We start from the raw sequence: 53,498 nt of genomic DNA, 5'->3' as shown, positions 1-53,498 counted from the left end.
GGGCGTTTCGAAGGGCATCAAGGCCCTGCGAAGACCTTCACGCCCATCGACGTCTGGGACATCCGCTTGAATGCCGGAAAAAGCCTCACCCTTGACTTGCACGAAGGCCACAATACCGCCCTGGTGGTATTGCGCGGCTCGGTCCAGGCCAATGGCCGCGAACGGGTCGAGGCCGGGCAAATGGCCCTGTTCGACCGGGCTGGCGATCAATTGAGCCTGCAAGCCAATAACGATGCCGTGGTGCTGCTGCTCAGCGGCGAGCCGATCGACGAACCCATCGTCGGCCATGGTCCGTTCGTGATGAACAGCGAGCAGGAAATCCACCAGGCCTTCAGTGATTTCCACTCCGGGCGTTTTGGTCGGATGGACGACTGAACGCGAAAACAACCACCACTCTGAACCCCCTGTGGGAGCGAGCCTGCTCGCGATAGCGGCGGATCAGTCAACATTAATGTGGCTGACACACCGCTATCGCGAGCAGGCTCGCTCCCACAGGGTTTGCGTGGTCGGTACACTCTCGTCAAAACTGTGCCAATCTTCGCCAATGGCCTTTCTGGAGCTGTCCCGATGCTGTCTCTGATCTCCGATCACCCGCTGCTCTGTGCCCTGGTGCTGCTTGTGCTCGACCTATTGATGTGGCGCCTGGTCAGTGCGGATCGGACCTATTGGAAAATCGGCGCAAGGCTGCTGATTTTTTCGTTGTTCAGCGTGCTGCTGTTCAACGAAGGCCTCAACCCCATGCAGCCGGCGCAGTGGGTCGACGATGTGCCGCGGCACCTGGCCGCTACCGGCTTGCAGATCGCCTGGTGGCTGTTTGCCGCGCGAACCCTGACGGTGCTGATTGGCGCGGCGATGATGCAACGGGTCGGCCATACCGGGCGGTTGTTGCAGGACTTGCTGGGTGCGGTGATTTTCCTGATCGCCGTTATCGCGGCATTGGCCTATGTGCTGGATTTGCCGGTCAAGGGTGTACTGGCGACGTCGGGTGCGATGGCGATCATCGTCGGCTTGGCCTTGCAGAGCACTCTCAGCGATGTGTTCTCCGGGATCGTGCTCAATACCACCAAGCCCTATCAGCTCGATGACTGGATTTCCATCGACGGCACCGAAGGCCGGGTCACCGACATCGACTGGCGGGCCACGCGCTTGCAGACCGCCCAGGGCAGCATGGCGGTGATCCCCAACTCGTTGGCGGCCAAGGCCAAGGTCATCAACTTCAGCCGACCCAGCGATGTCCATGGCTTGTCCATCAGCATCCAGGTCAGCCCCCACGCGCGACCACAAACCGTGATCGACGCGTTGGAGCGGGCGATGATCGGCTGTCGTTCCCTACTTGCCAACCCGGCGCCCTCCGTCACCCTCAAAAGTAGCGGCAGCGGCGGTGCGGAGTATGAGATCAGCGGTTTCGTTGCCTCTATGGCCCAGAAACGCACGGTGCGCAACCAGCTGTTCGACCTGGCGTTCCGGCATTTGCAGGCGTCGGGCGTGAGCCTGTTGTCCACCAGTGAAAGCGCGATTCCCCCGGCGGTGTCGCGTCCCCGGGCGTTGCTGGAAAGCTCGAACATTTTCTCCACCCTGCGCCAGGATGAGAAAGACACTTTCGCTCAGAACATGACCCTGCAGACCTTCCGTGCCGGCGACGTGATCCTGGCGGCCGGGGAGGTCAGCGATCATCTGTTCATCATCGAGTCCGGGGTGGTCAGCGTGACCCTCATGCGCAACGGCCAGCCACTCGAGGGCGGGCGCATGGGGCCAGGGGAGGTGATCGGCGAAGCCGGGGTCGTCGCCGAACAGGCTGCGCTGGCGAATTTTACCGCCAAGACTTTCTGCACCCTGTACCGCATCGAGAACAGCTACCTCAAGCCTTGCCTGGAGGCCCGTCGTGACATCAACGACGCCATGAAGAATCTTTTGGACGTACGCATCCACCTCGCCCAGAACCTCACCCGCGAGCTGCCCAAACCCGTGGCCAAGAAGCGCTTCCTGCAATGGCTGCGTAGCCGGGCCTGAAGCCTATCTTGAAGCCCCCTGTGGCGAGGGGATTTATCCCCGCTGGGCTGCGCAGCGGCCCCAAAAACGGGCACTTCGGTGTGACGGGTAAATCGTGTCAGCCGGTTTGCGACTGCTGCGCAGCCGAGCGGGGATAAATCCCCTCGCCACAATAGGTTCGTGTTCTTCCCAAAGGATAAGCACCAGTCCCCATTGGCCACCCGAACTTCCCAACAATTGGCTATTTGTACCGCACCACTGCACGGCTAACTTAGCGCTACACCCAATTGTCCTGGAGTTCACCATGCAACCGCGCATCGATTTCTACACCGCTTCCCCTGACGCTTTCAAAGCCATGCTGGCCCTGGAAAACGCCGTCTCGAAACTGGGTCTGGAGAAGTCCCTGCTGGAGCTGGTCAAGCTGCGTTCCTCGCAGATCAACGGCTGCGCCTTCTGCATCGACATGCACACCGCCGACGCCCGCAAGGACGGCGAGACCGAACGCCGCTTGTACGCCGTGACCGCATGGCGCGAAGCGCCGTTCTTCACTGGCCGTGAACGCGCCGCCCTGGCCTGGACCGAAGCCCTGACCCGCCTGAGCGACACCCACGCGCCAGACGCCGACTACGCCCTGTTGAGCGAGCATTTCAGCCCCAAGGAAATGGTCGACCTGACGGTGGCGATCAACGCCATCAACGGCTGGAACCGTCTGGCGGTGGGGTTTCGCAAGATGCCCGAGGCGTGAATCCAGCGGTTATCAACTCAGATAGGCCCTCGGTGTGCTACCGGTCATGTGCTTGAAGAAGGCAATGAAAGCGCTGTCACTGGCAAAGCCCAGGTCAAAGGCGCAGTAGCTCAAGCTGCGCCCGATGGCGAGCAGTTCAATGGCGCGCATCAGGCGCCATTGCTGTCGCCATTGCTGATAACCCATGCCGGTTTCCCGCTGAAAGATCCGGCCGATGGTCCGGCCACTGGCGCCGATCTGCCGCTCCAGCACCTCCAGGGTGGGAGGCAGGCGATCCAGTGCCGCGAGCAGCGGCGCCAGGCGCTTGTCTTGGGGCAGTGGCAGCAGCATCGGTTGTTGTACCGCCTCGCGAATTTCACTCAGGCACAACCCCAGCAAATGCATATTGCGACCTTGGGTCCAGTCGCTGTCGAATGCGGCGTCGGTGATCGGTTCGAGGACAGCGCGTAGTAGCGGCGAGACCTCGATGATGCACACCTGCGGCGGCAGGTCGGCGCACAGCGATGCCGCCAGGTAGATCGATCGATAATCCACACTCTGTTGCATCACCGCCCGATGGGACGTCAACGGCGGGATCCACGCGGCACGTGATGGCGGCAGCAGGCATAGCTGCTGCGCCAGGGTGATGCGTGTGCAGCCCTGGCGTGTGAACAGCAGTTGCCCGCGCTGATGCTGGTGCGGCCCAGAATCGTGGTGAGCCAATGTCGCCGCGATACCGATCACCGGTGCGGGATGGCGGTCGGGGTCGAAGAGGACATGAGCGTCGAGCCAAGCCATAAATTGTCAGATTTCAAGGATAAGTTGTCAGGGTTCGGATAATACGACAGTCGTGAATTCGTAGACTGCTCGCCATTTTTCGAGCGAGCTTACCGATGACGTCACGATCTTTCCTGAGCCTGGCGATTGCCCTGGTGATGTTCCCCCAGATTGCCCAGACCCTCTATAGCCCTGCGTTGGGAGACATCAGTTTGAGTTTTGCCGTCAGTCCAGAAATGGCGGCGCAGACGCTGTCCGTATATTTCCTGGGATTCGCCTTGGGTGTCGTGGTATGGGGCCATCTCTGTGACCGCATCGGTCGACGGCCCGCCATGTTGGGCGGGTTGGCCTTGTATGCGGCAGCGATGATATTGGGGCTGAACGTCGACACCTTCGATGCGCTGCTGGCCGTCCAGGTACTGGCTGCTTTGGGTGCGGCGGTCGGTTCGGTGGTGACCCAGACGCTCCTGCGGGATCGTTACCAAGGCGCACAGCTTGGCCAGGTGTTTTCAGTGATCGGTATCGCCCTGGCGGCCAGCCCGGCGATTGGTTTGTTCAGCGGTGCCGCCCTGGTGCGATGCCTTGGGTATCAAGGTGTACTCGGTGGCCTGTTGCTGCTGTCGCTGATGCTGTTGGTGTGGTGTGCTCGATCCCTGCCGGAAACCTTGCCGGTCCGTCTCCCGGCGCAATCCTTGTCGAAGACGTCCTGGCGCATGCTGAAGGACCCGTGGATCTGGCGTTCTTCGTTTCTGGTCGCCACCTTCAACGTTGCGCTGTTCAGTTACTACAACCTCGCTCCGTTCCAGTTCGAACGACTCGGCTTGAACGCGGCGTTGTTTGGCTACAGCGGGGTGATCCTGGCCCTGGGCTCGGGTCTGGGGGCATGGCTGAACAAGCGCCTGCTTGCATGGGGTTTCAACGGCAATCAGTTGTCGGCCGTCGCCGCGATGGTGCTGCTGATCGGTGGAGTGAGTGTGCAAGGTCTGCTCGACGGTCGCGGCTTTGTCGTGGCGATGCTGTTGGTCGTGCTGGCGTTCGGCATGGCGATCCCCAACGTGCTCGGTGCTGCGCTGGTTTGCTACGCCGACTGCTTGGGCACGGCCGGTGCGCTGTTCGGTTTGTTCTATTACCTGCTGATTGGTGGCGCCTTGATGCTCGCGGCCTGGTCCCAGGCACTGGGCTGGACATTGATTGTGTGCGGGGTGCTGGCGGTGTGCTTGACGGTGCGACAGGCTCGGCTGGTCTGATTGATTCGACGCAAAACCTGTGGGAGTGGGCTTGCTCGCGAATGCGGTGTGTCATGGATAAAAGTATTGAGTGTCCCGACCTCTTCGCGAGCAAGCCTGCTCCCACAGGATGTAAGCGCGCCAGATTGTGAGGCAGTGAGAGATATGGCACCAAAGGAAACTGGTGGGAAGAAAAGGGAAGAAAAAGGACAAGCCAGGAAAAACGGGGGGTTGATCCAGTAAGCGGCACTAATCGGTGCCAAAAGAGGCGCGGCCCCCAAAATCCTGCCGCAAACTAAAAAGCCCGCATTTCGCGGGCTTTTTGGCACTGGCGCTTTAGATCATCCACCCGCCTGACCAGACCACTCGCCCCACGACCTGAAGCCGCTCAAGCCGATCAGTGGGAACATGCACGCTGGGATAAGCCGTGTTGGCGCTGATGACCAAGACCCCGCCGTCGATCTGGCGTTGCAGCCGCTTGGCGTACAGGAGGTCATCCAGGCGTATCACATAAAACGCCTCGCCCTGGATGGTGTTCCGGGAAAGATCCACCATCACGGTATCGCCGTCCTTTAGAAACGGCTCGTTTGAGTCGCCATCCACCCGCACTGCCGCGAGCTGCGACGCTTGCAGCCCTTTCTTCTGCAAGCTGTATTTAGTGAAAGCAAGCATTGTCAGGATGCGAGCGCCATCGCTCCAGGCACCGTGGCCCTGGCTAATTCTGGCGTCGTACAGCGGAACATAGGCATAGATGCTGTCGTCCTGCGCCTGGGCAGGCGCCCCCTCCGCCGGATACATCTCCCCGCGCCCCGACGCGATCCAGTCAAGAGATACCCCTACCGCAGAAGCCAACAGCGCCAACGAGTTGAACGCGGGCATCCCCTCACCGGCAATCCACCGCTGAAGCGACGACAGAGCCACATTCGCAGCCTCGGCAGCCTGTTTTCGGGACTCGAACAAGCTTGCGACCGTGGCTATCCGGGTTTCTATTCCCGAATTCGGAAAAGAAACCGCATTTTCGCCTACTGGCGCGTGCTTCGATTCCGTGTAAGTCACTGAATTCACTTGAGTTTTCCACAATAGACTGTTGTCTTGCCCGAAAACGGGAATAAAAACTCCCAAATTCGGTTTACCACATCCCGAATACGGGATATATTGTCCTAAACCGGCCGTTAGAAAGCCTAAAAAAACCACCCTAGACGATGGTTGAAAAATGGAAACCTACGACATACCGCTCGATTCGGAACGACGCTGGGAATGGATTAAATTCCAGCTCCGCGTTCGAGGCACAAACTTTGCCGACCTGGCCAGGACGAATGGCCTGAATGAGCGCGCCATCCGTAACGCTAAGCACCGGCCTTACCCTCGGGTAGAGCGGGCAATCGCACAAGCCTTGGGGCTTCAGCCTGTCCAGTTGTGGCCAGAGCGTTGGAATCTCAATGGCTCTCCACTGCGCCAGCGACCAAACCGCGCTGAGACGAATTCGGTCTATCCAAAGCATACCGAAAATAGTCCGGTTGGTCACAGTAAAACCAAGTGGAAAGACGGCGATGCGTGACTGGTATACGTCGCAGGAACTGGCGGGCCTCCCTGGGCTGCCAGGAACCGTTCCTGGTATTCGCAAGGTGGCGGCTCGCCTTGAGTGGGAGAGCCAGAAACGTCTCGGCACCAAAGCGGTCGAGTACCCGTTTTCGTGTTTGCCCGCCGAAACACAAGCCGCGTTGATGGCCCGGTCCATTGCAGAAGTTGAGGCTCCAGTCGAAGCGGCCCCCGCCAAGGTTCCGGAGCAAAAGGCTATCGCAACAGTGTCCAAGGGGACCACAAAGCTAAATGACGTGCAGCGGGCTGTCATGGTCGCTCGGCTCTGCTTCATTCGGGAGATCGAGCGCATGTGCGTCGCGACATCGCAAAATCGCGCCATTGACGTTTTGGTTAAGCAAGCCCGCGATGGGGCACTGAGCCCGTATTTGACTGAACGGTTGGCCCTGGCCAACAACAAAAAGACGGGGGACAGAACGCTATCGGAGAGAAGCCTAAAGCGTTGGCTATCTGCATATCGGACCGATGGAGAGGCGGGCTTAGCGCCGTTGCGCCAACGTCCAAACCTGACGGTTCCTACGTGGGCAAAAGATTTTCTTAGGTGTTACCAGCGGCCTACAAAGCCGAGTGTGGCGGCCAGCTATGCCGAGTTTGCGCAACGCTATGAAGGCCCGCTGCCAAGCATCCACGCGGTGCAACGTTTTCTGAAGAAGCTTTCCCCAGAAGCTTTGCAGGCTGGGCGAATGAGCCCGCAAGAACTTAAAGCGCTGCAACCATTCCGTCGCCGCTCTACGAAGAACCTTTTTCCAGGGGACGTTTACACCGCCGACGGCCATAAATTTGATGCGGAGGTCATCAATCCGCTGACCGGCAAGCCATACCGGCCAGAGATCACAACCGTGTTGGATGTAGCCACCCGAAAAGTCGTTGGCGTATCGGTTGGAGAAGCAGAGTCGGCCATTGGTGTTTTGGACGCGCTGCGTGATGCGGTCCGTAAATGCATGTTCGGCATTTTCTATGTCGACAACGGCTCAGGTTTCGCTAACGACACCGTGCGGGAAGTTGTCGACCGCTTGGGCGGCACGATGACCCACTCGCTGCCATACAACAGCCAGGCGCGGGGCCTCTCCGAGCGGGGACACCAGACTATTTGGGTGCGCGCAGCCAAGAAGCTGACCAGCTACATCGGCGCCGACATGGATAAGCACGCCGGTACACGAGTGCATCGCATTGGCCGCAAGGAGCTGCGTGAGGGCGGGAAAAGTAGGCTGCTGCCCGCATTCGGTGAATTCATGTCAGGCGTTGAACATGAAATCGCGACCTACAACGCTACTCCGCATCGAGGCCTAGCCAAAATTCGCGATCCCGAAACCGGCGTACTGCGGCATATGAGCCCAAACGAGGCTTGGCAAGCAGCGATAGCAGAAGGCTGGGAGCCGATTACCGCGCCCGGCTCGTTGGTTGAATCACTCATGCGTCCACAAGTGGTGCGCACAACGAGACGCGGCGAAGTCGCTTGGGCGGGTAGCACCTATTTCCTAACCGATCTAACGGCCTTGCACGGGCAAGAAATACGCATTGCCTATGACGTTAGAGATGCTAGCCAAATCTGGACGTTCACGTTAGACGGCGAGCTGATCGGCGCGGCCCAACTGGATGGAAACAGCTCGGATTATATGCCTCGCACCATGGTTGAGATGGCGAGAGACAAACGGCAACAAGGCCAGTTCAAGCGTGCAGTGGATAAGTTGGAGACGTTGACGGGGCAGCGAGTAGAAATGATCGCTCCTACAACGGCACCGTCTGCGAGCCTTTCGGCAGAAGCCCTGGAAGCGGCACGAGATTACGCCCAGTCGTTGGATCAGCAGCGGCCTACGTTCGTAGTGCCAGGGGATGACGTTGCTCGTTATCGGCTTTGGGTTCGGTTGAATCAACGAAAGATCGCCGGTGAAGAATTGACTACCGACGAAGCCCGGTGGTGGGAGCGTTATCCCGCCCATCCGGACTTCGTGGCAATGCAAAGAGTATTTCAACACGCGGGTTGAGAAGCCCACGTTTCAAAGCAGTCAGCGTGCGCCAACACGCTAGACATAGGAGGAGAAGCACAGTGAGTGTAAACAAAATTGTTCCTTTAACAAATGTCGGTCTTTTGTCCGGCGCAATGAGTCGCGCTATGGGCCGTCCAATCGGGCTGCCAGGATTGGTGGCAATGTACGGTCCTAGTGGCTTTGGAAAGAGCGCGGCGGCGGCATTTGCTGCCAATCAGCATCGTTGCTATTACGTCGAATGTCGCGACACTTGGAGTAAGAAAGCGTTTCTGACGGCGATTCTTCACGAGATGAGCCTTTTACCTGGTCGCACATTGTCAGAAATGGTCGACCAGATCTCCGTCCAGCTATCCGCTTCGCGTCGCCCATTAATCGTGGATGACGTGCAATATCTGTTGGATAAGGCTGTGGCAAATGTGCTGACCGATATCTACAACGCGAGCGAAGGAACAATCGTCCTGATCGGCGAAGAGCGTGTTCCTGCATCGCTTCAGCGTTTAGAGCGTTTGCATAATCGTGTACTGGAATGGGTTCCCGCACAGGCAGCAACACTTGACGATGTTCGCCAACTGGCACGCGACAACTATCCAGGCGTCAGCTTTGCAGATGACCTGTTGGCTGATTTGAATACCGCGACCAAAGGCTGCCTACGTCGGGTGGCGGTGAACCTCTACAAGGTCCAGTCCGAAGCATCGGCGATGATGCTTGATCAAGTGGATTTGAAAGCTTGGGGAAATCGCGGTTGGTATACCGGAGAAGCCCCGATTCGGAGGGCCATGTAATGGCAGGCCGGACACCTCACCTTATCGTTTCAGGCGGCAAAAGCTCAAAGCAGCGTATGTGGGAAGCAATGCGCATCTTGGCTCAAGGGTTCGATGTTCATGATATTGCAAGACGTAGCGATCAGATGCCTAACGAGATTGTTCGTTACCTCGATGCGCTAAAGAAAGCAGGCATCGTCGAGACTGTAGTTGATGACTATCGCAAGGGCCAAGCTCGACTTTACAGATTGGTCAAAGATGAGGGTGCAGAGCATCCGCATCTCAATAGTAAAGGTGAACGCACTTATGACCATCTCGCAACCGAGAACATATGGCGTTCCCTTCGTATTCTTGGTGGGAACGTAACGGTAAGGGATGTGGTAAGTGCTGCGTCAGTCGGCACGGTGTCGCTCACTGCTACCAAAGTTAGGCAATATCTGAATGCCCTTAGCGAGGCGGGTTATTTAGCTAAGACCCCTGGCGACACCGCTATGGGAATACCTACGTTTTACTGCCTCATTCCGGGCAAAGACACTGGTCCCCGTCCACCGGAAATCCGTCAGCTTGAGTCGCTGCAGGTCTACGACCCAAACCTCCACCGGCTGATCTACACCAAGACCACCGGTACGCCAGGTGCAGATCGTAGTTTGATCGAGCCTGGCATCGACTTAGCGCGAACCCGTGAACTCTTGGGCGAATGGTTAACCTTGGCAAAAACTGCAAAGGGGCCGGTCTCGCTTCCTAATGACCTGGTGCAGCGGACTCAGTTGGAGTTGGCTTCGCAGGAAGAATCGGGAGGCCTCCAATGACGCAAGTAGACCTTTCGAAATGGGGCCAGCAGCCACCGCTCTTTGTTCGTCTGCTCGCGGCGGAAGTGGCAGCGAGCGACCGCACCAAAGCGGCGGCTCGAATTGGCATGAGCCGTACAGCGGTGAGTTTGATCTTGGCGAATAAGTACACCAGTCCTAGCACGGCTGGTGTTGAGCGCCGCGTCATGAACGCGCTTGGTCGGATGGATTGTGTCGCCGTCAACGATGTGGTGACCATCGAACAGTGCCAAAACTATCGCGATAAAACACCACCGACGCACAACCCACAAGCGATGCAGAGTTGGCGAGCCTGCCAGTACTGCGCCTTCAATCCCAATTGTGCAGGTGCCGAAAATGCAACCATCCATTGAGATTGCCAGCCCACCAGTGCCCGTCGTCCAGATCTATATCGCTGGTCGCAGCATGATTCGTCTGTACCAGGGTGAGAAATGCGTCGGGTTTTCCGACAGCTATAAGTTCGCCCAAATCCGAGCGGATGAACTGGCAAAGGCGAAGCCGAAACGGGAGGTGCATTGATGCGTACTCGATGCCCTAACTGCGGTACGACAGTAAGCCTTGATGCGCTCATCGCTCACGATGGTGCACGTGAAGCGCTAGGAGCGGCCTTTAAGGTTTCCGGTCAACTCGGTAGCGCCTTGATTCGGTATGTCGGCTTGTTCCGGCCGGAGACCCGAGAACTGACCATGGATCGCGTGGCCAAGATCCTGGGGGAATTGCTTCCAGATCTTCAAGCCCAGCGCATCGAACGGAACGGTGCACTTTTCAATGCCCCTCCTGCATGTTGGGTATGGGCGATTGAACAGGCAATTACTGCACGCGACTCCGGTCGATTAACTCCACCGCTTAAAGGCCACGGCTGGCTCTACCAAGTGATGAGTCAGTGGCAAGGTGAAACGAGTCCGACGGTACTCCGGCCTGAGAACAGTACACACAAACCGCCTGTGATCGTCCGGCCAAGCCAAACAACTGCCGCGTTGTCAGCGCTACAGGGGCGATTAAATGGTGGATGACTGGCTAGAGCGCGAAGTAATCGCCGGGTTGATGGGGCTCGTCGCTCTGCGCTTGGACGGTGCGCCTGCCGCCGATGCCGTGACACACACACTGGATATCTGGCTGGTGGCCTTGAAAAAGGCGCAACGCTGGAACGAAGAGACAGACAGGGAGCGAGTTAAAGCCGCTTTCGAAATGCTCTTTGCAAGCTGCGAGCGGTGGCCAGCACCTGCCGCACTGATTCGGATGTTGCCTTCCAGGGATCTCCCTCGGGCATTACCGAAGCCTGTTTTAACAAATGAGCAACGCGCAAATGGACGTCGACGGATCGGGGAGATCTTCGAAGTGCTTGGGCGCCGTATTACCAAACACGAAACGAACACGGAGCAACACAACGAATGAGCATTCCAGAAGGGTTCCGCCAGGACGCCAAGGGCCACTTGGTGCCGGTCGTACTGATTAAGCCTATTGATCTGGCTCGCGATGAGCTGGTCACTGAGCTGGTCAACAAAGCAAAAGCAGTGTCAGGGGCGTTGGGTGCTTTCAAAGCCTCGGCGTTTGGGGACATCAAGGCATTCGTGGACATGTCCGCAGAGCAATACAAAGCAACCATTGGGGGCAAGAAAGGAAATGTCACGCTGCTGTCGTTTGATGGCCGCTACAAGATCATTCACGCGGTCCAGGACTCCATCAAATTCGACGAGCGGCTACAAGCCGCACGAGTGTTGATCGATGAGTGCGCTGCCGAATGGACGCAGGACGCACGTAGCGAGGTACGCGTCCTGGTCAACGAGGCATTCCGCACCGACAAGGCCGGTGAAATCAGCACTGGTCGAGTGCTTGGCCTGCGCAGGTTGGACATCCAGGACGAACGATGGCAGCGGGCGATGCAAGCCATCAGTGAGGCCGTTCAGGTTGTTGGTTCAAAGAGCTATATCCGGGTTTACGAGCGTATTGGGGACTCAGACCAGTACGCACCCATACCCCTTGATATCGCAAGCATCTACGTGCAGGACACAGCGTCCCCAACGTTGCATTGAATTGCGACCAGCTCTGACAACACATCTGCCAACACAGACCAACCGCGAGATTAATTCGAATGGCCAAATTCCAAATCATCATCGAAGACAGCACCGATGGCGTGTCCATCACCGTAGATAACGCAAGCCAAATGAGTGGTAGCGCAGCAGGCCTAGTCGCCGCACGCCTTATCGCACGCATTCCACTTGAAGGCTCCGTCCGGCACATGGGGGGCTGCGATTGCGAGATCTGCCAAGCGATGCGCGAAAAACTAGTCCTTAACCCAACCATCCACTAAGCGAAACCGTCCCAGGCCTCCTGGGCCGGTCTATCCGGAGTGGCGTCCGGGTACTGATGAGCTGCCGAGGAATGCGAGGGGAAAGGAGAAATGAATCGACGTAACGTAAACCTGTCAAAGATCCATATCGCTAAAAAAGACTTGGGTCTTGACGATGAAACCTACCGGGCCTTACTCAACCGAGTGGCAGGGGTAGAGTCCGCCAAAGACCTGGGGCCGATCAAAGTGGTAGCTGTGCTCGCCGAGTTTGAACGGCTTGGCTGGAAGCCCAAGGCCAAACCCGCAGGGCGGGCCACCCCGAAAGTGGCACCGGATAAACAGAAGCTGATCGGCAAGATTCAAGCGTTCATGGCTGACGCCAAGCGACCTTGGGAATATGCCGATGGAATGGCGAAACGGATGTTCAAGGTTGAGCGAGTTGAGTGGCTGGACTGCCAGCAACTCGGGAGCCTGGTCTCGGCGCTGACTTACGATGCGAAGCGTAACAAGAGGCCAACCTTATGAGTCAGGACCAGCTATTCCCTAATGACACTGACAAGTTGGACCCTAATAAGGTGTTGGCCCACATGGAAGATCCTTCAGTCATGCATCGTTGGGAGGGGACGATTAAGGAAATGGTTGAAATCGCTGAGGCTGAATTAAGGGGCAAGCTTCAAGACAGGCCGGAGGCGGTTGCGGAAATTGCCAGAGCAGTGGTCTTTGCTATATGCGACACCATGGGGGGAGCGGTGGTTTATCTTCCTCGTGGTGACTCTTTAAAGAAAGCCATGCGCGATGCCGCGATTTATCGGGATTGGCGCGACGCAAACATCCAGCCCACAGATTTGGTGCGCAAGTACAAGCTTGCATCACCAACCATTTATGACATCATCGCCCGCCAAAGGGCGTTGCACAGACGCAACGAGCCCGACCTATTCGGCTTTGATGACAGGACTGTCCATTAATGATGACGGCTTTGAGAGTGATGTTCACGGTATCGGCTATGTATGCGTCAGTGACGTTCGCGACACCGACATCCGACACCACTCTTGAAGACGACTTGAACCACGCCAAGGCTAACCAGTCGGTTGCCCAACAACTCTGGTCGAAAAATCTGGATGCTTGTTTGACCCGTGACACCTCGGCGCTAGCGCAGATCCAGCGCTCGGCAAACGAGCAACTGCACTCACAAGGCAAAGCAAGCGCGTCGCACTTTCCAAGTTGTCGGTTGCTTCTAACCGATGTCGTGTATTTCAGCGGTGGCTGTTACACCGGTAGTTTTTCCCAAGTTGAGTTGGATCGCGTGCGAGCCAACTGGTCACGAGATAATGCGGATTGTGCCGCGCAAATAGCCAAACCATCATCGAATATGGAAACGCTTTCGGAATCAGAATGGGAAGCGGAGCGCCGAAAGGAAGGCGCCACGGATACGGAAATCGAAACAATGAAGACGATCAGAGGCCTTTAATCAAAGCCCCGCAGAGTCGGGGCTTTTTCTTGTGCGTTTAAGAAACACTGCGGCATCCCTTCCCAAGCGAATCTAGTCCGGACATTTACTCCGGCAGGTTCGCATATGGCCATTGCGCCCCGTTCATCCAGGCAATACGCCCAACTCATTATCGATACTCCGTTTGCGGATGAGTCCCAGGCGCTCTTGGACAAGTGTCCTCCAGAGTGGCGACCTACTGTCGAGTTGATGGTAGCGAGTCATGAGCGACGCGTCGCCGAACACGTCCGGCAGAAAGAAAAGCTCCGGCCCAAACAGCGAATCGCAGCGCCCGAGTTAGGCACTTATGCATCCGTGGACGCAGTACGGGGCAATCCCGTTATTGCTGCACGTTCACTTGCGGATATCCGCGCTGCACTTAAACCAACAAAGGAAGTTCGTTGATGGATCACATTCAACGGCGCCGCCGTGCGCCACGCATGACCGACTGGACCCTGATCACTCTGATTCTCTTGATCTGCCTTGCCCTGGTCGCTCCCACCAAACTTCCGGTCGTGCTGTACAAGGCAGGCCTGGTCACGCTGGGTGGGGTTCTTGGCTACTGGATTGATCGCGCATTGTTCCCCTATGCACGGCCCAACCAAGTGACTCGTCCCGAACGCGCCATGGCCGGCGTCCGTCGTGCTCTGGTGGTACTGGCCTGCGTGCTTGGCCTGACGTTGGGGCTCTGATCATGCGAACGTCTCTTTTATATCTATCAGCGCTCTGCATGGCTTCCCTGGTCGGGTTGGCTGTCAGCCTGCCGGTGCGTGCAGAGATCCCCGACCAAGCCGAACGCTACCGCCGCGACCTGACCCGCATCGCTCAGGCGGAATGGGGCTTGGATGCGCCGGTCGCGACCTTCGCTGCGCAGATCCACCAGGAAAGCCGCTGGCGGTTCGACGCTAAATCGCCAGTCGGTGCGCAAGGCTTGGGCCAGGTGATGCCCTCGACCGCGACCTGGCTCGCTCAGGTGTTCCCTAAAGCCTTGGGCAAGGTCGAGCCGTTCAATCCGATTTGGTCCATGCAGGCGCTTGTCAGCTATGACCGTTGGTTGTCGGCTCGCCTTCAAGGGCGTGACCTTTGCGAGCACGCTGCGTTGACCTTGTCTGCCTACAACGGTGGCTTGGGCTGGGTGTTTCGCGACCGTAAGTTGGCATCGGCTAAAGGGGCCGATCCGCTGACCTGGTTCGATTCTGTCGAGCGGTACAACGCAGGCCGCTCGGCCACAGCTTTTAAGGAAAACCGCCAATACCCGCGCCTGATCCTTTTGCGTTGGGAGGCCTTGTATGTCGCCAATGGTTGGGGCCAGGGAGTCTGCCCATGAAAACGCCTTTTGAATTGCTCAAGCCAGCGCTCTGGTATCTGGCCGTCATCGCAGTGGTTGTCTACGGCCTGCACCTCAACTGGCAGGACGGCTATGACGATGGCCATGCGGTTGGCAAAGCCGAAGGTGCCGTCGTTGCTGCCGGACTCCGCGAGACCTTCGCCCAGGAAAAACAAAACATGGCCGAGGCCGCCGCCAGCGCGGCGAAGCAAGCGTCGGCTTCATTGATTGCCGAACAGGCCAAGGGCAACCAACTGGCGAGCCAGCTTTCGGACACCAAGGACTTGTTGCGCAAGACCACTGACAAACTCACTGGAGAGATAGCCCGTGTTACCAGCCTCTACCGTCCCACTTCTGGCGCGCAGCTCGAACCGCTCCCTGTTGCTGTGTTCACTACTGGCTTTGTCCGCGTGTGGAACAACGCCAACGGAATCAGTACCGCAATGCCAGCCCCGAACGGCGCCAGCGGAACTGCTGCGCCGTCCAACGGAACCGGAACCGCTGACGAATTCGACTCCGGCCTTGGCCAGGCTCAACTCCTGGCCAACCACGTGCGCAATGCCGAGCTGTATGGAATCTGCCGGGCGCAGCTCAACCACTTGATTGATTGGACCCTCAATGAAAGCAAATGACTACGCCAGCATCCTGGAGGCGCGTCACCACGAAATCTCTTTAGCGGCACATTTGGCACAACGGGAAACCTTGACTGGGCCTTCTGCCGAGTTCTGCCAGATGACTGATTGTGAAATGCCAATACCCGAGGCCAGACGCCAGGCCATCCCCGGTGTTCAGCGCTGCGCACAGTGCCAAAGCCGTCGCGAAAGGAGTAAGCACTGATGGCGACACTCGAAATGCCGGTGTGGCAAATGATCAGTATCGCCGTGACCATCCTGGGCGCATTTGTCGGCGTTATGAAAATGCTCCTGGTGCAAATGGAGCGGCGCTTGGATCAACGCTTTGCCGTGGTGGACAAGGACAGTGAGCGATTGCGCGAGATGGAGATCGGTATGGAGCGCCTGCGTGGCGAGATGCCTTTGCACTACGTTCGCCGCGAAGACTGGGCGCGCAATCAATCCATTATCGAAGCCAAGCTTGATGGCCTGGCGCTCAAGTTAGAAAACGCTCAACTCAAAGGATTACGCCCATGAACATTGATCCAGCCAAGGCGCGCCGGGAATCCCTGCGCTGGTACATCATCCTGACCCTCAACACATCGCGCCCAGTTGACCCTCACGAAGCGGTGGTGCTGTCGACCATCCAGGGAATCTTTCCCGACGCCACTGGCCTGGAGTTGCGGCGCGAACTGGACTACTTGGCCGACCGTAGCCTGGCCACTCTGAACAAGCAGCCCAGCGGCGTATGGATTTGCGGTCTGACGCACTACGGCGTCGACGTCGCGGAATACACCATCCCGTGCAATCCCGGCATTGCCCGACCGGAAAAGTACTGGAGCTGACGCCATGCCACCGCGTAGCAAAGTCGCCAGCCTGCCAGCGGCTGTTAAAGCCTGGCTGGATAAAGCCCTCGCTGAAAACGGCTTCGGCGAGTACGAAAGCCTCGCGGCCGAGCTGTCGGCCAAGGGCTTTTCAATCAGCAAGTCAGCCTTGCACCGATATGGTCAGGACTTCGAATCCAAGCTATCAGCGCTCAAGGTCGCTAGCGAACAAGCCCGAGCCGTGGTGGCGGCTGCGCCGGATGAAGAGGGGGCGGTTAACGAAGCATTGATGCGCCTGGTCCAGGAGCATTTGTTTAAGCTGCTGATGACGGATGATAAGCCGTTTGATTTAGCCAAGGTTGCCAAAGCTGTTGCCGAGTTGGGAAAGGCTTCCATTGCGCAGAAAAAATGGCAAACCGAATATCGCGAGAAGGTCGAAGCTGCCGCATCCCGTGTTGAGAAAATAGTTAGGAAAGGTGGATTGAATCAAGCGACGGTTGACGAGATCCGTCGCGAGATATTGGGAATGGCTACATGAAAATGCTAGCGGTTTCTAATCCGCCGAACATTGATGGGCACATGTGCCTTCGTCGGAATGACGGCCGCACAAGAATGACATTTCAAGCCGGCCCCACAGGGCTGCATTACAGATTTTTCCGCTCGTTCGATACAGAGCGCGCACAGGTAGTGCATCGGCTCGGTACTTTGACACTCCGGTTTAATCTGAAAAGCCAGCGCTCCGGAAGGAAACTGATGCAGTTGATATCGCGCCTTTTCCTCATCCCATCGCTGAAATTTCAGAATGTCGGCTTCGAGTGCATGAATACGGTTAATAAGGGTGGTCTGTTCCGATTGGGCGCTAAGGAGCTGCCCCTGCAAATCCATCAAACTGGAAGTCAGGTCGAAGACCCGGCTTCGCACAGACTCCTCATCTCGCAAAGTCATCAGGCTTTTAGCGATATCACCAGCAGTCTTGGTGCTTGTAAATGCAGCTGCAATCCAATCGATCATCAATCACGTCCTTTGAATGGTTCTTCGCTAGTGATACCGGGCGTTAGAGGCTTTATAGCATGAGTCTTCCAATCATTCTTGAAAACACTACCAGCTTAGCTGCGCCAGCAGTTCTGCTCGGATATCAAAAAGATTGGATCGGAATTCGTGCACCCTTAAAGGTCGGAGAGAAGTCTCGCCGAATCGGTCTCACTTGGGCGGAAGCAGCGGACAATGTGCTAGTGGCAGCCGCCGAAAAATCCGCCGCAGGCCAGACTGTCTATTACCTAGGCTACAACCAGGACATGACGGTCGAGTATATCCAGGCTTGCGCCATGTGGGCGCGGGCTTTCAATTACGCGGCCGGAGAGATCGAGGAAGGCATTTGGCCGGATAGCGAGCCTGACAAACACATCAAGACCTACACCATCGTTTTTCCCAGCGGACACCGCATCGTCGCGCTGACCAGCCGCCCGTCCAACCTGCGCGGCCGCCAGGGCGTCGTAGTAATCGACGAGGCGGCGTTTCACCAGGATTTGGCCGAGCTGTTGAAAGCCGCGCTAGCGCTGCTGATTTGGGGGGGCGAAGTACACGTCATCAGTACCCACGACGGCACCGAAAATGCCTTCAATGAACTGATCAACGACATTCGTGCAGGTAAACGCAAGGGAGCTTTGTTCCGCTGCCCATTCCGTGAAGCGGTAGCCGATGGACTTTATCAGCGTGTTTGTCTGCGTAAGGGCATCGAATACAAACCCGAAGAGGAAGCCGCATGGATCCAGGATGTCTATGACTTCTATGGCGATGCGTCAGAAGAAGAGTTGGACTGTGTGCCGTCCCAGGGCGGCGGTGCCTTCCTAAGCCTGGCCCTGGTCGAGCAGCGCAGTAACCGCGACGTGCCAGTGTTGCGCCTGGCGTATCCGCAGGGCTACGAGACCCTGCCGGAACCCCTGCGCCTAGCTGAGTCGCTAGAGTGGTGCGAAGAGCATTTAAAACCATTGCTTGAAGCGATCCCGCTGGATGTCCAAAGCTATTATGGGATGGACTTCGCTCGCTCTGGCGACCTTTCGGTCATTTGGCCGTTGCTCAAGGAACAGAATCTGCGCAGGCGCACACCGTTCGTAGTCGAACTGCGTAACGTGCCATTCAAGCAACAGCGTCAGATCAAGTTCTTCATCATCGACCGACTACCCAACTTCCGCAAAGGCGCAGACGACGCTAGGGGCAACGGCTCCCAGCTTTCGGAAGAAACCGCCATTGAGTACGGTTTCAATCGCATTGAGCGAGTAATGCTCACCGAGGGTTGGTATCGCGACAACATGCCGCCGTTCAAGGCCGCCCTAGAAGACGACAGCTTCTACAACATCCCGGCCGACAAAGACGTGGTCAGCGATGTGCGCGCCTTTCGCATGGTCAAGGGCGTCGCCCGCATCCCGGAAAAACGTACCAACGAGAAGGGTGAAAAATCCGGTCCAAAGCGCCACGGTGACGCGGGCATCGCGGCCGTGCTGGCGGACTATGCCTCTCGGCAGGAAACCGAAATCTTCGAATATCACCGAATCCAACCCGCAGCCCAGCAAGATCGCGAGATCAAGCTCGGTGACGGCTGGCGAACTCAGAAAGGCATTTGGTAATGGCTGATTCACGCATCGTCGACCAGTACGGCCGACCCATCCAGTACGACAAACTCACCGAAGAACTGGCCGCAGCCCATACTACTGGGATACGTCAGGTTTGGCACCAGTCGGTGGCCAGCGGCCTGACGCCTGGTCGGCTCGCCAACATCCTGCAAGCCGCCTCCGAAGGCTCGGCCCATGACTACCTCACGCTGGCCGAGGAAATGGAAGAACGCGACCTGCATTACGCCTCGGTCCTGGGCACTCGCAAGTTGGCGGTGGCAGGCCTGAACATCCGGATTGAGGCTGCGAGCGACGATGCCGAGGACATCCGTCGGGCCGATGCGTTGAAAGAGATTGTCGACTCGCCCGAATTTGGCGAGCTGCAAGCCGACCTGACCGACGCCATGGGCAAGGGCTACGCCGTGTCGGAGATCATGTGGGACCGCAGCGGCAAGACTTGGAACCCGTCGTGCTTTGAGCCACGCGACCAGCGTTTCTTTCAATTCGACCGTGACACCGGTCGCGAACTGCGCTTGCTCGACGAAGCCGACCCCGTCGAAGGCGTAGCGTTGGCGCCTTATAAATTCATCGTCCACTTGCCGCGCATTCGTTCGGGTCTACCGATCCGGGGTGGCCTGGCGCGTCTCGCCGCCGTTGGTTACATGTGCAAGGCCTGGACCTGGAAAGATTGGATGGGTTTTGCCGACATCTTTGGCATGCCCATGCGCGTCGGTCGCTACGGTCCAGGTGCTAGTAAAGAGGACATTGCAACGCTCATGTCGGCGGTGGCTAACCTCGGTAGCGATGCCGCCGCCGTCATCCCTGACAGCATGCGCATCGACTTCACCCAGGCCGCCAATGTCACGGGCGCGGGCGATTTTTTCAAAGGCTTGGCCGAATGGTGGGATAAACAGGTTAGCAAGGCAGTAGTCGGGCAAACCATGTCCACCGATGACGGTTCCAGCCAGGCCCAAGCCAAAGTTCACAACGAGGTGCGCCTCGACCTTTTGCAAGCGGATGCCAAGGCCGAATCCAACACCCTGCAACGGTACTTCGTCCGGCCCTGGTGCGACCTGAACTTTGCACCAGGTCGACCTTATCCGCGCCTGATCCTGGACGTGCCACAACCGGAAGATTCGAAGATTCTGATACAGGCGCTAAAGGATCTAGTGCCACTGGGCCTGAAGGTCGAGCAATCGGTTATTCGGGACAAACTCAACATTCCCGAACCAGCGGCGGGGGCGGAACTGCTGGGCGTGCCGGCACCGGTCGTTTCTCCACCTTTGGCGCAGGCAACGAACCGCGAGCAAGCATCAGCCAAGCCGGCGGCAGTGTCGGACATCGTTGATAACCAGGTGCGAACGGTGGAGCGGGCCGTGGCAGGTCCACTGGATGACATGGTCGAACAGATCAAGGAACTGCTCGACACCGTCAATAGCTTGGAAGAGTTTCGGGACCGGTTAATTGAAACTTATCCAATGATGAACACAGCTCAGTTGGCAGACATGATCGCCGATGGGCTGGCGGCTGCCAGCTTGGCTGGGCGGGATGACATATTGCGAGGACTATAAGTCGCTTCGAATCAATAGTCTGGAAGCAACTTATGCAAAATCACTGCTGCCCCACCCCAACAAAGCAGATACACACCCTTAGAAATGAGCAGCGTGACGTTGTCTGCAATATTTGAAAGGTCGTGCGCCTGCTGAGGTGAAGGAAACACGAATCCAACAACCACCAAAGCCACGACGATAGTGACCATCCAAGCAACGCCCTTACTTTTCTTCGTCAGATAGTAAGTGCCAGCAAAGATGGCTGCACTGAGAAAAAACGAATAGAACATAAGATCTTTTAGCATTTAAACCTTCGCTTTAAAGTGTGATGGACTAACGACATAGGGTCGGCAGAGGTTCGGAAATAATTAGGGCTGTATGGCATTTTTTTTAACGCGACCAGAGCAGGTTAACAATGGCGGTATCTCATGGCTCTCTTCCATTCAAAGAGCAAATCGACTATTTCCGGGGCAAGACGGACGTTCCAACCCGCGCTTGGACGGACATCTATAACGTCGAACATGACTGGGCTTTTGTCGTCGCCGGGACGATGAAGCGGGACCTGCTTTGTGACATGCGCGGCGCCGTTGAAAAGGCGATTAGCCAGGGTTTGACCCTTGAACAGTTCAGAAAGGACTTCGACCAGGTCGTTGGAAAGCATGGATGGCAGTACAACGGCGGCCGGGGCTGGCGCTCCCGCGTGATTTACGAAACCAACCTACGTCAGTCCTATAACGCTGGCCGTGAAACGCAGATGGCGGACCCTGAGCTGCGCAAGCGTCGACCTTTTGGGATTTATCGTCACGGAGATAGTGCGCACCCACGGCCGCAGCATCTGGCATGGGATGGCACGGTGTTACCCCTGGATGATCCATGGTGGACGACTCATAGTCCGCAGAATGGTTGGGGCTGCAAGTGCAAGAAGTTCATGCTGAGTCAGCGAGACGTTGACCGGCAAGGGCTGACGGTGGGCCCGGCACCAGTTATCGAGTATGAAAGCAGGACCATTGGCGTTAACAGTCCGAACGGCCCAAGAGTGGTTCAGGTGCCAAAAGGCATCGATCCAGGCTTCGACTATGCACCAGGTCAATCGCGGTTAAATGCGGCCGTTCCACCTCTGCGAGCCTATGACCCTCTGCCTGATCCCGGAGCGCGTGCAAGTAGTGTTCAAGGCGCCGGACTGCCGAACCGTCGTGCACCAGGTGCGCTGCCTCCAGCGCGAGAAATGGCGCCCGACCGGCTGTTGCCGACGGACTTAAGCGATTCGGAATATGTAGAGCGATTCCTCGGTGAGTTCGGCGCGACCGATGCAAAGCCGGTGGTGTTCAAGGACGTGATTGGGGACTCAGTGGTCATCGGGCGGGAGTTGTTTACCAATGCCAAAACCGGCGCTTTGAAGATCCGCAAACGAGGTCACGCTCGCGAGCTGCTCCTCCTGGCCGACGCAATCAAGGATCCCGATGAGGTATGGGTGCGCTTGGAGTGGCTGTATTCCAGGAACAAGGCCGTCGTGCGCCGTCGCTACATCTCGCGCTATCAAGTCGATGGCGAGCCTGTACCGGCGCTTTCTGTGTTCGAGGTGGGGGATGATGGTTGGGACGGTGTAACGACGTTCTCACCTGAGTCGAATGATCCCGACTACCTGGAGCAACTGAGGATAGGGGTTCGCTTGTATCGCCGCCCGCAGATTGATCAGAAATAAAACCGCGCGCCGCCACACGCGATTAAACCCTGAGTGTAGGCCTGGAGGTCCTGGCGGGGACTGCTCACTCAATGGGCTGAATAGATAGTAGGAGGTGCTTGTGGCCGGTGCAATGCTTAATGTGGAGTTGGACGACAGCCGGACGGGGACTGCGCTGGCAGAGCTGATGGAGCGTTTTGGGGATCTGACGACGCCCCTCCTGGATATCGCCGAATACTTGCACCAGTCTACGGACGATAGATTCCGGCGTCAGGTTGCTCCTGATGGTTCGCCTTGGGCACCGCTTGCGCCCTCAACCCTGGCCAAAAAGAAAGATGGCCGCATCCTTCGAGAAACAGGTGCCCTCCAGGACACGCTACGTCATAGCGTCAGCAATAACGAGCTAGCGTTTGGCACGGACCGTCCTTACGGGGCGATCCACCAGTTCGGCGGCAAGATCGAGCACGCGGCCAGATCGCAGCAGGTCTACTTCCGTCAGGGTAAGGATGGTTCGGTCGGGAATCGCTTCGTTAGGAAACGCACATCCAATTTTTCACAGTGGGTGACACGAGGAGCGCACTTGGCAGAGTTGCCCGAACGACCCTATTTAGGCTTGTCCTCTGAGGATGACGCAGAGCTGATCTTTATTGTTAAAAACTACCTTCTAGAGCCGATTGACGGTTGAGCCTTCCAAGTCGCGTATCAGCAACGATACCTCTTGTCGCATGCCTTGGGCGGGGGTGCATGCCAGACTAGGCGTTAGGCACGCGTTAGATTGCGTTTCAGTGCTAGCCTGACCCCAGACACTAGCTAAGAAGGATCGCCTTATGGCAAGAATTACAAAAAATCTCATAGGTATTTCAAAGCATCCAATCACTGGAAAAGTACTGAAGGTCGCTGACATTGCTCTGAAGGCCGGGGTGAACATCTCAACAGGGGGCTCTCCCATCGCCGATGCTTTGTACGAGATGTCAAAGACCGGAATAGGGAAAATACGAGAATATGTGCACGCCAGGGACGACAAGCGGATCCTGGAGTTTCATCAACATCTGCTGTATCGAGATGAATTGCTAGACGAGGAGATGCTGAGCGCAGAATTAGAAGAGGCCAATTTTCATGCGCTTATGCAAGCCTGCCTGTCAGACATCGAGGATGAAAAAACAGTCCCCTACGCACTGTTAACCCGTGCCATCGCCCTGGGCAAGATAAAGCCGGAGCTGAGGCGGCACTACATTTTGGCGCTCAAGGAAATGGCATGGGACCATCTAGACTTCCTTAGGAAAGCGTATGTAATCAGCAACTTTTCAATAATACCTGTCCAAGGCCCAGGTGAACTGACGGCCGAAAAATTTTTGACTAGTTACATCCCCTGGAGTGTCGAACATCTAGCCGTGGTAAGTTTGTCAGCAAAGGGGTTTGTAGATGGAACCCAATTAAGCGAGCTTGGCAAGGATTTTGTAAAGGCCTGTTCGACCGAAGAGGATTTAACACCGCAAGTCTATGAGCTCAATGTTTGGAGCGATCACAAATGCGAGATAATTATCTTAGATGATGCAGGCCTTTCTTTGAGCTTAGGTGAGCAAATACAAGACAACTTGAGAGCTAAAAGGATTGCTTGCAGTGGTGGAATAGCGATGGAAGGGGCGCTTAGGCGTCGGGAATCCAATATATATGCTAACTGTGTTATCTTGGTTTTTCGCCGGGGAAAACAGCTAGAGCCGAATATGCTAGCAAACCTACAGCATCGAGTCGGTAAGAAACCGGTTATTCAGTTATTGCTTGATAGCGATGGTGATGAGACTCCTGAGCGACTAGTTGACGGAGAGGTACTGGTTATAAATAGTGCCGCCACGCGACTTGGTGCTAAGTGGGTTGTCGAAGAATTAATCTCTCAGATTAATAGCCGCTCCCAAAAATCTTAAACGTTCCTGACATTTAGTAGAGCCGCCACGTATTCCAAACTGGCGGCATGAAAACACAACTCGCCCTCAACACCGACCTATCCGCCGCCGTCTCTGACGGCCAGGCGCCTGAGTGGGTCGAACTTATCCCCCAAGGCCCCAAGGTCATCGGTCGCGATGGTCGGCAATGGCTGTTCGATGAGCAGGCCGGGACGCTGGTGCAATCCAGCTTCACCGGCCGCGCTATCGACCTGCCCATTGATTGGGAGCACGCCACCCAACACCGCGCCACCAAGGGCGAAGACGCCCCGGCCGCTGGCTGGATCAAGCAACTGGAAATCCGGGACGGCGGCCTGTGGGGGCTTGTCGATTGGACTCCACGTGGCGCCACTCAAGTCGTCAACCGCGAGTACCGGTTCCTTTCTCCTGTCTTCGACTACGAATCCGACTCCATGCGCATCGTGCGCCTGGTCAGCGCAGGGCTGACCAACAAACCCAACTTCCTCCTGACAGCCCTCAACCAAGAAACCCCGGAGAACTCGCCTGTGAAGCTTTCACCTGCGCTTTTGGCCGCGCTCGGCTTGCCCGAAACCGCCACCGAAGAACAGGCCATCGCGGCCACCTCGCAACTCAAAACCACCGCCCAGGCAATGAACGCCGAGCGGCCCAACCTGGAACAGTTCGTCCCTCGGGCGGATTACAACGCTTTGGAGAGCCGCGCCATTAACGCCGAACAAGCCTTGGCCACGCAGAAGAAAGCCGACCACGAGAAGGCTGTCGACGCGCTGATCACTGCTGCCACCCAGGCCGGGAAGATCACCCCGGCCACTGTTGAATACCACCGCGTCGCCTGCCAGGACGAAACCGGGCTGGCTCGCTTCAAGGCCTTTGTCGAGGCGGCGCCGGTAGTTGCCGCTGCCAGCAACTTGGGCGAACGCAAACCCGACAACACCGCTACGGCGCTGAACGCCGAAGAGCAAAAGGTCGCCTCGCTGCTGGGTATGAGCGAAGCCGAGTTCATCAAGGGCAAGGCGTAATCCGTCCGTCCCTCTATACAGGAAGCACTCATGATTATTACCTCCAGCTCCTTGTCGGCGTTGTTTACCGCGTTCAAGGCAGAATTTCAGAACGCCCAGTCGACAACTCCGACGGATTGGAAGCGCATCGCCACGCCTGTGCCGTCGTCCTCCGCCAGCAATACCTATGGCTGGCTGGGTCAGTTCCCGACCTTCCGCGAGTGGATCGGCGACCGTGTGCTCAAGAACATGGCGGCGCACGGCTACTCAATCACCAATAAAAAGTTCGAGTCGTCGGTAGGCGTTCCACGTGACTCCATCGAAGACGACGAGATAGGCGTCTACAAGCCGCTGTTCGCCGAGATGGGCCGAGCCTCCAGCGCCCACCCCGACGAGTTGGTGTTTGGTCTGCTGAAGGCCGGACTGACCACGCAGTGCTATGACGGCCAAAATTTCTTCGACGCCGATCACCCTGTCTACCCAGAAACCGACGGTACCGGCACGGCCGTATCGGTCAGCAACTACAAGGACGGCACAGGTCCGGCCTGGTATCTGCTCGACGTCAGCCGCGCAATCAAGCCGATCATCTTCCAAACCCGCCGCAACTATGCCCTCAAAGCCATGACCAGCATGGACGATGAACAGGTATTCATGCGCGACGAGTACCGATATGGCGTCGACGCCCGCGTCAATGTGGGTTTCGGCTTCTGGCAATTCGCTTACTGCTCGAAAGAGCCGCTGACCGCCGAGACCTACGGCGCCGCCCGTGCCGCCATGAAGGATTTCAAAGCGGACGGTGGTCGTCCGCTGGGCGTCAATCCTGGACTGTTGGTCGTTCCGTCCCAACTGGAAGGCATGGCCCGCAAGATCCTGGTCAAGGACGCCGACAACGGCAACGAGTGGGCAGGCACAGCCGAAGTGCTGGCGCCGAGCTGGCTTGGATAAGGGGGCGCCATGACGATTGTTATCACCTCCAAGCGCGACGGTTTCCGGCGCTGCGGTATCGCCCACCCCAGCACTCCCACGAGTTACGCGGATGACTTCTTCACGGATGAACAGTTGGAGGCGCTGAGTAAAGAGCCGCAACTGATCCTCGCCTATGCGGCGGATGAATTCGACCAGGTGCAGGAGCAGGTCAATGAACCTTTGTCGCAAGCCCCGTTATCGCAAGCGCCCGACGCCTTGGAAGCAAGCCAGTCGCAAGCGTTTGAAGCAAACGCTGCATCTGTGGGTAATGCAGTGGTCGACACCGTCGCTCAAATCCTGGGCGACGGCGAGCCAGGACCGGATGCTCAGGGACCTGGCCAGGTTCCGGTAGACGGCCAACCTGCGGACGATTCGCCTGCACCCTCGGGTGCCGTTGAAGCGCCTGTTAAGCCTGAGAAAGCCCGGTCCACCAAAGCCAAGGCCGACGGCAAATGAATCTGACGCTGCCATCGGCTACCCAACTCCTGATCCGCTTTGGTGCCCGCGACATCTCCCAGGTCGCGGCGCCGGATGACGGGCGGGTCATTGAGCCGGAGTTGCTGGTAGCGGCTGCGTCGGGTCAACCGTTGGATGACTGGCCCGCCGAAGACATAGCCATCGCGGTTGCGACGTTGGCCAGGATCGCCGACGCCGTGACCAGGGCACGCAGCGAAGTTTCGTTTTACCTGCGTTTCCGCTCGGCCGGAGAGGACGCGCCCCAGTGGGTGACTGATGATCTGGCCGAGATTGCCCGTTACCACCTGTACGACGATGCCGGTAAGGAGGACTCGACGGTGCGTGTGCTCTACAAGGACGTCATCAAGCGCTTGGAAACCCTGGCTGCCGAGGACAAGGAACGTGGCGCCGGTGACGGTGGCCAGTCCGGGCTACAAGTCAGCAGTCAGCCTCGGCTTATGAGCCGTCGCACCTTGAGGTCTTTGTAGTGCTGGGCGAGCTGGAAGATCTGATCGAGGCGCGGCTTAAAGAGCTGAAAACCAAACTGCCCAAGCTGGTCGTTGAAGGCTATGGCGGCGAATTGAGCGACCCCGATCTGTTGTCCGGCTTGCTCAAGCGTTGCCCCGCAGTGCTGGTGATGGTGCCGAAAGTGACGTTCAAACGCTCTGCCCAAGGGCGCTACAGCGTGCCGATTACGTTCCGTCTGGTTATCGCTACCCGCCATCCACGCGGTGAGCGGGAGACCCGGCGCGGGACGACGCCGACCGATGTAGGCAGCTACGCCCTTTGGGAAGCATGCATGCACCAACTGGTGGATTGGCAGCCGTGGGAAAACCGCGCCGCCATCCGGCCTACAGAACTATCCAACTTGGTCAACGGCAAGCTATCGAGCGACCACCTGTCTGTCCTGGGTCAGTCGTTTTTGATTGAGCTGGATTGGCAGAAACCGGCCGAGGCCTTGCCTGACTTCTTGGGCGTCAATCTGGCGTACCACTCGCCCTCGGATAACCCCGAGCCGGTGGCCACCGACAACATCGAATTGAGGGACGTGTAATGCACGTAATTGCCGCGCCTGGTCACCGGGTGCCCATGGAAAAAGACCCACACCAACATATCGAGGCGGCACCCGCTGACTCGGTCGAGGTGCCGGATACCTCTTATTACCGTCGCCGAATTGCGACGGGCGAACTGCTGATCGGCAAGAGGTCGCGCAGCAGTGCCAAACAACCCGCACAGGAGCCCGTCGAATGACCATCGCCTTTGACACTATCCCGGCCTCGATCCGCAAGCCGGGTGCTTATTTCGAGTTCAACACCAGCCTTGCCGTGCGCACGCTGCCGACCAACAAACAGAGCATTTGCCTGATTGTCCCGCTTGGTGCCGATGCGACGGCGGCACCGCACGTACCAATCCAGGTATATAGCGCCACCGAAGCTGGAAAGCTCTTCGGGCCGGTTGCCGAAGAGATGGTCGCCGCCGCGATTGGTGCCTATCGCTACGTTGCTATCTCGGTCATCGGCGTTGTGGTCGAGGGAGATGCTGAGCCGAGTATCGTCGCCGCGCTGGATGCCACGGCGCTGGGCGGCTACACGCTGTTGGTGCCTGCCTGGTTCAGCCAAACCGCGTTGACTGCACTGCGCACGCACATCCAGACCTACACCGACTCTATCGAACAACAAAGCATCATCGGCGTGGCGGCGTTGACCAGCACCTTGTCCGCCGCCACCACGTTGGCTGCCTCGCTGAACTCTGGCGCGATTACCTTGGCCGTACTTCCGGGGACCACCTCGACAGCGCGTCAGGTGGCCGCTGCTTACGCTGCCGTGATTGCTTCGGAGGAAGACCCCGCCCGCCCGCTGAATACCCTAGTGCTGAAGGGTATCCAGGTGCCGACCATCACCCAGCGTCTCGGCCGCACCGAGCAGGAAACCGCGCTGGCCAACGGCGTAACACCGCTGGAAGTGGCGGCCGGTGACGTGATTCAGATCGTGCGCGCCGTAACGACCTACACCAAGTCCGCAGCCGGTGCGACGGATGTGTCGCTGCTCGACCTGACCACCATGCGCACCCTGTACTACGTGCGCAATGCGTGCCGCGAGCGAATCCGCCTGCGCTTCCCTCGCTCGAAACTCTCCAAGAAAACGCCCGACGCGGTGCGCGGCGAGCTGCTGGACGTGCTGCGCAAGCTGGAAGAGCTGGAGATTATCGAAGAGGTTGAGGCCAACGCCGATAGCCTGGTGGTCGAGCGCTCGCTCCAGGACGTGAACCGCCTCAACGCTTCCATTCCCACTGACGTCGTCAACGGCCTGCATGTGTTCGCCGGTCGCATCGACTTGCTCTTGTAAGAGGTAACGCTAGATGGCTGATAACTATGTGGGACAGATCGTCCTGGAGATCAACGGCACCGATTACGAAGTGCTCAGCGTTGAGCCGAGCCTTAAGACCGGACGCAAGGTGGTCAAAACCATGAACCGCACCGGCCGCGCCACCGGCACGGCTAAAGGTATTGAAGAGCATGAGCTGAAAATCTCGGTGGCGATTCCTAAATCCGGCGAGCCGGACTGGCGTGCCCTGATGGACGCCAAGATCACGATCTATCCCCAGGACGGCGGCAGTAAACGCCAGACCTGGACCGGCTGTTCGCTCCTGGAGATGGGCAGCAAGTACCAGGTTGAAGGCGAAGCGACCCGCGACCTGACCGTCGCCGCATTGAACTACTACACGGAGTGAGGCAATGACCGAGCAATCGAACAAGCAGTGGGAGGGCTTGACCGCCAATGGTGAGTTGCACCACGGCGTTTACTACTCAGGCCTGCGCCACAAGCGCTTCACCCTGCGTATCGGCATGGCCGGAGATCTGGTCGCCGCTCAAGAGCAATACCCGAATGGGTCCATTCAGCTCATCACCTTGGCGGTGTATCACCGCCAGTTGCTGTCCTTGGGCGACATTCCGCCCGAAGCGTTGACAGTGGAATTGTTGCGCGAAGCGCTGAGCGAAACTGACCTTGGGGTCATTGCAGATGCGGATATGGAGTTGGAAAAAAAGCTCGCGCCGCCGAGCGCGGCATCGCCGACTGGCGACGCATCGAACATGGACTCGTCCGAGCAGGCTACCGCCTAGACGAAATTCGGCAGATGACTCGACCGGAGATCGACGCACGTATTGACCTGATCGTAGGCAAGCCCAAGGCCACGCGGTACGTGAGCAAACGGCAACGTAAAAAGCTGCCAGCCCCCAAGTGATTCAAAGGCTCGATACCGGGCCTTTCTTGTACCTGTAAGACGCTCTGGAGTGTTTGATGAGTTCAGATTTGCGCGTTGCGCTCCGTATTCAAGCCCACTCGGGAAACAGCCGTCGCGAAATCGAGCAGCTTAACCGCGACCTGCGCAAGGCTGGCAAGGAAGGCGCGAAGTCATTGGCCGATGAAAGCTGGAAGGCGGGAACGGCCATTTCTAAGGTTGGCCAAGCTGGCGCAACGAGTTACCAGGTAATCCGGAACTCCATGCGCGAAACCGCGAAAGCGGGCTCGCAGACTCGGCTGGAGATAGGCAAGACCAAGGAAGAACTCAAAGCGATGGCCGATGCCGGGCGCAAGGCTGCTCGCGACATCAAGGCTGATTCCGCAAGTGCGGACAGTCAAGGTGTGCGGCCGCTTCGCCAAAGCGTTGAACGCACCGAATCAGCCTTCCGTCGCCTGGCGCAGAACGGCGGTCGCAACCTCCAGACGCTTAAGGGTGTCGCAGCAGGTGTTCGAAAAGAGTTTGATCGAATCAAGTCTTTGGGATCAAGCGCTCAAGGCCAGTTGGCAGGCCTCGGCGTTGGCGTCGGCGCTGTCGCGGGTTTAACCGGTAGTGCTCGCTTAGATCGTCAGTTAATTCGTACAAAGCAAACGGCGAACATGTCGCCAGAGCAGAAAGATGACTGGAAGAACGAAGGTTTCAGGATTGCCAAAGACTATGGTCTGAGCCGCGAAAGTGTGGACTCTGGTTTCAATACGTTGATTGCGTCCGGCGTTGATTATGAACCGGCTAAAAAGACTGCCGACGCAATTGGTCAAGCATCAACTATCACCGGTGCGGATTCTGCGGTCTTGGGGAAGGCCGTTGTTGCGGCTGCGAGTGCCTTTAACATCGACTTGAACAAAGGCGGCGCGGCCCTCGACCTTTTGCAGAAAATGACCGTCGCCGGGCGCCTCGGTACAGCGGAGCTTGAGCATCTGTCTGATCTATTTCCGAAAATTGGCGGTGTTGCATCAGCCGCAGGCATGTCGATTGAGCAAGCTCTCGCCTTCACTGAAGCCCTTTCCAAGGTTGAACAACAACCGGATCGGCTGGGAACATTGGCTGAATCGACCCTTCGCGTGTTCAGTAATAAGCAGTACCGAGACCAAATCACCAATTCAAGCGGTGTTGGCTTTTTCAACAAAGACGGGACATCAAAGAACCCACTCGCTGTATTTGAAGAGTTGAAGAGAAAGTACAGCGCAATGAAAACCGATGAGCAGCGCGCAAAGTTTATGGGCGTCGTTTTCAAGGGTATGGACCAGGACACTGTGCGCGGTATGCGCAGCATGTTGACCGGTGAGCGCTTGGACGACTTCCGCAGTGGTGCTGCCACGCTTCAAAAAGCCGAACCGATTTTTAAAAGTGATCTAAAGGAAAACACCAGCAGTGCCAGCGGCACGGCTACCAGGATGAAGGCAACTTTAGGTGAGGCCATCGACCGGATGGCAACTCCAATTAATAAAAGCTTCGCGGACATGGGGAGCTACCTGCTCGATGACTTGAATTTATCGGGCGAGCAAATGCTCTTCGGTGGCGCTGCATTGGGCGTGGGTGGTTATTACGCTGGGCGCGGTGCCAAAGCCGGTGCAGGTGCATTGGTGAATAAGGTAATGGGTGGCCCAGAGACGCTGAAGAACATAGCGGTCGGGAAGGTGCTGGAGGAAGCCACGGGAGTCACTTCAGTGTTTGTGACCAACTGGCCCGGCAATATGCAACCTGGTGTTGGCATGCCGGATATGCCCGGTGGCACCTCTTCATCTGGTAAGGGCAAGCCGGGTGGTTTTATCGCGCCATGGTTGGCACCGCTTGCGCTCGGTGCCAGCGCAACGCAGCTCAGCGGCTCGACCGGCCAGAATACCGACGAAGATCGCCTGGCCATGGTTCCCAGGAACAAACTTCTAGATGACGGGCAACGTGCTTATCAGTCAGCGTTCTACAGCAACCGTATTGCTTTGGCTGGGCAGAACCCTAATCAGTCGCAGGACTGGTTATCGAGTCAGGCCCAGCGCCTGGCGCACCAGCAAACCGGGCTGACTGCATCGGGTAATTCTGTCGAAGGCGCCAACGCCTGGGCTGCGGGCGTTGCCAATCGCGCCGTGGGGGCTGGTGCCGACACTCAAGCTGCTGTGGCCCGACTGCAACAGCTCCTGGACAAACCATTGGTTATCGAAGTTCGGTCAGACTCGCGAATGATCCAGGCCGAAGTCGAGCGCCGTACTGACCTGCAAGTGAGGCGCGGCCAATGAGCTGGACAGAGACGCTACTGGACGCTTCCTTTCGGGGGGTGCCAATCCAGGTGGTCGAGGAAAGCCTCCAGGCCCAACGGGCTTTGGCCGAGCACGGCACGCCCTTTAAAGATGGGGACAGCGTTCGGGACCTAGGGCGCGGTGCCCGTCGTTTCCAGATGCAGGTCGTGGTATTCGGCGTCAATTATGAGCTGGAACTACAGAACATCTTGCGGGCCTTGGACACGCCAGGCCCTGGAGAGCTGATCCATCCCATCTATGGCAGCCTCAGCGTCGTTAGCCAGACATGGGAGGTTAAGCACAATGCGGACGGCCCCGACTCGGCCCTGGTCAGCCTGCTATTTCTGGAGGACACACCAGCGCTGCCGTTCTTTGCCCGCCAGTTTGAATTCGTCGACATCGGCGTCACTGACGAGGAAGAGCAAGCGAGCTGGCAGGATGGCGTTTTTGATTTGTTCGGCCGTATCGACTCCCTGGTCAGCGAGATTCAATCCTGGATCGGTGGCGGTTGGGTTGGCCTGATCGAAAAAGCCTTGGGCTTGCCCGGTATTTTCTTGCGAGTGCAACAACTGCGCTCGCAGATCCTTGGCGTGGTCTCCGGTGTGGCGTCCATGGCCAAGCATCCTTCGGCCGTCTACGATCCGCTGGTTGACCTGTTCCGCACCCCGACGCAGATCCGCAGCGCTATCCAAGGCAGCACGCCCAGTTCGTCGACTGCGTTACTGTCCATGTCCGGCGTCCCGGCCAGCATTCCCGGCGGTGCCAGCCTGACCACTGAAGCGGTACGAGCGGGTAACGCCTTTTTGATCAACGCCCGCCAGGGGATTGCGCCGGACGTAGACCTGTTGCCGGACGGTATGCCTGATGATCCTGTGGAAAGTAGCGGCTTTGCCCTGGTGGTGCTGGTCATCACCGAACTGGCAGCCGCACACGCCCAGGCGGTGGCCATCGTCATCGAGGACGAAGGCCAAAAGCCGACGCTTAGCCCGTTGGAATTGGAGGGGCTGGTTAACCTGGTGCGCTCGTTGGTCCAGTCCGCGATTCTGCTTCAGCGACGTTTGTATGACGTCGAGACCTCGCGCCCCATCATTGAGGCGTTGCGCAACACCGCCGCGCTGATCCAAGCCCGTGCTCGCCAGGTCATTTTGCAGAGCCCGCCCATGGTTGAGCGGGTGGTCGAGACCCCAGCCAGCCTTCGGCTGTTGGCCCATCGCTGGTATGGCGACCACTCCCGCGCTCTAGAGTTGATCCGTCTCAATCCTGACCTGAATACCCCACACAACATTCCGGCCGGGAGGGTGCTACGTGCCTATGCAGAATGACCAAACAGCACCGATCCGCCTCGCCATTGGTGGGTTGGCCCACGACACCTGGGACGGCTGGTCGGTTGAATCCGACTTGCTGACGCCTGCGGATGCTTTTGAGCTGGAGCTTTACACCAAGGAAACGACGCGGTTGCCGTCAGTATTGAAAGAGGGCGCGCCGTGTTCCCTGACTCTGGGGACGGATCGCGTGTTGACGGGGCAACTCGACGAGTTCGAGCACGACATTTCCCGTCAGGGCATTTCAATTCGCATCAACGGCCGCGACCGTGCTGCGCCACTGGTTGATTGCTCGGCGCCGTTCGTATCAATGCGCGAAGCATCGCTGGCGCAGATCCTTGACCAGGTGGTTAAGCCCTTGGGCATTGACCGAGTCGAGATCCGCGCCGACCAGGCCAAGACCCGGCGCCGCATTCAGATAGAGCCAGGCCAGTCAGCTTGGGAGGCGTTGCTCCAGGTCGCCGAGGCCAATGGGCTATGGCCATGGATCGAACCGGATGGGCGTCTGGTCATTGGTGGCCCCGACTACAACACACCACCAGTTGGCGCACTGATCATGCGTGAGGATGGCGTCGGCAACAACGTGCAGCGCCTGAGCGTCCGCCGCTCCATAGCCAACCGCTTTAGCCAGATCACCGTCCTTGGCCAGCACGGGCAGTACGACAATGATGGGCTCGACACCAAGCGTTCCCACCTGCGTTCGGTCATCCAGGACGAAACCTTGGCTCGCCGTGGGATCTTTCGACCCAAGGTCATCATTGACAGCGCCAGTGAGAACCAAGACATGGCCACCACCCGCGCCCGCAAGCTGCTCGCCGATAGCCGCCTGGAAGGCTTCGAGATCCGCGCCATCGTTGAGGGGCACCGGGCCGACAATGGACAAGTATGGACACCGGGCCAGCGTGTCATCGTCCGTAGCGAGCCCCACGAGCTGGACGGCACCTTTTTTTTAATGGCTCGCACGCTGCGCTTGTCCCGAGGCGAAGGTGAAATCACTGAGCTGCGTTTGCGAGAAGACAAAATGTGGGTGCTCGATGGCGTCAAGCAGAAGAAACACAAAGGCAAGGTCAATAAAGACGCGGCCTTCATTGAAATGGTTAAGGGGCTTTGATGAGCAATATGGGGCGCTTGATTCGCGAGCAGGTCGGCCGTTTCATGTCGAATATACGGCTGCCGTTTCGTGCCGTCGCGGCCCGTAACAGCCATGGCAAGCTGATTGGCGTGGACATGCAGGGTTTGTCCGGCGAGTCGGTGACTGGGGAGCTGTTCCAGCACTATGGCTTCAGCTCGGCACCTCTGCCGGGGGCCGAGTATCTGGTTATCCCCGTAGGTGGGAATAGCAAACATGCCATCGTTGCCGCCAGTGAGGATGGTCGCTACAGAATCGCGCTCCAGGACGGCGAAGTGTCGATCTACACCGATGAGGGTGACTACGTGCATTTGAAGCGCGGCCGGGTGGTGGAGATCGTGACTGATACGCTGGTGGTCAAGGCCGGTATCAAGGTGCGATTTGAGACACCTATAGTTGAAGTCACCGGGGATGAGCGCGTTGAGGGAAGCATCAAAGCTGACGGTGAGATTGCTGATCACACTCGAAACATGCAGGCTGACCGTAATATTTACAACGGACACAATCACGGTGGTGGGCCTACGCCGACTCAACAGCAATAGGTTGTGATAACGTCGGGGGCCTATAAAAGGAGGCTTCAATGAGCAAAATTATTCAAGTATCACCCTGCACCGATTGGTACTACCTAGAGTGGAATAACGATGCCGGTAAATGGACTGCTACGCCTGTGGCTGCCTGGGGTCTTACTCACGACGGTATAACTGTTGGATTGCTTCCGGTTAGTGGCTCGAAAAACTCCGGGGAGCGTAAGTTCCCGCATTTGGTTCCTGCACCTGATCTGGCTGGGAAATTTGTTCATGCGTCGAAGCTCCCAGACAAAACGTACTTAGTGTAAATCTAGCCACTAAATCTTAAACCACCCTGAAATACCCCCTCGACGACTGACCCTGCACCATACCTACCATGGACGCAGGCATAAACCCAACTACAGGCGACTTGACGGGCCAGCGTATCAATACGCTGGCGAACGCCGTCTACATCCGCCTCACGACTCCCCTCGGAAGCTGGTGGGCTGACCCCAAGTTGGGCTCCCGCCTGCACGAACTTCGCCGCGAAAAAGACCGCTCTCGGGTGGGCATTCTTGCCAAACAGTACGCGGAGCAAGCGCTCCAGCCTCTGCTGGATGACGGTCGCGCCAAGGCGATCACTATAACCACTGAACAGCCCCACAAGGGCTGGCTCAATCTGCAAACCGACATCATCGACGCCACCGGCAATCCGCAGGTGTTTCGCCAACCTGTAAGGGTGATTTGACATGGCCTTTTCTGCTCCCGCCTTGGATGCCATTTTGAGTGGCATCTTGCGTGACATCCGAAGTCTTCAAAGCGAAGCAGATATCGGCTCGGACAGTGACAACTATGTGCGCTCATCGGCAATAGCTTCGGCTATCGAAGGGCTTTATCAAAAGCTAGCCTGGTTGTATCGGCAGATATTCCCCGATACTGCCGATGACGAGGAGCTGCTTCATGCTGCGGCGCTCCGTGGAGTGCTGCGCAAAGACCCCGTCGCGGCCACCGGTACTGCTGTACTAAAGGGCACGCCGGGGGTGCAACTGCTGCCTGGTGCCATGCTGAAGCACGTCGTTACAGGCGAGCCTTTTACTGCCAAGGCTAGCGCGACACTTGGCACCGATGGCTCCGCCCTAGTGCTGATCGAGGCACAGACCGTTGGTGTCGCGCTCAATGAGCTAACCGGCGCCCTGATTCTCACTAGCCCGCCCTTGGGTATGGACTCTTCGGCTGTCTTGGTCGGCAAAACGACGGGCGGAGAAGATCAGGAGGCAATTGAGTCGCTGCTTGCGCGTTACCTGGACATCATTCAGTCGCCCCCGGCCGGTGGAGCAGCCTATGACTTCCGACGTTGGGCGTTGGAAGTCGAGGGCGTTGTCGATGCCTTGGTCATACCTAGGCGGCGGGGAGGTGGCACTGTCGACGTTGTCATCACGGGCAGCAATGGTCTCCCGTCGGCTGAGGTCATCGCAGCATGCTTGGCCCACATTGAAAGCCAGTGTTCGGTCATTGTCGATGTATGGGTCTACGCGCCGACTATCCGCACCGTCGACTCCACTGCCAAAATCGAGCTGGCTTCCGATTTCACCATGGCCGACGTGCAGAGCGCTGCGCAAAAGGCTTACGACATTCTTCTAGGGGCTTTGAAGCCTGGCGATACGCTTAAGCGCTCTCAAATTGAAGCCATGATCAACAACCTGGCTGGCGTCCTGGATCGTTCTGTCTCCACCCCGACGGCGAACGTTAAAGCTTCCGATGACCCCGCGTTGATCGGTTGGATTCGCCCAGGCGTCATCACCCTGGGGCTGATGGAATGACCACGCTTGCCGATCAGCTCCGGCTCTTGCTGCCGCCAGTTTCCTATGATGGCACCGCCCCCTATCTGTCGGCGACCATCGAGGCCGAGGCGAACGCCATAAACCTGGCCGACGCTCAGGCGAGAATGGTCTACAGCGCTATCTTTCCCGACTCCGGCGAAGGCTTGGCTGATTGGGAAAGAGTGTTGGCTTTACCTGACCCTTGTCTGATTGGTCAAGTTCAGACCGTGGGGCAGCGCGTGCAAGCCGTTATCAGCAAGCTGCAAGGTCGTGCTGGTCAGAGCAAGGCTTTTTTTATCGCCCTGGCTAAGTCCATGGGCTACGACATCACCATCACCACCTTTAAACCAGCTCGCGCAGGAATAGCGCGAGCTGGCGATCCCCTCAACGGTGGCGATTGGAACTTCACCTGGCGCGTCAACGCCCCTGCGGTCACCACAAGCCATGCGCAAGCCGGTATCACAGGCGCAGGCGACCCGTTAACCGCTTGGGGCAATAGAGCCCTTGAATGTCGGTTGGGCCAGATGAAGCCCGCCGAATCCATCTTGCTTTTCGGTTATGGAGACAACTAATGCAGAAGATCAGCGATAGCACCAACACAGCGAACGCTGACGGTGAATACACGGAAGGTAATCCCGGCTCCGGCGTTCCTTCGACTTTGATTAAAGCGTCTTGGCTGAATACGATCCAGCGCGAGTTGGTGAACGTTATTGTTGGCGCTGGGATTGCCCTAAAGCCCAGTGATGACGGGCAGCTTCTTAAAGCAGTTAATGGGCTGGCCGACAAGGTCATCGACCTGAGAATCCAATCGTCTCCAACCGATAACGCGCCCGGAAAAATCCTGACTGTCGGCGCTTACGGCCTCGGGGCCGGTGGAGGTGGCCCGATCTTGGCCTTGGATCAATCGTTTGTTCCTGGCTTCTATCGATACAAATCTCTTGACCCAGGGGCTCCGCCCGGTACGGCGGACGCTGGCGGATCGGTGTTGGTCAACTCGGGTGGTGGGAACGCCGTTCAGCAACTGATTATGACAACCCCTGGTCCGACTTCGAATCCTTATGTAGGAGTTCGCAGCTTCGACCCTGTTACAGGTGTGCCTGGTGGCTGGGTCTCGATGTATCACTCTGGCAACCTAGGTAATGCCTCCACATCAGTGCAGGGCTTGGTGAAGCTTTCAACACAGGCGCAGGTTGCGGCAGGCACGGACGATGTTACGGCTGTAACGCCTCTCAAGCTGAAAAATTGGTTTAGTAACGCGGTGTCTCAGGCGACTGAGTCAGCTTTTGGCTGGCTAAAGATTGCAACTAATGCGCAAGTGAGTGCCGGAACCGACGACTCGACAGCCATAACTCCCCTCAAGCTTGCTAACAAGATTCAAGCGTCTGCAACTGATACCGGTGTTGGCAAGCTTATGCGTGTAGGAGCTTTCGGCCTTGGAAGCACTGATGGCGGGCCACTTGAAACACTCAGTACCGCTTACAGGACAGGGTTTTATCGATACGCCGCTTCTGATCCCAGCGCGCCAGCAAGTGGGGGGTCGGCAGGCTCGGTCATTGTCAGCTCCCTGGGGGGAAACTATTTTCAGCAGTTGGCCATGACCGTTCCCGCGACCACAAGTAACCCTCTAATGGCTCTGAGGGCTTTTGATGGAATCGGGAATCCAGGTCCATGGGTCACCATCCTCCATTCCGGAAATATCGACCCCTGGCTGATGCAGCCGATAGGTGCAGTTATAGCCATTCGTGATGATTTGGTGGGCGCGTCTGTTCCCTCGACATCAGGAACATACAGATACATCAAATTGACAGCGTCAGACCCCTACAACAATGGCGCATTGATTGGCGAGAGTGTCAGTGGCTCCTATCCCCTGGTAATCGCCACTGCGGTCATCAGCTTGGCTGCAGGAAGCCCGATGAATGGACAAACCATCCAGCTAATCAACACCGAGCGCCGAATCCTTCGGGCCGGTCTCAGTGGTGCGGTTGAGCAAGACACACTCCAAGGACACTTTCACAGTGAGAAGGTTGGTGCGCCTGGCACTGCGGGCAATACCGCCGATACGCTGGTCTCTTTCGCAGCTGGGTTATCGGCAGCTGGGGCCTACAACCAGCGACTGACAACGGCGTCGGCTACCAAAAACACGTCAACTATTGCTGAGTCGATATCGGATCCTTCGATGGGCACCGTCAGGGTCAGCAGCGAGACGCGACCAAAAACGTTGGGCGTCACTTACTACATGAGGATTAAATGATGCCGTATGCAGGCAACGGGCGTATTGCCCAGGATCCGTTTACCGGGGCAATCAAAATCACGGATACACAGTACGCCGAGGCGTTAGAGGGTATGTGCAGCGGCCTTGAGGTCAGTATTGAGGGCGGCTTCAAGATTGTGCCACCTCAAATGCCGGAAGCGCCCCCAGTGCCGATTCCCACGCCGGAGGAACTGGAAACCACAGTGCTGGCTCGGCGTGATGGCTTGCTGGCCCTCGCAGCAGTCCGTATCGCTCCACTTGCAGATGCTGTCGACCTTGGCAGTGCAACGGCAGATGAAATTGCGGCTCTTCAATTATGGAAACAGTACCGCGTTGATCTAAATCGCATTACCCAGCAGGAGGGATACCCGGCTCTCGTCGATTGGCCAAAGTCGCCAGACGAAGGCATGAAAGGCTAGGTGCCAAACCAAACGCTAAATTCAAGCATCTCTTAACGGCGTGGCAGTGCCAATTATCGTGCAGGACGGTGCCAAATCCGGCGCGCGCTTACACAGATTTGCGCACCACCAGACAACCTCTGGTCTTAAGCACCGCAATCCGTTTGCTTCATATTAATAGGAAGCATTACTATTCACGCTCCGTTCCCACAGCGCGCCGTGATGACCCCCAAGCTGCCCCGCAGACCCGGCTTTTTCGAGCATTACGAAGAGTTGATCGGCACCTGGACCCGTCGCCTGCGCAATCGCCAGCAGGCCGAGGACCTGGCCCATGACACCTTCGTGCGGGTGCTTGAGTCCGATTCGAGCGGGGTCGAGCAGCCACGGGCCTATTTGCATCAGACGGCGCGCAACATTGCAGTGGATGGCTATCGGCGCGAAGATCGACGGGGGGCCATGGAAGAGGCTGTCATCGACCCTGGTCAGTCGTTTTCGGGCGACCCGGAGCATTTCATGCACGCGATCCAACTGGCGGACTCCATCGAGCGGGCGCTTGCCGAGCTGCCGGCCAACTGCCGCACGGTGTTCGTCTGGCAGAAGATCGAGGGCCTGACCCAGGCGGAAATCGCCGAGCGCCTGGGCCTGTCCAAGAACATGGTGGAAAAGTATATGATCCGCACCCTGCGGCATCTGCGCGATCGTCTGGACGGGCCTGGCCAATGATCCGTCGCCATCTTCCACCCGAGCCACAGGACCTTCCATGATGGATAGCCGTGAATGCCCGTGCGGGCAGGACAGGGTTCGCGATGCGGCGGCGCAATGGTTCGTACGTTTGCAAGCACCTGCCATGAGTGTCGAGGAGCGCCAGCGCTTCGAAGCCTGGCTGGACGAGCATCCCAACCACCGCGACGAAATCCAATTGCTGCAGGGGATCTGGAGCGCCACGGACCTGTTGCCCAAGGAACGCCTGCGAGCGTTGTGCGAACTTCCTGCCAAACGTCCCCCGAGTCGGCCTCTGTTGCGTTATGCGGTCGCCGCCGGGTTGTTCGCGGTGGCACTTGGTTTGGGGTTGTTCAGCGGCTTGAGTTCTTCCACCGACTACAGCGGCGAATATGCCACCGCCTTCGGTGAGCGTCGGCATATCGCCTTGCCGGACGGCTCGGTGATCGACCTCAACAGCCGCAGCCGGGTGCGTATTCAATTCGCACACCGTCAACGCCGAGTGGAGTTGGCCGAAGGCGAGGCTTTGTTCACGGTCGAGCATGATGCCGGCCGGCCATTCACGGTCGATGCGGGCAACGGCCAGGTAACGGTGACCGGGACACGTTTCGACGTGCGCCGCGATGCCGACAAGACCCGGGTGGCGGTGGAGCAGGGCAGCGTCAAGGTCCAGGGACGCGATGCACCGCGAACCCAGTACGTCAGCCTTACGCCGGGCCTTGGTACCCAGATCGACGCCCAGGGCAAAGTCGCCACACCTTACGCGGTCAACGCCGAGGCGCTCACCGCCTGGCGCGATGGCAAACTGGTGTTCAATAACGCGCCGCTGAAGGAAGTGGCTGAGGAAGTCTCCCGTTATCGCGCCACCCCCCTGCGGGTCGGCAGTGCGGCGGTGGGCAACCTGCGCCTGACCAGCGTGTTCCGCTCCGACAACCCTGAGGCGCTGCTCAAAGCCTTGCCCAACATCCTGCCGGTGGCCGTGCGCACCCTGGATGACGGCAGCCAGGAAATAATTGCGCGATAGATTCAGGTTTTTTTCGAGTTCTTCGTCTTCTTGTCCAACTGCAACTGGTTTGCATTAACAGACGCGTATTCTTGCGATCAACAGGACAAGGTTCGACGTGAAAAAAACCGCCAAAAACAACAACCGTAGCCCCGCACGCTGGCTGCCACTGGCCCTGACCCTGGCGGTCAGCGCCGCGCTGCCCCAGGCGTTCGCCGATCAGTCCGCCATCGCCATTCACATCCAGGCGCAGCCATTGGGGCAAGCCTTGAGCCAGCTCGGCCAGCAAACCGCGTTGCAGGTGTTCTTCAGTCCCGAACTGGTGGCCGGCAAGCAGGCCCCGGCGGTGGACGGCAACCTGTCGCCGGAAGCGGCCTTGCGCCAATTGCTCCAGGGTAGCGGCCTGCAATACCAGATCGACGACGGTTCGGTGACCGTTCTGCCGGCACCCTCGACATCCAACGCCGGCCCGATGGAGCTGGGCGCTACTGAAATTCAGGTGGTCGGCGACTGGCTCGGCGATGCCAACGCCGAAGTGGTGCAGAATCATCCCGGCGCGCGCACGGTGATCCGCCGCGAAGCGATGGTGGAGCAGGGCGCCATGAACGTTGGTGATGTGCTGCGGCGTGTGCCGGGTGTGCAGGTGCAGGATGCCAATGGCACCGGTGGCAGCGACATTTCCCTGAACGTTGGCGTGCGCGGCCTCACCTCGCGTTTGTCGCCACGCTCCACGGTGTTGATCGACGGCGTGCCGGCAGCGTTTGCGCCCTACGGCCAGCCACAGTTGTCCATGGCGCCGATCTCCTCGGGCAACCTGGACAGCATCGACGTGGTGCGCGGCGCCGGATCCGTGCGCTACGGGCCGCAGAACGTCGGCGGGGTGATCAACTTCGTGACCCGGGCAATCCCGGAAAAGGCCACCGGCGAAATCGGCAGCACCCTGGAAACCTCCCAGCGCGGTGGTTGGAAGCACATCGACACGGCGTTCCTCGGCGGCACCGCCGACAATGGCCTGGGCGTGGCGCTGTTGTATTCGGGCGTCAATGGCAATGGTTATCGCCGAAGCAACAACGACAACGACATCGACGACGTCATCCTCAAGACCCATTGGGCACCCACCGATGTGGACGATTTCTCGCTGAACTTCCATTACTACGACGCCAAGGCCGACATGCCCGGTGGCCTGACCCAGAAGCAGTATGACGCCGACCCGTACCAGTCCGACCGCGACTGGGACAACTTCAGCGGACGCCGCAAGGATGTGTCGTTCAAGTGGTTGCGCCAGATCGACGATCGCACCCAGGCCGAAGTGCTGACCTACTACTCCGACAGCTACCGTGGCAGCACCATCGCCTCTCGGGACCAGCGCAACCTGGCCTCCTCCCCGCGCACCTATTACACCTTCGGCATCGAGCCTCGGGTGTCCCACGTATTCGACCTGGGGCCGACCACCCAGGAGGCCAGCGTCGGTTATCGCTACCTCAAGGAAGGCATGCACGAAGAAGCCAGCCGCCTGGCGTTGCGTAACAACGAGCCGGTGGTACGTCCGGGCTCCGACGGTCACGTTTACCAGGATCGCACTGGCGGCACTGAAGCCCATGCGGTCTACATCGACGACAAGATCGATATCGGCAAATGGACCATCACCCCGGGGATCCGCTTCGAAAGCATCAGCACCGAGTGGCACGACCGCCCCGTGCTCGACACCGCCGGTCGTCCGGTGCAGGAAAAACGCCGCAGTATTGATAGCAACGAACCGCTGCCGGCCCTGAGCGTGATGTATCACCTGTCCGATGCGTGGAAGCTGTTCGCCAACTACGAGACGTCGTTCGGTAGCTTGCAATACTTCCAGCTCGGCCAGGGCGGCGACGGCAACAACACCGCCAACGGCCTGAGCCCGGAAAAGGCCAAGACCTACGAGATCGGTACGCGCTACAACGATGACGTGTGGGGCGGGGAGGTGACGCTGTTCTACATCGACTTCGACGACGAGTTGCAGTACATCAGCAACGACGTGGGCTGGACCAACCTGGGCGCGACCAAGCACCAGGGCCTGGAAGCTTCGGTGCATTACGACATGGCCGCGCTCGACCCACGTCTCGAAGGCCTCACCGCCAACGCCGGTTTCACCTACACCCGGGCGACTTACGAAGGCGAGATCCCAAGCTTCAAGGGCCGCGACCTGCCGTTCTATTCTCGTCAGGTGGTGAACCTGGGCCTACGCTATGACGTCAACCGCTGGACCTACAACCTCGATGCCTTCGCCCAGTCGAAACAGCGCTCGCCGGGTACCGGCGTGAACGCCGATGGCAGTTTCAGCGGTGACTACATCACCGACGGCACCGCTGACGGGCAGTACGGCGACATGCCGGGCTACGTGCTCTGGAACGTGCGCGCCGGTTATGACTTCGGTGAGCAACTGTCGAACCTGAAAGTCGGCGCCGGGGTGAAGAACCTGTTCGACCACCAGTACTACACCCGCTCCAGTGACAACAACTCGGGCATTTATGTGGGGGCACCGCGTACGTTCTTCGTGCAGGCGAGCGTGGGGTTTTGATGAAAACCCAGGGTTGACGCGTACATTTGTGGCGAGGGGATTTATCCCCTCGCCACAGAGAAGATCCTTACCGCAAACAATGGTATGAGTCTTTAAACCTTCAACACTTTCCCACTGGCCGCCACCGCCACCAGCGACAGCGCAATCAGCCCAAAGGCAAAGCTCAAGCTGCTGCCATGGGCGACGAAGCCGATCAGTGCCGGGCCGGCGAGGATGCCGGCATAGCCGATGGTGGTGATGGCCGGTACGGCGATGGCTTCCGGCATCAGGGTCTGTTTGCCGACGGCGGTGTACAGCACCGGCACGATGTTCGAACACCCGGCGCCCACCAATGCATACCCCAGCAGCGCGGCTTGCCACAGCGGTGCCAGGGTCGCCAGCAAGAACCCCGCGGCGGCGATCGATCCGCCATAGATGATCACGCGTTTGGCGCCCAGCCGATGCACCACCGAGTCGCCGGTCAGTCGGCCGACCGTCATGGTCAGCGCGAAGGCGGCATAACCCAGCCCGGCATAGGCGGTATCCACCGCGCGTTCGCTGGTCAGGAACACGGCGCTCCAGTCCAGCACCGCGCCTTCGGCGAGAAATACGATGAAGCACAGGATGCCAATGAACAGCACCACTCCGTGGGGAATGGCAAACGCCGGGCCCGAGCTTTCACTGCCATAAGGCAACAGGTGCGGCGCAGCCTTGAACAATGCCACCAGCAGCACCGCGTTGACCACCAGCGTCGCCCCCAGCGGCGAAAGCCCCAGGCCGAGCAGGGCGCTCACACCGGCCGCGCCAATGATCCCGCCGAGGCTGAACATGCCGTGGAAGCCCGACATCATGGTCTTGCCACTGGCCCGCTCGACGATCACCGCTTGCAGGTTCACGGTCGAGTCCACAGTGCCGAGGCCGGCGCCAAACAGGAACAATGCCGCCACCAGCCAGGGCAGGGAGGTCATCGTCGCCAGCAGCGGCAACGCCAGGCAGATCAGGAGGGTGCCGCCACTGAGTACCCGCCGGCAGCCAAACCGTGCCGCCAGCGCACCGGAAATCGGCATCGCCAGGATCGACCCCACCCCAAGGCACAGCAACAGCAAACCGAGGGTGCCTTCGTCCAGGTTTGCCCGCACCTTGGCGTATGGCACCAGTGGCGCCCAGGCGGCGATGCCGATGCCGGCGATGAGATAGGCGATGCGGGTGGACATCTGTTCCAGGCGTCCGGGAACAAAGGTTGGCGGAGGGGTGATGGCAGTCATGAATCGTCCTTGGCTTGCGTGTGGTGCGCTGGTGCGGGCAGGGAGCCTATGCTTGCATATCCACTGACCGCACCGCGACCCCAAGGTGCCGATCAAAGCGCAGGCTTTGCTCCCGCAGTCTGTGCCGGCATAAAGTACCGGCTCTTGTTGGCTGATTCCGGGTCTGGTCCATGGCGCAGTTTTATGATGCACGCGGCAATATTTATGGCGTTGTTTCACCGCGACAGGTGCGTGACCAGGCTATAGACCTGCCACCGTCCGCCGCCCAGGCTGCACAGCGACGCGAGTCCTGGGCCTTGGCTGCCGTGCATGCGTTCTGTGGTTGGGCGCCGGGTGAAGCACCGCCGGATGCCAAGGACCATCGCAGCGACGGGTTGTTGGTCGGCCCGTTCCAGAATGAACCGCCTTTTGATCTGTTGATCGTCAACACCGACGGCACCCTGGCCGAGCGCAGCGGCAACGGCCTGACGATTTTCTCCCAGGCGCTGAAAGAGCAAGGCTTGATGCCCAGCGAGGGTGATTGCTTATTGCAGGTACACCACGACAAACACCAGGGCGTGTCGCCGCTGCGCACATCGGTGCGAGCCGCTGAGTTCGAGGGTGTGCAGGGCTTCTGGCTGGACCTGGGGAAACCCCTGTTTGGACCTCAGGCCGTCGCTGCCCAATGTGTGGAAAGCGTGATGTTCAATCAGCGCGAGGTCAGTCGGGTGGCGGTGCTCCATGGGCTGAATCCGGCATGGGGCAACAGTCAATTCGTGAACATCGGCAACCCGCATTGCGTGACCCTGGTGGATGAGGCCGAGGCGTTGCCGAGCAACGCGCAAATGCGTGCATCGCAGTTGTCGCAAAGCCTGACCCGCATCGCTTATGCGGCGCCCGCTGGCGCAGGGGTTCCGTGCCCGGCGGGGGTGAATCTGCAATGGGCCTGGCGTGAGGCCGAAGGGCGGATCGTTGCCCGGGTATTCGAGCGGGGCGAAGGTCCCACTGCGTCCTCGGGCACCAGCGCCAGCGCCGTGGCCAGTGCTGCGTGGCGGGTGGGTTGGGTGCAGGCGGGGCCGGTGAGGGTGGTGATGCCGGGGGGGACTGCGCCGATTTTGTTGGAGGAAGAGGCGGGCGAGCTGGTGCGGGTCAGGCTGTTTGGGATGGCGCGGCGAATGACGCCATCGTGAGCAGGCTCACTCCCACAGTAGATCTTCAGCGGGCACAAAACTTGTGTACGACACAAACCCACTGTGGGAGCGAGCCTGCTCGCGATGGCGACAGTACATCCACCCACTGAACCACCGCTATCGCGAGCAAGTGGTAAGGCAATCAGCCCAATTGCGGTCCGAATTCCACCACCGGCATCTGCCGCTTCATCAACACTTCGCCATTGCGAATCGAGTACAGCGGCAAGCCCTGGCTGCGGATCACTTCGTAGTCGCTGTCCGCCGACAGGATCAGCAGGTTCGCCGGACGCCCCGGTTCCAGCCCGTAGCGCTCGCCCAGGTTCATGGCCTTGGCGCTGTTATCGGTGACCAGGTCCAGGGCGCTTTGCAGGTTGCGGTAGCCGAGCATGTGGCAGATGTGCAGGCCGGCTTCCAGCACCCGCAGGATGTTGCCGTTGCCCAGCGGGTACCACGGGTCGACGATGGAGTCCTGGCCGAAGCACACGTTCATCCCGGCTTCGAGCAGTTCATTGACCCGAGTGACGCCGCGGCGCTTGGGAAAGTTATCGAAGCGTCCTTGCAGATGAATGCTCTCGGTGGGGCAAGAGACGAAGCTGATGCCCGAATGCCCGAGCAGGCGGAACAGCTTGGCGCAGTAGGCATTGTCGTAGGAACCCATGGCCGTGGTGTGGCTGGCCGTGACCCGTGCGCCCATGTCGCGACTGCGGGCTTCTTCGGCGAGCACTTCGAGAAAGCGCGAGTGCGGGTCGTCGGTCTCGTCGCAATGCACATCCACCAGGCAGCCGGTGCGTTCGGCCAGGTCCATCAGGAACTTCACCGAGCTGACGCCCTGGTCGCGGGTGTACTCGAAATGCGGAATGCCGCCCACCACATCGGCGCCCATGCGGATCGCTTCTTCCATCAGCTCGCGACCGTTGCGGTAGGACTCGATGCCTTCCTGGGGAAACGCGACGATCTGCATGTCGATCAGGTGGCGACTTTCTTCGCGCACTTGCAGCATCGCCTTGAGGGCCGTGAGTTCGGGATCGGTCACGTCGACGTGGGTGCGCACATGCTGGATGCCATGGGCGGCGAGGGCCTGGATGGTTTTCTTGGCGCGAGTCTTGGTGTCTTCCTCGGTGATGGTGGCCTTGCGTTCGCCCCAGCACTCGATGCCTTCGAACAGCGTGCCGCTCATGTTCCAGCGCGGTTCGCCAGCGGTGAGGGTCGCGTCGAGGTGGATGTGCGGTTCGACGAAGGGCGGGACCACCAGGTTGCCACCGGCGTCGAGGTCGTCCGGGCCGAGGCTGGGGGCCTCGGTCTGGCGGGCGATGTTGGCAATCAGGCCGTTTTCCAGGTGCAGTTCATGCAAGCCTTCGCGGTTGCGCAGGCGGGCGTTGATGATGTGCATCAGGCGAGTCCTTTATAAGTCTTGTAGGGGTGCGTCAGCGGTGCGAGTACCCATTGCGCCGATCAATAACACATACGTTAGCGCGCCGGCAGCGATTCCTACCAGCGGCGCGACCCATGGCGAATTGAACGCGGCGACGGTGCCGACCCCATAGGCCAACAGCCCGGGCCAATTGAACGCCGGCAACTGCGCTTCGGCCAGGCGTGGATAACGACCGCGCCAGCGGAAGAAGAAATCGGCCATGATCACCCCGCCAATGGGCGGGATCACCGTGCCCAGCAGAATCAGGTAGGGCACCAGCATGTCGTACATGCCCAGCAGGGCCAGCAGCGTGCCGATCACCGCGCCGCCGAGGGTCACGGTTTTGCGCCGGCGGGTGCGCAGCAGGTTGCAACCGGCCACGGCGAAGTTGTAGATGGTGTTGTCCTGGGTGCTCCAGATGTTGAGCAGCAGCATGGCCATCGCCGCCATGGCGAAACCCTGCAACAGCAGCACTTCAACCACGTCCGGCTGTTGATAGACAATGGCGCCGTAGGCGCCGATCAGCACCATCAGGCCATTGCCGAGGAAGAAGCCGATCAGGCTCGCCAGCACCGCGACCTTCGCCGAGCGGGAAAACCGCGTCCAGTTGGTAGCCTGGGTCGCGCCGCTGACGAAAGTGCCGAACACCAGCGTGATGGCGGTGGACCAATCGAGGCTGCCCGTCGGCACCACCGCCAGCAAGCCCTCGAAGCCACCGACCTTCATCGTCGCCACCCACATCGACAGCATCAGCAGCAGCATCATGGCCGGCACGGCAATGTAGGAGAGGATTTCCAGGCCGCGATAACCAATGTAGGCCGTGGCACAGAACCCCAAGCCGAACAGCACCATCAACCCCAGCACTGTGCCCTCGCTCAACTCGAAATACTTGCCCAGCACCACGGCGGCAGTCGCCGTGCCCCAGGCGTACCAGCCGATCTGGGTGAAGCCCAGGATCAGGTCACTGAGCTTGCTGCCCACCTCGCCGAAACAGAAGCGCCCCATCAGCACCGAATTGAGCCCACTCTTGAAGGCGATGTAACCCAGGCCCGCCGCATACAGGCCCAGCAGCAGGTTACCGATCACGATCACCGTGAGCATCTCGGCAAAACCGAACGCCACGCCCAGCTTGCCACCGGCAAACATCGTGGCGGTGAAAAAGGTGAAGCCCAGCAGCACCATGGCCGTGGAAGCCAGGCCCTTGCGGGCATGCATCGGGACTTCGCTCAAGGGGTAGTCGTTGCCTGGATCGTTCTGAGTCATGGGGCGGTCCTTGCGGATGAGGGGAATATCGCAAGCGTGCAGCGGCCGTGCCAAACGAGTGATCGCGAGGTTATTTATAGACAATCCTGGGGATTGGGTGGGCGAAGGAGGGCGAAAGCGGTGCGGTGGTGATTCAAGTTGGAACACAGTCCTCACTGCTTTATGCGGTTTCCTTGTGGGAGCGGGCTTGCTCGCGAAGGCGGTGTGTCAGTCGATGTATTCGTAACTGACACACCGCCTTCGCGAGCAAGCCCGCTCCCACAGGGGGATAGGTTTTTTTCAGGAGGAAGGGGGTAATGGCAAGAACCGCAACACCGCCGCGACGATGTCCTGCGGCGCATCTTCCTGGACCAGGTGCCCGGCGTTCGGAACCGGGTGCAACTGCGCGCCCGGGATTAGTTTGTGCAAGGCCCGGCCACGCTCGATGGGGATCCACTGGTCATCCTCGCCCCACAGTATCTGGGTCGGGCAGCGTACGTTCGGGTACAGGCCCTCGACCTCGCGGGTATAACCCTCGTCCATCTGCGCAATCTGCCGATAGAACGCCGCCTGGCCCGGCTCGCCAAGCCACGGCTGTACATAAGGCGCCAGTTCTGCGTCCGGAATATCGCGTTTGACCGCGCCGCGGATATAGGCCGGCACGATGGCTCGCTGAATGTAGTCGGGCACGCCGCTGAAGGCTGTTTCATGCTGGCGCACGTGTTGAACGAAGGGTGAACCCCAGGGCGACAGCGCCACCGGATCGATCAGGGTCAGGCTGCGGTAGTCCTTGCCATTGAGCAGGTGCGTGCGCAGGGCCGTGGCACCGCCAAAATCATGGGCCACCACGTCCGGGCAATCCAGGCCCCAGTGCTCCAGCAATTGTGCGAGTAGTTGATTTTGCACGCCGAGGGACACATCGGCATCGGGCTGCGCGGACTGGCCATAACCCAGCAGGTCAAAGTAATGCACCCTGTGGGTGGCGAAGAACAGCGGGGCGATTCGGTGCCAGACGTAGGAAGAGAAGGGCGTGCCGTGAACGAACACCAGTGGCGGGCCGTCGCCGTGGATGGCGTAGCGGATGGGGTGTCCGTTGAAGTCGTAGGTCTGATCCAGCGGCCAGTTGGTCATGCTCGATACTCCCCTGAAAATGGCTCAGGGGACCAAGCATAGGCCAATGCCATTCAGTAGGAGAGACATCCTTGTGGCGAGGGGATTTAGCGAAACGTCGCACCGCCCCGCTGGGTTGCGTAGCAGCCCTAAAGCAATGAACTCAATCTTCCTGGCACACCGAGTTGCCTGGTTTGGGGGCCGCTGCGCAGCCCAACGGGGATAAATCCCCCCGCCACAGGAAGCTCACTTGCCACAGGGGAGTGATTATTCGCCGTGATAGATGCAACCGCTGGTGCAGGTCTCGTGGATGCGGATGGCGCTGAGTTCCGGCAGCAACGGCTTCAACTCATTCCAGATCCACTTGGCCAGGACTTCGCTGGTGGGGTTTTCCAGGCCGGGGATGTCGTTGAGGTAGTTGTGGTCCAGGCGCTCGTAGAGCGGCTTGAAGATCGCCTTGATCTCCGAGAAGTCGCGAATCCAGCCGGTGTGCGGGTCGATGTCGCCGCTCAAGTGGATCGCCACCTTGAACGAGTGACCGTGAAGGCGGCCGCACTTGTGGCCCTCTGGCACGTGGGGCAGGCGGTGGGCGGATTCGAAAGTAAACTCTTTGAAGATTTCCACAGGTTCGGGCTCTTTAGATAGCGGTCGCGAGGCAGGCGGCGGAGTTTATCAGTTTGATAACGGTGTTGCGCGAGCGTGCTGACTAAAGGGTCAGCAAACGCTCGCCCAGGCCACCGTTGGCTGCCAGTTCAAGAAACTCGTCACCGAGCCGGCGGCTCTCGTCCATTGCCGTGCGCCAATATTTGCGACGGCTCGGGTCATCGCCCATGAAGCGCTTGAAGTCGTTGCGATCCGGCAGTTTGCCGTAGGGCAGGCGCGCCAGGTACTCCCGGGACGGTGCCAGCAACAGCACGTCCTGCAGGCGGTCGACGTTGCCTTTGCGCCACGGCAGGCCCTTGTCGAACCAGCCGGGAATGACCCGGTCGGTGAAGTGCGGATACAGCACGATGTCCTCGCCGCTGTACGGCAGGTCGAGGTGGTAGTCCAGCAAGCCGCCATCGCGGTAGGTGCCGGCACCGGCGCCCGGCAGGTCGCGCACGCCTTCCATCACCATCGGGATCGAGCCCGAGGCCAGCAGGGCCTGGCGCAGGTTGCCGGCGGCCAGGGGCACGAAGCGCGACGGAAAGTCATTCAACGGATGCAGGGGCGGGGCCAGGCGCGGGTCATGGATGATCAACCGTTCGAAATGCCGCGACAGCCGCGCACGGCCTCGCAGGTTGTCGGCGATCACCGATGACAACCCCAGGCCCAGCCGGCCGCGATGATCCTGGGCCAGCAGGCCGTGGCTCTTGACCACCATGATGTTGAGCCGATATCGCGGATTATCGAGGATCGAAGTGTCGCGGCCGTCGAGCAAGTCCTCGAGCATGCGCTGCGAGCTCTGGCTGACCCCGGCCATGGTCACGCCTTTGGCGAAGCTTTGTTCGTTGTACAAGGTGCCCAGGCGTCGGATCCCCTCGGCGGCATCCGGCAGGCAGGCGCTGGCGAAGCGCCAGGCACCCACCGAGGCCCCGATCAGCGAGCGTTCCCGGGGCGCGGCGGGTAGCCATTGGCCGAACAGCGCCAGGTCCAGGCCCTGGATACCCAAGGCCTTGGGCCCACCAGCAGCGCCTGGCAGGATGCCGACGTCGGCGGCGTTCAGGCCGGCCTGGCGAATCCGCCCGAAGGCACGGGGGCCGGCCTTGAGGGTGAGGGCGGGGAACTTGATGTGGATGGCGGTCATACCGGTCTCGAAGGCAAACAAGCGAACGATTATAGCGACACAAAACCCTGTGGGAGCGAGCAAGCTCCCACATTGATCTGTGTTCAATGATGGCAATTCAGTTTCAGTTAAGTTCGCCCCGATACAGTCCCCCCGCAAAGATTATAAAAAGGAGACAATCCATGAACCGCCTGACTGCCTTTTTCATCGCGACCCTCATGGCCCTCGGCGCTGGCCTGGCTCACGCACGAGACCTCAACAACGACGAAGCCCGCAAACTGCGAGACGCTGGTACCATTCTGTCCACTGAAGAACTCGACGCCATTGCCCTGGCCAAACACCCTGGCGCTACCTTGACCAATACCGAACTGGAAGAGGATTACGGCAGGTACATTTACCAGGTGGATCTGCGCGATACGAAGGGCATTGAGTGGGACCTGGAATTGGACGCCACCAACGGCGAGGTACTCAAGAATCATCAGGATACGTAATGAAGCTTAATCTGCGCGCCCATAGTCGATGGGCGTTGGCGCTGTTGGCGTTTTGTTCGCTCGCCGTGGCCCGGGACCTGGACCAGGACGAGGCCCTGCAACTGCGCCAGCAAGGCGTGATCCTGCCGTTGGAGCACTTGCTCCAGCAGGCACTGGATCTTCACCCCGGCGCCAAGCTGCTCGAGGCCGAGCTGGAAGAAAAGCACGGCGTCTATATTTACGAGGTCGAGCTGTTGGATACCGACGGTGTCGTGCGCGAACTGGACCTGGAAGCCGCGACTGGCCGCTTACTCAAAGATAAGGAAGACTGATGCGCCTGCTCCTGGTGGAAGATCACGTTCCCCTGGCCGACGAATTGATGGCCGGGCTGACACGACAGGGCTATGCCGTCGATTGGCTGGCCGACGGTCGCGACGCGGTGTATCAAGGTAGCAGCGAGCCTTACGACCTGATCATCCTCGACCTCGGCCTGCCGGGTGTGCCGGGGCTCGAGGTGCTGGCCCAATGGCGTGCCGGCGGCCTGGCCACACCAGTGCTGATCCTCACCGCGCGCGGCTCCTGGGCCGAACGTATCGAAGGCCTCAAGGCCGGGGCCGACGATTACCTGACCAAACCTTTTCACCCCGAAGAGCTGCACCTGCGGGTCCAGGCGCTGCTGCGCCGTTCCCATGGCCAGGTCAACCAGCCGACGCTCAAGGCGGCCGGGCTGCACTTGGATGAAGGGCGGCAATGCGTGGTCCGCGACGGCACCGACATCCAGCTCACGGCCGCCGAATTTCGTCTGTTGCGCTATTTCATGCTGCATCCCGAGCAGATCCTTTCCAAAAGTCATCTTGCCGAACACCTGTACGACGGTGAGACCGAGCGCGACTCCAACGTGCTGGAAGTCCATGTCAATCACCTGCGGCGCAAGCTGGGGCGCAGCGTCATTGAAACCCGTCGCGGCCAGGGTTACCTGTTCGGCGGGCAGGCGCAGTGAGATCCATCCAGCGGCGCCTGAGCCTGGGCCTGATTGGTGTGATGGTGGTGGTCGGCCTGGTCTTGGCGCAGACCAGTCTGTGGCTGTTCGAACTGGGTTTGCAGCGCTATCTGGAAGCCGGGCTGCGCAACGACAGCGAGAACCTGCTGGTGGCCCTGGTACGTGGCCCGCAGGGTTTGCAGTTGGATGAGCGACGTTTGTCGCCGGCCTATCAGCGGCCGTTTTCCGGGCACTATTTCCGC

At 59.0% G+C, this 53,498-nt stretch carries 65 protein-coding genes and 1 other RNA gene (2 of these 66 running past the window's edge); 56 read left to right on the top strand and 10 right to left on the bottom strand.

Annotated elements, in window-relative coordinates; genetic code table 11:
* From AC30D9_RS06485 to AC30D9_RS06475, 3 genes are all read left to right on the top strand, one after another.
* Positions 1 to 375: the end of a pirin family protein gene (locus AC30D9_RS06485; protein ID WP_249015359.1), read on the top strand. 492 nt of this gene lie to the left of the window's left edge; 375 of the gene's 867 nt are visible here — the last part of the coding sequence; its start codon lies off the left edge, out of view; the stop codon is at positions 373 to 375.
* Between the two features lie 192 nt (positions 376 to 567).
* A complete protein-coding gene (locus AC30D9_RS06480) occupies positions 568 to 2,010 on the top strand; it encodes a mechanosensitive ion channel family protein (protein WP_307571653.1) in 1,443 nt (480 codons plus the stop codon).
* A 283-nt stretch (positions 2,011 to 2,293) separates the two neighbouring features.
* The gene (locus AC30D9_RS06475) at positions 2,294 to 2,734 is read left to right on the top strand and encodes a carboxymuconolactone decarboxylase family protein (RefSeq protein WP_063320283.1); all 441 of its coding nucleotides are present in this window, start codon (positions 2,294 to 2,296) and stop codon (positions 2,732 to 2,734) included.
* A 12-nt stretch (positions 2,735 to 2,746) separates the two neighbouring features.
* Here the strand turns inward: AC30D9_RS06475 and AC30D9_RS06470 are convergent, their stop codons facing one another.
* Positions 2,747 to 3,511 (bottom strand): AraC family transcriptional regulator, encoded by a 765-nt coding sequence (locus AC30D9_RS06470; protein WP_134925133.1) that lies wholly within the window; start codon positions 3,509 to 3,511, stop codon positions 2,747 to 2,749.
* A gap of 95 nt (positions 3,512 to 3,606) precedes the next feature.
* Between AC30D9_RS06470 and AC30D9_RS06465 the strand changes: the two genes are divergently transcribed.
* Positions 3,607 to 4,737, top strand: coding sequence for an MFS transporter (locus tag AC30D9_RS06465; protein WP_490143695.1), 1,131 nt, complete (start codon positions 3,607 to 3,609; stop codon positions 4,735 to 4,737).
* A gap of 315 nt (positions 4,738 to 5,052) precedes the next feature.
* Here the strand turns inward: AC30D9_RS06465 and AC30D9_RS06460 are convergent, their stop codons facing one another.
* Complete coding sequence (locus tag AC30D9_RS06460) at positions 5,053 to 5,781, bottom strand: S24 family peptidase (protein WP_490143694.1); 729 nt, start codon at positions 5,779 to 5,781, stop codon at positions 5,053 to 5,055.
* Positions 5,782 to 5,929: 148 nt separating this feature from the next.
* Between AC30D9_RS06460 and AC30D9_RS06455 the strand changes: the two genes are divergently transcribed.
* The 20 genes from AC30D9_RS06455 (at position 5,930) to AC30D9_RS06360 (ending at position 16,967) form a co-directional block, all read left to right on the top strand.
* Positions 5,930 to 6,274, top strand: coding sequence for a helix-turn-helix domain-containing protein (locus tag AC30D9_RS06455; RefSeq protein ID WP_490143693.1), 345 nt, complete (start codon positions 5,930 to 5,932; stop codon positions 6,272 to 6,274).
* The gene (locus tag AC30D9_RS06450; protein ID WP_490143692.1) at positions 6,267 to 8,300 is read left to right on the top strand and encodes a DNA-binding protein; all 2,034 of its coding nucleotides are present in this window, start codon (positions 6,267 to 6,269) and stop codon (positions 8,298 to 8,300) included. The genes AC30D9_RS06455 and AC30D9_RS06450 overlap by 8 nt, the downstream gene beginning before the upstream one ends.
* Before the next feature lie 62 nt (positions 8,301 to 8,362).
* Positions 8,363 to 9,085 (top strand): AAA family ATPase, encoded by a 723-nt coding sequence (locus AC30D9_RS06445; protein WP_490143691.1) that lies wholly within the window; start codon positions 8,363 to 8,365, stop codon positions 9,083 to 9,085.
* Positions 9,085 to 9,873, top strand: a complete 789-nt coding sequence (locus AC30D9_RS06440) for a helix-turn-helix domain-containing protein (protein ID WP_490143690.1) — start codon at positions 9,085 to 9,087, stop codon at positions 9,871 to 9,873. Before AC30D9_RS06445 ends, AC30D9_RS06440 begins: the two co-directional genes overlap by 1 nt.
* Entirely contained in the window at positions 9,870 to 10,244 is a 375-nt protein-coding gene (locus AC30D9_RS06435) for a hypothetical protein (protein WP_490143689.1), read from the top strand. The genes AC30D9_RS06440 and AC30D9_RS06435 overlap by 4 nt, the downstream gene beginning before the upstream one ends.
* Positions 10,228 to 10,410, top strand: a complete 183-nt coding sequence (locus AC30D9_RS06430) for a hypothetical protein (protein ID WP_490143688.1) — start codon at positions 10,228 to 10,230, stop codon at positions 10,408 to 10,410. The genes AC30D9_RS06435 and AC30D9_RS06430 overlap by 17 nt, the downstream gene beginning before the upstream one ends.
* Positions 10,410 to 10,904 (top strand): hypothetical protein, encoded by a 495-nt coding sequence (locus tag AC30D9_RS06425; RefSeq protein ID WP_490143687.1) that lies wholly within the window; start codon positions 10,410 to 10,412, stop codon positions 10,902 to 10,904. The genes AC30D9_RS06430 and AC30D9_RS06425 overlap by 1 nt, the downstream gene beginning before the upstream one ends.
* Positions 10,894 to 11,286, top strand: a complete 393-nt coding sequence (locus AC30D9_RS06420) for a hypothetical protein (RefSeq protein WP_490143686.1) — start codon at positions 10,894 to 10,896, stop codon at positions 11,284 to 11,286. The genes AC30D9_RS06425 and AC30D9_RS06420 overlap by 11 nt, the downstream gene beginning before the upstream one ends.
* Positions 11,283 to 11,924 carry a DUF3164 family protein gene (locus AC30D9_RS06415; protein ID WP_092456678.1) on the top strand — a complete coding sequence of 214 codons (642 nt, stop codon included), beginning with the start codon at positions 11,283 to 11,285 and terminating at the stop codon, positions 11,922 to 11,924. Before AC30D9_RS06420 ends, AC30D9_RS06415 begins: the two co-directional genes overlap by 4 nt.
* Before the next feature lie 276 nt (positions 11,925 to 12,200).
* Positions 12,201 to 12,272: hammerhead ribozyme type II (locus AC30D9_RS06410), an RNA gene on the top strand.
* 20 nt (positions 12,273 to 12,292) lie between these two features.
* Positions 12,293 to 12,706, top strand: a complete 414-nt coding sequence (locus AC30D9_RS06405; RefSeq protein ID WP_490143685.1) for a gp16 family protein — start codon at positions 12,293 to 12,295, stop codon at positions 12,704 to 12,706.
* A gap of 62 nt (positions 12,707 to 12,768) precedes the next feature.
* A complete protein-coding gene (locus AC30D9_RS06400; protein WP_490143684.1) occupies positions 12,769 to 13,146 on the top strand; it encodes a Mor transcription activator family protein in 378 nt (125 codons plus the stop codon).
* Positions 13,146 to 13,649 (top strand): hypothetical protein, encoded by a 504-nt coding sequence (locus AC30D9_RS06395; protein WP_490143683.1) that lies wholly within the window; start codon positions 13,146 to 13,148, stop codon positions 13,647 to 13,649. Before AC30D9_RS06400 ends, AC30D9_RS06395 begins: the two co-directional genes overlap by 1 nt.
* Before the next feature lie 422 nt (positions 13,650 to 14,071).
* A complete protein-coding gene (locus AC30D9_RS06390; protein ID WP_490143682.1) occupies positions 14,072 to 14,359 on the top strand; it encodes a putative holin in 288 nt (95 codons plus the stop codon).
* Positions 14,360 to 14,397: 38 nt separating this feature from the next.
* Positions 14,398 to 14,994: a transglycosylase SLT domain-containing protein gene (locus AC30D9_RS06385; protein ID WP_490143681.1), complete on the top strand. Its 597-nt coding sequence runs from the start codon at positions 14,398 to 14,400 to the stop codon at positions 14,992 to 14,994.
* Positions 14,991 to 15,626 carry a DNA-packaging protein gene (locus tag AC30D9_RS06380; protein WP_490143680.1) on the top strand — a complete coding sequence of 212 codons (636 nt, stop codon included), beginning with the start codon at positions 14,991 to 14,993 and terminating at the stop codon, positions 15,624 to 15,626. Before AC30D9_RS06385 ends, AC30D9_RS06380 begins: the two co-directional genes overlap by 4 nt.
* Positions 15,613 to 15,831: a TraR/DksA C4-type zinc finger protein gene (locus AC30D9_RS06375; protein WP_490143679.1), complete on the top strand. Its 219-nt coding sequence runs from the start codon at positions 15,613 to 15,615 to the stop codon at positions 15,829 to 15,831. Before AC30D9_RS06380 ends, AC30D9_RS06375 begins: the two co-directional genes overlap by 14 nt.
* Positions 15,831 to 16,142: a hypothetical protein gene (locus tag AC30D9_RS06370; protein WP_490143678.1), complete on the top strand. Its 312-nt coding sequence runs from the start codon at positions 15,831 to 15,833 to the stop codon at positions 16,140 to 16,142. Before AC30D9_RS06375 ends, AC30D9_RS06370 begins: the two co-directional genes overlap by 1 nt.
* Positions 16,139 to 16,450, top strand: coding sequence for a hypothetical protein (locus tag AC30D9_RS06365; protein WP_490143677.1), 312 nt, complete (start codon positions 16,139 to 16,141; stop codon positions 16,448 to 16,450). Before AC30D9_RS06370 ends, AC30D9_RS06365 begins: the two co-directional genes overlap by 4 nt.
* Positions 16,451 to 16,454: 4 nt before the next feature.
* On the top strand, positions 16,455 to 16,967 hold the full coding sequence (locus AC30D9_RS06360) for a DUF3486 family protein (RefSeq protein ID WP_490143676.1): 513 nt from the start codon (positions 16,455 to 16,457) through the stop codon (positions 16,965 to 16,967).
* 5 nt (positions 16,968 to 16,972) lie between these two features.
* Here AC30D9_RS06360 and AC30D9_RS06355 read toward each other — a convergent pair whose 3' ends face one another.
* Positions 16,973 to 17,440, bottom strand: coding sequence for a hypothetical protein (locus AC30D9_RS06355; protein WP_490143675.1), 468 nt, complete (start codon positions 17,438 to 17,440; stop codon positions 16,973 to 16,975).
* Between the two features lie 59 nt (positions 17,441 to 17,499).
* On the opposite strand from AC30D9_RS06355, the gene AC30D9_RS06350 reads away from it, so the two are divergent.
* Positions 17,500 to 19,053: a hypothetical protein gene (locus tag AC30D9_RS06350; protein WP_490143674.1), complete on the top strand. Its 1,554-nt coding sequence runs from the start codon at positions 17,500 to 17,502 to the stop codon at positions 19,051 to 19,053.
* Entirely contained in the window at positions 19,053 to 20,609 is a 1,557-nt protein-coding gene (locus tag AC30D9_RS06345; protein WP_490143673.1) for a DUF935 domain-containing protein, read from the top strand. The genes AC30D9_RS06350 and AC30D9_RS06345 overlap by 1 nt, the downstream gene beginning before the upstream one ends.
* An 11-nt stretch (positions 20,610 to 20,620) precedes the next feature.
* Here the strand turns inward: AC30D9_RS06345 and AC30D9_RS06340 are convergent, their stop codons facing one another.
* Positions 20,621 to 20,893 carry a hypothetical protein gene (locus AC30D9_RS06340; RefSeq protein ID WP_490143672.1) on the bottom strand — a complete coding sequence of 91 codons (273 nt, stop codon included), beginning with the start codon at positions 20,891 to 20,893 and terminating at the stop codon, positions 20,621 to 20,623.
* Between the two features lie 110 nt (positions 20,894 to 21,003).
* On the opposite strand from AC30D9_RS06340, the gene AC30D9_RS06335 reads away from it, so the two are divergent.
* The 25 genes from AC30D9_RS06335 to AC30D9_RS06215 all read left to right on the top strand — a co-directional run bounded on the left by AC30D9_RS06335 (position 21,004) and on the right by AC30D9_RS06215 (position 43,845).
* A complete protein-coding gene (locus AC30D9_RS06335; protein WP_490143671.1) occupies positions 21,004 to 22,290 on the top strand; it encodes a PBECR2 nuclease fold domain-containing protein in 1,287 nt (428 codons plus the stop codon).
* Positions 22,291 to 22,390: 100 nt separating this feature from the next.
* Positions 22,391 to 22,954 carry a phage virion morphogenesis protein gene (locus AC30D9_RS06330; RefSeq protein WP_490143670.1) on the top strand — a complete coding sequence of 188 codons (564 nt, stop codon included), beginning with the start codon at positions 22,391 to 22,393 and terminating at the stop codon, positions 22,952 to 22,954.
* A gap of 142 nt (positions 22,955 to 23,096) precedes the next feature.
* Positions 23,097 to 24,191 (top strand): hypothetical protein, encoded by a 1,095-nt coding sequence (locus AC30D9_RS06325; RefSeq protein ID WP_490143669.1) that lies wholly within the window; start codon positions 23,097 to 23,099, stop codon positions 24,189 to 24,191.
* Between the two features lie 47 nt (positions 24,192 to 24,238).
* Complete coding sequence (locus AC30D9_RS06320) at positions 24,239 to 25,207, top strand: phage protease (protein WP_490143668.1); 969 nt, start codon at positions 24,239 to 24,241, stop codon at positions 25,205 to 25,207.
* 30 nt (positions 25,208 to 25,237) lie between these two features.
* Complete coding sequence (locus AC30D9_RS06315; protein WP_490143667.1) at positions 25,238 to 26,131, top strand: Mu-like prophage major head subunit gpT family protein; 894 nt, start codon at positions 25,238 to 25,240, stop codon at positions 26,129 to 26,131.
* A gap of 9 nt (positions 26,132 to 26,140) precedes the next feature.
* The gene (locus AC30D9_RS06310) at positions 26,141 to 26,608 is read left to right on the top strand and encodes an HI1506-related protein (RefSeq protein ID WP_490143666.1); all 468 of its coding nucleotides are present in this window, start codon (positions 26,141 to 26,143) and stop codon (positions 26,606 to 26,608) included.
* Positions 26,605 to 27,096, top strand: a complete 492-nt coding sequence (locus AC30D9_RS06305) for a phage protein Gp36 family protein (protein WP_490143665.1) — start codon at positions 26,605 to 26,607, stop codon at positions 27,094 to 27,096. Before AC30D9_RS06310 ends, AC30D9_RS06305 begins: the two co-directional genes overlap by 4 nt.
* A complete protein-coding gene (locus tag AC30D9_RS06300) occupies positions 27,096 to 27,662 on the top strand; it encodes a phage protein Gp37 (RefSeq protein WP_490143664.1) in 567 nt (188 codons plus the stop codon). The genes AC30D9_RS06305 and AC30D9_RS06300 overlap by 1 nt, the downstream gene beginning before the upstream one ends.
* Complete coding sequence (locus tag AC30D9_RS06295; protein WP_490143663.1) at positions 27,662 to 27,859, top strand: hypothetical protein; 198 nt, start codon at positions 27,662 to 27,664, stop codon at positions 27,857 to 27,859. The genes AC30D9_RS06300 and AC30D9_RS06295 overlap by 1 nt, the downstream gene beginning before the upstream one ends.
* Entirely contained in the window at positions 27,856 to 28,953 is a 1,098-nt protein-coding gene (locus tag AC30D9_RS06290; protein WP_490143662.1) for a phage tail sheath C-terminal domain-containing protein, read from the top strand. Before AC30D9_RS06295 ends, AC30D9_RS06290 begins: the two co-directional genes overlap by 4 nt.
* A gap of 13 nt (positions 28,954 to 28,966) precedes the next feature.
* The gene (locus AC30D9_RS06285; RefSeq protein ID WP_092456755.1) at positions 28,967 to 29,338 is read left to right on the top strand and encodes a phage tail protein; all 372 of its coding nucleotides are present in this window, start codon (positions 28,967 to 28,969) and stop codon (positions 29,336 to 29,338) included.
* A gap of 4 nt (positions 29,339 to 29,342) precedes the next feature.
* Positions 29,343 to 29,729 (top strand): hypothetical protein, encoded by a 387-nt coding sequence (locus tag AC30D9_RS06280; RefSeq protein ID WP_490143661.1) that lies wholly within the window; start codon positions 29,343 to 29,345, stop codon positions 29,727 to 29,729.
* Between the two features lie 178 nt (positions 29,730 to 29,907).
* Positions 29,908 to 32,139 (top strand): phage tail tape measure protein, encoded by a 2,232-nt coding sequence (locus AC30D9_RS06275; protein WP_490143660.1) that lies wholly within the window; start codon positions 29,908 to 29,910, stop codon positions 32,137 to 32,139.
* Positions 32,136 to 33,461, top strand: a complete 1,326-nt coding sequence (locus tag AC30D9_RS06270; protein WP_490143659.1) for a DNA circularization protein — start codon at positions 32,136 to 32,138, stop codon at positions 33,459 to 33,461. The genes AC30D9_RS06275 and AC30D9_RS06270 overlap by 4 nt, the downstream gene beginning before the upstream one ends.
* On the top strand, positions 33,451 to 34,572 hold the full coding sequence (locus AC30D9_RS06265; RefSeq protein WP_490143743.1) for a phage baseplate assembly protein: 1,122 nt from the start codon (positions 33,451 to 33,453) through the stop codon (positions 34,570 to 34,572). Before AC30D9_RS06270 ends, AC30D9_RS06265 begins: the two co-directional genes overlap by 11 nt.
* Positions 34,572 to 35,132, top strand: coding sequence for a phage baseplate assembly protein domain-containing protein (locus tag AC30D9_RS06260; protein WP_490143658.1), 561 nt, complete (start codon positions 34,572 to 34,574; stop codon positions 35,130 to 35,132). The genes AC30D9_RS06265 and AC30D9_RS06260 overlap by 1 nt, the downstream gene beginning before the upstream one ends.
* Positions 35,133 to 35,170: 38 nt before the next feature.
* The gene (locus tag AC30D9_RS06255) at positions 35,171 to 35,425 is read left to right on the top strand and encodes a hypothetical protein (RefSeq protein WP_490143657.1); all 255 of its coding nucleotides are present in this window, start codon (positions 35,171 to 35,173) and stop codon (positions 35,423 to 35,425) included.
* A gap of 68 nt (positions 35,426 to 35,493) precedes the next feature.
* Positions 35,494 to 35,844: a phage GP46 family protein gene (locus AC30D9_RS06250; RefSeq protein ID WP_490143656.1), complete on the top strand. Its 351-nt coding sequence runs from the start codon at positions 35,494 to 35,496 to the stop codon at positions 35,842 to 35,844.
* A 1-nt stretch (position 35,845) separates the two neighbouring features.
* On the top strand, positions 35,846 to 36,916 hold the full coding sequence (locus tag AC30D9_RS06245; protein WP_490143655.1) for a baseplate J/gp47 family protein: 1,071 nt from the start codon (positions 35,846 to 35,848) through the stop codon (positions 36,914 to 36,916).
* The gene (locus AC30D9_RS06240) at positions 36,913 to 37,488 is read left to right on the top strand and encodes a YmfQ family protein (RefSeq protein WP_490143654.1); all 576 of its coding nucleotides are present in this window, start codon (positions 36,913 to 36,915) and stop codon (positions 37,486 to 37,488) included. The genes AC30D9_RS06245 and AC30D9_RS06240 overlap by 4 nt, the downstream gene beginning before the upstream one ends.
* Positions 37,488 to 39,167 carry a hypothetical protein gene (locus tag AC30D9_RS06235; RefSeq protein ID WP_490143653.1) on the top strand — a complete coding sequence of 560 codons (1,680 nt, stop codon included), beginning with the start codon at positions 37,488 to 37,490 and terminating at the stop codon, positions 39,165 to 39,167. Before AC30D9_RS06240 ends, AC30D9_RS06235 begins: the two co-directional genes overlap by 1 nt.
* Complete coding sequence (locus tag AC30D9_RS06230; RefSeq protein WP_490143652.1) at positions 39,164 to 39,586, top strand: tail fiber assembly protein; 423 nt, start codon at positions 39,164 to 39,166, stop codon at positions 39,584 to 39,586. Before AC30D9_RS06235 ends, AC30D9_RS06230 begins: the two co-directional genes overlap by 4 nt.
* A 201-nt stretch (positions 39,587 to 39,787) precedes the next feature.
* Entirely contained in the window at positions 39,788 to 40,288 is a 501-nt protein-coding gene (locus tag AC30D9_RS06225) for a sigma-70 family RNA polymerase sigma factor (RefSeq protein WP_060741413.1), read from the top strand.
* A 37-nt stretch (positions 40,289 to 40,325) separates the two neighbouring features.
* On the top strand, positions 40,326 to 41,309 hold the full coding sequence (locus tag AC30D9_RS06220) for a FecR family protein (protein WP_490143651.1): 984 nt from the start codon (positions 40,326 to 40,328) through the stop codon (positions 41,307 to 41,309).
* A 97-nt stretch (positions 41,310 to 41,406) separates the two neighbouring features.
* Entirely contained in the window at positions 41,407 to 43,845 is a 2,439-nt protein-coding gene (locus AC30D9_RS06215; RefSeq protein ID WP_307571656.1) for a TonB-dependent siderophore receptor, read from the top strand.
* Between the two features lie 92 nt (positions 43,846 to 43,937).
* Here AC30D9_RS06215 and AC30D9_RS06210 read toward each other — a convergent pair whose 3' ends face one another.
* Positions 43,938 to 45,089: an MFS transporter gene (locus AC30D9_RS06210; RefSeq protein ID WP_490143650.1), complete on the bottom strand. Its 1,152-nt coding sequence runs from the start codon at positions 45,087 to 45,089 to the stop codon at positions 43,938 to 43,940.
* Between the two features lie 170 nt (positions 45,090 to 45,259).
* Between AC30D9_RS06210 and AC30D9_RS06205 the strand changes: the two genes are divergently transcribed.
* The gene (locus tag AC30D9_RS06205; protein ID WP_490143649.1) at positions 45,260 to 46,258 is read left to right on the top strand and encodes a diaminopimelate epimerase; all 999 of its coding nucleotides are present in this window, start codon (positions 45,260 to 45,262) and stop codon (positions 46,256 to 46,258) included.
* Between the two features lie 142 nt (positions 46,259 to 46,400).
* On the opposite strand, the gene codA is transcribed toward AC30D9_RS06205, so the two are convergent.
* The 5 genes from codA to AC30D9_RS06180 form a co-directional block, all read right to left on the bottom strand.
* Positions 46,401 to 47,648, bottom strand: a complete 1,248-nt coding sequence (gene codA, locus AC30D9_RS06200) for a cytosine deaminase (RefSeq protein ID WP_134925128.1) — start codon at positions 47,646 to 47,648, stop codon at positions 46,401 to 46,403.
* Positions 47,649 to 47,660: 12 nt separating this feature from the next.
* Positions 47,661 to 48,932, bottom strand: coding sequence for a cytosine permease (codB, locus tag AC30D9_RS06195; RefSeq protein WP_134925127.1), 1,272 nt, complete (start codon positions 48,930 to 48,932; stop codon positions 47,661 to 47,663).
* A 279-nt stretch (positions 48,933 to 49,211) separates the two neighbouring features.
* A complete protein-coding gene (locus tag AC30D9_RS06190) occupies positions 49,212 to 50,042 on the bottom strand; it encodes an alpha/beta fold hydrolase (RefSeq protein ID WP_307571658.1) in 831 nt (276 codons plus the stop codon).
* Between the two features lie 246 nt (positions 50,043 to 50,288).
* The gene (gene queD / locus AC30D9_RS06185) at positions 50,289 to 50,645 is read right to left on the bottom strand and encodes a 6-carboxytetrahydropterin synthase QueD (protein WP_025212792.1); all 357 of its coding nucleotides are present in this window, start codon (positions 50,643 to 50,645) and stop codon (positions 50,289 to 50,291) included.
* Positions 50,646 to 50,727: 82 nt separating this feature from the next.
* On the bottom strand, positions 50,728 to 51,807 hold the full coding sequence (locus AC30D9_RS06180; RefSeq protein WP_307571659.1) for a patatin-like phospholipase family protein: 1,080 nt from the start codon (positions 51,805 to 51,807) through the stop codon (positions 50,728 to 50,730).
* Positions 51,808 to 51,968: 161 nt separating this feature from the next.
* Here AC30D9_RS06180 and AC30D9_RS06175 point away from each other — a divergent pair, with 161 nt between their 5' ends.
* The 4 genes in view from AC30D9_RS06175 to AC30D9_RS06160 are tightly spaced (each overlapping or abutting the next) and all read left to right on the top strand, a layout consistent with a single transcriptional unit that may run on beyond the window.
* Positions 51,969 to 52,277 (top strand): PepSY domain-containing protein, encoded by a 309-nt coding sequence (locus AC30D9_RS06175; RefSeq protein WP_134925125.1) that lies wholly within the window; start codon positions 51,969 to 51,971, stop codon positions 52,275 to 52,277.
* Positions 52,277 to 52,588, top strand: coding sequence for a PepSY domain-containing protein (locus AC30D9_RS06170; protein WP_134925124.1), 312 nt, complete (start codon positions 52,277 to 52,279; stop codon positions 52,586 to 52,588). The genes AC30D9_RS06175 and AC30D9_RS06170 overlap by 1 nt, the downstream gene beginning before the upstream one ends.
* Positions 52,588 to 53,256, top strand: a complete 669-nt coding sequence (locus AC30D9_RS06165) for a response regulator transcription factor (RefSeq protein ID WP_307571660.1) — start codon at positions 52,588 to 52,590, stop codon at positions 53,254 to 53,256. The genes AC30D9_RS06170 and AC30D9_RS06165 overlap by 1 nt, the downstream gene beginning before the upstream one ends.
* Positions 53,253 to 53,498: the start of a sensor histidine kinase gene (locus AC30D9_RS06160; protein ID WP_307571661.1), read on the top strand. 1,068 nt of this gene lie beyond the right edge of the window; only the first 246 of its 1,314 coding nucleotides appear in the window; it begins with the start codon at positions 53,253 to 53,255; its stop codon lies beyond the right edge, outside the window. Before AC30D9_RS06165 ends, AC30D9_RS06160 begins: the two co-directional genes overlap by 4 nt.

The organism is Pseudomonas sp. DF11, assembly GCF_058148565.1.
This window is presented reverse-complemented; position numbering and strand designations above follow the sequence as displayed.

What these genes read in the sequence shown, in the direction of transcription:
- AC30D9_RS06475 (WP_063320283.1), top strand. Translation starts at nt 2,294, where the DNA reads ATGCAACCGCGCATCGATTTCTACACCGCTTCCCCTGACGCTTTCAAA.
- AC30D9_RS06350 (WP_490143674.1), top strand. Translation starts at nt 17,500, where the DNA reads ATGAGTCTTCCAATCATTCTTGAAAACACTACCAGCTTAGCTGCGCCA.
- AC30D9_RS06420 (WP_490143686.1), top strand. Translation starts at nt 10,894, where the DNA reads ATGGTGGATGACTGGCTAGAGCGCGAAGTAATCGCCGGGTTGATGGGG.
- AC30D9_RS06395 (WP_490143683.1), top strand. Translation starts at nt 13,146, where the DNA reads ATGATGACGGCTTTGAGAGTGATGTTCACGGTATCGGCTATGTATGCG.
- AC30D9_RS06375 (WP_490143679.1), top strand. Translation starts at nt 15,613, where the DNA reads ATGAAAGCAAATGACTACGCCAGCATCCTGGAGGCGCGTCACCACGAA.
- AC30D9_RS06270 (WP_490143659.1), top strand. Translation starts at nt 32,136, where the DNA reads ATGAGCTGGACAGAGACGCTACTGGACGCTTCCTTTCGGGGGGTGCCA.
- AC30D9_RS06180 (WP_307571659.1), bottom strand. Translation starts at nt 51,807, where the DNA reads ATGACCGCCATCCACATCAAGTTCCCCGCCCTCACCCTCAAGGCCGGC.
- AC30D9_RS06295 (WP_490143663.1), top strand. Translation starts at nt 27,662, where the DNA reads ATGCACGTAATTGCCGCGCCTGGTCACCGGGTGCCCATGGAAAAAGAC.
- codA (WP_134925128.1), bottom strand. Translation starts at nt 47,648, where the DNA reads ATGCACATCATCAACGCCCGCCTGCGCAACCGCGAAGGCTTGCATGAA.
- AC30D9_RS06305 (WP_490143665.1), top strand. Translation starts at nt 26,605, where the DNA reads ATGAATCTGACGCTGCCATCGGCTACCCAACTCCTGATCCGCTTTGGT.
- AC30D9_RS06255 (WP_490143657.1), top strand. Translation starts at nt 35,171, where the DNA reads ATGAGCAAAATTATTCAAGTATCACCCTGCACCGATTGGTACTACCTA.
- AC30D9_RS06250 (WP_490143656.1), top strand. Translation starts at nt 35,494, where the DNA reads ATGGACGCAGGCATAAACCCAACTACAGGCGACTTGACGGGCCAGCGT.
- AC30D9_RS06390 (WP_490143682.1), top strand. Translation starts at nt 14,072, where the DNA reads ATGGATCACATTCAACGGCGCCGCCGTGCGCCACGCATGACCGACTGG.
- AC30D9_RS06400 (WP_490143684.1), top strand. Translation starts at nt 12,769, where the DNA reads ATGGAAGATCCTTCAGTCATGCATCGTTGGGAGGGGACGATTAAGGAA.
- AC30D9_RS06205 (WP_490143649.1), top strand. Translation starts at nt 45,260, where the DNA reads ATGGCGCAGTTTTATGATGCACGCGGCAATATTTATGGCGTTGTTTCA.
- AC30D9_RS06320 (WP_490143668.1), top strand. Translation starts at nt 24,239, where the DNA reads ATGAAAACACAACTCGCCCTCAACACCGACCTATCCGCCGCCGTCTCT.
- AC30D9_RS06310 (WP_490143666.1), top strand. Translation starts at nt 26,141, where the DNA reads ATGACGATTGTTATCACCTCCAAGCGCGACGGTTTCCGGCGCTGCGGT.
- AC30D9_RS06275 (WP_490143660.1), top strand. Translation starts at nt 29,908, where the DNA reads ATGAGTTCAGATTTGCGCGTTGCGCTCCGTATTCAAGCCCACTCGGGA.
- AC30D9_RS06315 (WP_490143667.1), top strand. Translation starts at nt 25,238, where the DNA reads ATGATTATTACCTCCAGCTCCTTGTCGGCGTTGTTTACCGCGTTCAAG.
- AC30D9_RS06265 (WP_490143743.1), top strand. Translation starts at nt 33,451, where the DNA reads ATGCAGAATGACCAAACAGCACCGATCCGCCTCGCCATTGGTGGGTTG.
- AC30D9_RS06335 (WP_490143671.1), top strand. Translation starts at nt 21,004, where the DNA reads ATGGCGGTATCTCATGGCTCTCTTCCATTCAAAGAGCAAATCGACTAT.
- AC30D9_RS06240 (WP_490143654.1), top strand. Translation starts at nt 36,913, where the DNA reads ATGACCACGCTTGCCGATCAGCTCCGGCTCTTGCTGCCGCCAGTTTCC.
- AC30D9_RS06470 (WP_134925133.1), bottom strand. Translation starts at nt 3,511, where the DNA reads ATGGCTTGGCTCGACGCTCATGTCCTCTTCGACCCCGACCGCCATCCC.
- AC30D9_RS06370 (WP_490143678.1), top strand. Translation starts at nt 15,831, where the DNA reads ATGGCGACACTCGAAATGCCGGTGTGGCAAATGATCAGTATCGCCGTG.
- AC30D9_RS06360 (WP_490143676.1), top strand. Translation starts at nt 16,455, where the DNA reads ATGCCACCGCGTAGCAAAGTCGCCAGCCTGCCAGCGGCTGTTAAAGCC.
- AC30D9_RS06280 (WP_490143661.1), top strand. Translation starts at nt 29,343, where the DNA reads ATGACCGAGCAATCGAACAAGCAGTGGGAGGGCTTGACCGCCAATGGT.
- AC30D9_RS06365 (WP_490143677.1), top strand. Translation starts at nt 16,139, where the DNA reads ATGAACATTGATCCAGCCAAGGCGCGCCGGGAATCCCTGCGCTGGTAC.
- AC30D9_RS06465 (WP_490143695.1), top strand. Translation starts at nt 3,607, where the DNA reads ATGACGTCACGATCTTTCCTGAGCCTGGCGATTGCCCTGGTGATGTTC.
- AC30D9_RS06415 (WP_092456678.1), top strand. Translation starts at nt 11,283, where the DNA reads ATGAGCATTCCAGAAGGGTTCCGCCAGGACGCCAAGGGCCACTTGGTG.
- AC30D9_RS06290 (WP_490143662.1), top strand. Translation starts at nt 27,856, where the DNA reads ATGACCATCGCCTTTGACACTATCCCGGCCTCGATCCGCAAGCCGGGT.
- AC30D9_RS06450 (WP_490143692.1), top strand. Translation starts at nt 6,267, where the DNA reads ATGCGTGACTGGTATACGTCGCAGGAACTGGCGGGCCTCCCTGGGCTG.
- AC30D9_RS06340 (WP_490143672.1), bottom strand. Translation starts at nt 20,893, where the DNA reads ATGCTAAAAGATCTTATGTTCTATTCGTTTTTTCTCAGTGCAGCCATC.
- AC30D9_RS06480 (WP_307571653.1), top strand. Translation starts at nt 568, where the DNA reads ATGCTGTCTCTGATCTCCGATCACCCGCTGCTCTGTGCCCTGGTGCTG.
- codB (WP_134925127.1), bottom strand. Translation starts at nt 48,932, where the DNA reads ATGACTCAGAACGATCCAGGCAACGACTACCCCTTGAGCGAAGTCCCG.
- AC30D9_RS06165 (WP_307571660.1), top strand. Translation starts at nt 52,588, where the DNA reads ATGCGCCTGCTCCTGGTGGAAGATCACGTTCCCCTGGCCGACGAATTG.
- AC30D9_RS06285 (WP_092456755.1), top strand. Translation starts at nt 28,967, where the DNA reads ATGGCTGATAACTATGTGGGACAGATCGTCCTGGAGATCAACGGCACC.
- AC30D9_RS06260 (WP_490143658.1), top strand. Translation starts at nt 34,572, where the DNA reads ATGAGCAATATGGGGCGCTTGATTCGCGAGCAGGTCGGCCGTTTCATG.
- AC30D9_RS06425 (WP_490143687.1), top strand. Translation starts at nt 10,410, where the DNA reads ATGCGTACTCGATGCCCTAACTGCGGTACGACAGTAAGCCTTGATGCG.
- AC30D9_RS06405 (WP_490143685.1), top strand. Translation starts at nt 12,293, where the DNA reads ATGAATCGACGTAACGTAAACCTGTCAAAGATCCATATCGCTAAAAAA.
- AC30D9_RS06170 (WP_134925124.1), top strand. Translation starts at nt 52,277, where the DNA reads ATGAAGCTTAATCTGCGCGCCCATAGTCGATGGGCGTTGGCGCTGTTG.
- AC30D9_RS06175 (WP_134925125.1), top strand. Translation starts at nt 51,969, where the DNA reads ATGAACCGCCTGACTGCCTTTTTCATCGCGACCCTCATGGCCCTCGGC.
- AC30D9_RS06245 (WP_490143655.1), top strand. Translation starts at nt 35,846, where the DNA reads ATGGCCTTTTCTGCTCCCGCCTTGGATGCCATTTTGAGTGGCATCTTG.
- AC30D9_RS06190 (WP_307571658.1), bottom strand. Translation starts at nt 50,042, where the DNA reads ATGACCAACTGGCCGCTGGATCAGACCTACGACTTCAACGGACACCCC.
- AC30D9_RS06325 (WP_490143669.1), top strand. Translation starts at nt 23,097, where the DNA reads ATGGCAAGAATTACAAAAAATCTCATAGGTATTTCAAAGCATCCAATC.
- AC30D9_RS06380 (WP_490143680.1), top strand. Translation starts at nt 14,991, where the DNA reads ATGAAAACGCCTTTTGAATTGCTCAAGCCAGCGCTCTGGTATCTGGCC.
- AC30D9_RS06355 (WP_490143675.1), bottom strand. Translation starts at nt 17,440, where the DNA reads ATGATCGATTGGATTGCAGCTGCATTTACAAGCACCAAGACTGCTGGT.
- AC30D9_RS06230 (WP_490143652.1), top strand. Translation starts at nt 39,164, where the DNA reads ATGATGCCGTATGCAGGCAACGGGCGTATTGCCCAGGATCCGTTTACC.
- AC30D9_RS06385 (WP_490143681.1), top strand. Translation starts at nt 14,398, where the DNA reads ATGGCTTCCCTGGTCGGGTTGGCTGTCAGCCTGCCGGTGCGTGCAGAG.
- AC30D9_RS06225 (WP_060741413.1), top strand. Translation starts at nt 39,788, where the DNA reads ATGACCCCCAAGCTGCCCCGCAGACCCGGCTTTTTCGAGCATTACGAA.
- AC30D9_RS06345 (WP_490143673.1), top strand. Translation starts at nt 19,053, where the DNA reads ATGGCTGATTCACGCATCGTCGACCAGTACGGCCGACCCATCCAGTAC.
- AC30D9_RS06235 (WP_490143653.1), top strand. Translation starts at nt 37,488, where the DNA reads ATGCAGAAGATCAGCGATAGCACCAACACAGCGAACGCTGACGGTGAA.
- AC30D9_RS06455 (WP_490143693.1), top strand. Translation starts at nt 5,930, where the DNA reads ATGGAAACCTACGACATACCGCTCGATTCGGAACGACGCTGGGAATGG.
- AC30D9_RS06435 (WP_490143689.1), top strand. Translation starts at nt 9,870, where the DNA reads ATGACGCAAGTAGACCTTTCGAAATGGGGCCAGCAGCCACCGCTCTTT.
- AC30D9_RS06440 (WP_490143690.1), top strand. Translation starts at nt 9,085, where the DNA reads ATGGCAGGCCGGACACCTCACCTTATCGTTTCAGGCGGCAAAAGCTCA.
- AC30D9_RS06430 (WP_490143688.1), top strand. Translation starts at nt 10,228, where the DNA reads ATGCAACCATCCATTGAGATTGCCAGCCCACCAGTGCCCGTCGTCCAG.
- AC30D9_RS06210 (WP_490143650.1), bottom strand. Translation starts at nt 45,089, where the DNA reads ATGACTGCCATCACCCCTCCGCCAACCTTTGTTCCCGGACGCCTGGAA.
- AC30D9_RS06220 (WP_490143651.1), top strand. Translation starts at nt 40,326, where the DNA reads ATGATGGATAGCCGTGAATGCCCGTGCGGGCAGGACAGGGTTCGCGAT.